At 65.2% G+C, this 57,150-nt stretch carries 48 protein-coding genes, 4 tRNA genes and 2 pseudogenes (1 of these 54 only partly in view); 24 read left to right on the top strand and 30 right to left on the bottom strand.

Features of this window, described 5'->3' with window-relative positions:
* The 4 genes from valS to DSM100688_RS03525 all read right to left on the bottom strand — a co-directional run.
* Nucleotides 1-2,079: the 5' portion of a valine--tRNA ligase gene (gene valS / locus DSM100688_RS03510; protein WP_152357782.1), read on the bottom strand. Its footprint begins 690 nt before the window's first position; only the first 2,079 of its 2,769 coding nucleotides appear in the window; it begins with the start codon at nucleotides 2,077-2,079; the stop codon falls past the left edge of the window.
* Between the two features lie 41 nt (nucleotides 2,080-2,120).
* Nucleotides 2,121-3,668, bottom strand: a complete 1,548-nt coding sequence (locus DSM100688_RS03515) for an ABC transporter substrate-binding protein (RefSeq protein ID WP_152357783.1) — start codon at nucleotides 3,666-3,668, stop codon at nucleotides 2,121-2,123.
* A gap of 72 nt (nucleotides 3,669-3,740) precedes the next feature.
* Nucleotides 3,741-4,409 carry an endonuclease III gene (nth, locus tag DSM100688_RS03520; protein ID WP_163146809.1) on the bottom strand — a complete coding sequence of 223 codons (669 nt, stop codon included), beginning with the start codon at nucleotides 4,407-4,409 and terminating at the stop codon, nucleotides 3,741-3,743.
* Nucleotides 4,410-4,429: 20 nt separating this feature from the next.
* Entirely contained in the window at nucleotides 4,430-5,179 is a 750-nt protein-coding gene (locus tag DSM100688_RS03525; RefSeq protein WP_152357784.1) for a winged helix-turn-helix transcriptional regulator, read from the bottom strand.
* Nucleotides 5,180-5,405: 226 nt separating this feature from the next.
* Here DSM100688_RS03525 and DSM100688_RS03530 point away from each other — a divergent pair, with 226 nt between their 5' ends.
* A complete protein-coding gene (locus DSM100688_RS03530; RefSeq protein ID WP_152357785.1) occupies nucleotides 5,406-6,128 on the top strand; it encodes a hypothetical protein in 723 nt (240 codons plus the stop codon).
* Between the two features lie 206 nt (nucleotides 6,129-6,334).
* Here DSM100688_RS03530 and DSM100688_RS03535 read toward each other — a convergent pair whose 3' ends face one another.
* A complete protein-coding gene (locus DSM100688_RS03535; RefSeq protein WP_420837471.1) occupies nucleotides 6,335-6,895 on the bottom strand; it encodes a manganese efflux pump MntP in 561 nt (186 codons plus the stop codon).
* A gap of 288 nt (nucleotides 6,896-7,183) precedes the next feature.
* Here DSM100688_RS03535 and murA point away from each other — a divergent pair, with 288 nt between their 5' ends.
* Nucleotides 7,184-8,512 carry a UDP-N-acetylglucosamine 1-carboxyvinyltransferase gene (gene murA / locus DSM100688_RS03540; RefSeq protein ID WP_152357787.1) on the top strand — a complete coding sequence of 443 codons (1,329 nt, stop codon included), beginning with the start codon at nucleotides 7,184-7,186 and terminating at the stop codon, nucleotides 8,510-8,512.
* Nucleotides 8,513-8,647: 135 nt separating this feature from the next.
* Here murA and DSM100688_RS03545 read toward each other — a convergent pair whose 3' ends face one another.
* Nucleotides 8,648-10,018, bottom strand: coding sequence for an MFS transporter (locus tag DSM100688_RS03545; protein ID WP_152357788.1), 1,371 nt, complete (start codon nucleotides 10,016-10,018; stop codon nucleotides 8,648-8,650).
* An 81-nt stretch (nucleotides 10,019-10,099) separates the two neighbouring features.
* On the opposite strand from DSM100688_RS03545, the gene DSM100688_RS03550 reads away from it, so the two are divergent.
* Complete coding sequence (locus DSM100688_RS03550; RefSeq protein ID WP_152357789.1) at nucleotides 10,100-10,285, top strand: hypothetical protein; 186 nt, start codon at nucleotides 10,100-10,102, stop codon at nucleotides 10,283-10,285.
* 127 nt (nucleotides 10,286-10,412) lie between these two features.
* On the opposite strand, the gene DSM100688_RS03555 is transcribed toward DSM100688_RS03550, so the two are convergent.
* Entirely contained in the window at nucleotides 10,413-11,069 is a 657-nt protein-coding gene (locus tag DSM100688_RS03555; RefSeq protein WP_152357790.1) for a TetR/AcrR family transcriptional regulator, read from the bottom strand.
* 364 nt (nucleotides 11,070-11,433) lie between these two features.
* Between DSM100688_RS03555 and DSM100688_RS03560 the strand changes: the two genes are divergently transcribed.
* From DSM100688_RS03560 to DSM100688_RS03570, 3 genes are read left to right on the top strand one after another with little or no spacing between them, the layout of a single operon-like run.
* Complete coding sequence (locus DSM100688_RS03560; RefSeq protein WP_152357791.1) at nucleotides 11,434-12,327, top strand: lysophospholipid acyltransferase family protein; 894 nt, start codon at nucleotides 11,434-11,436, stop codon at nucleotides 12,325-12,327.
* A gap of 27 nt (nucleotides 12,328-12,354) precedes the next feature.
* Complete coding sequence (locus DSM100688_RS03565; RefSeq protein ID WP_152357792.1) at nucleotides 12,355-13,350, top strand: NAD(P)H-dependent glycerol-3-phosphate dehydrogenase; 996 nt, start codon at nucleotides 12,355-12,357, stop codon at nucleotides 13,348-13,350.
* Nucleotides 13,351-13,410: 60 nt separating this feature from the next.
* The gene (locus tag DSM100688_RS03570) at nucleotides 13,411-14,550 is read left to right on the top strand and encodes a D-alanine--D-alanine ligase family protein (protein ID WP_152357793.1); all 1,140 of its coding nucleotides are present in this window, start codon (nucleotides 13,411-13,413) and stop codon (nucleotides 14,548-14,550) included.
* 152 nt (nucleotides 14,551-14,702) lie between these two features.
* On the opposite strand, the gene DSM100688_RS03575 is transcribed toward DSM100688_RS03570, so the two are convergent.
* Nucleotides 14,703-15,476, bottom strand: coding sequence for a mechanosensitive ion channel family protein (locus tag DSM100688_RS03575; RefSeq protein ID WP_152357912.1), 774 nt, complete (start codon nucleotides 15,474-15,476; stop codon nucleotides 14,703-14,705).
* Nucleotides 15,477-15,610: 134 nt separating this feature from the next.
* On the opposite strand from DSM100688_RS03575, the gene DSM100688_RS03580 reads away from it, so the two are divergent.
* Nucleotides 15,611-16,801: a DUF2974 domain-containing protein gene (locus tag DSM100688_RS03580; protein WP_152357794.1), complete on the top strand. Its 1,191-nt coding sequence runs from the start codon at nucleotides 15,611-15,613 to the stop codon at nucleotides 16,799-16,801.
* Between the two features lie 172 nt (nucleotides 16,802-16,973).
* On the opposite strand, the gene DSM100688_RS03585 is transcribed toward DSM100688_RS03580, so the two are convergent.
* Nucleotides 16,974-17,612 (bottom strand): TetR/AcrR family transcriptional regulator, encoded by a 639-nt coding sequence (locus DSM100688_RS03585; RefSeq protein WP_152357795.1) that lies wholly within the window; start codon nucleotides 17,610-17,612, stop codon nucleotides 16,974-16,976.
* Nucleotides 17,613-17,790: 178 nt separating this feature from the next.
* Nucleotides 17,791-18,996 carry a DUF2974 domain-containing protein gene (locus DSM100688_RS03590; protein WP_152357796.1) on the bottom strand — a complete coding sequence of 402 codons (1,206 nt, stop codon included), beginning with the start codon at nucleotides 18,994-18,996 and terminating at the stop codon, nucleotides 17,791-17,793.
* Between the two features lie 240 nt (nucleotides 18,997-19,236).
* On the opposite strand from DSM100688_RS03590, the gene DSM100688_RS03595 reads away from it, so the two are divergent.
* The 9 genes from DSM100688_RS03595 (at nucleotide 19,237) to DSM100688_RS12205 (ending at nucleotide 24,854) form a co-directional block, all read left to right on the top strand.
* Complete coding sequence (locus tag DSM100688_RS03595) at nucleotides 19,237-20,427, top strand: pyridoxal phosphate-dependent aminotransferase (protein ID WP_152357797.1); 1,191 nt, start codon at nucleotides 19,237-19,239, stop codon at nucleotides 20,425-20,427.
* Between the two features lie 211 nt (nucleotides 20,428-20,638).
* Nucleotides 20,639-20,711, top strand: a tRNA-Gly gene (locus DSM100688_RS03600).
* A 49-nt stretch (nucleotides 20,712-20,760) separates the two neighbouring features.
* Nucleotides 20,761-20,832: transfer RNA gene (locus tag DSM100688_RS03605), tRNA-Val, on the top strand.
* A gap of 41 nt (nucleotides 20,833-20,873) precedes the next feature.
* A tRNA-Val gene (locus DSM100688_RS03610) sits at nucleotides 20,874-20,946 on the top strand.
* 30 nt (nucleotides 20,947-20,976) lie between these two features.
* Nucleotides 20,977-21,049 (top strand) — tRNA-Ala (locus DSM100688_RS03615).
* A gap of 264 nt (nucleotides 21,050-21,313) precedes the next feature.
* Nucleotides 21,314-22,246 carry a class I SAM-dependent methyltransferase gene (locus tag DSM100688_RS03620; RefSeq protein WP_152357798.1) on the top strand — a complete coding sequence of 311 codons (933 nt, stop codon included), beginning with the start codon at nucleotides 21,314-21,316 and terminating at the stop codon, nucleotides 22,244-22,246.
* Between the two features lie 179 nt (nucleotides 22,247-22,425).
* On the top strand, nucleotides 22,426-23,589 hold the full coding sequence (locus DSM100688_RS03625) for a helix-turn-helix transcriptional regulator (RefSeq protein ID WP_152357799.1): 1,164 nt from the start codon (nucleotides 22,426-22,428) through the stop codon (nucleotides 23,587-23,589).
* A gap of 151 nt (nucleotides 23,590-23,740) precedes the next feature.
* Nucleotides 23,741-24,142 carry an HIT family protein gene (locus DSM100688_RS03630; protein ID WP_152357800.1) on the top strand — a complete coding sequence of 134 codons (402 nt, stop codon included), beginning with the start codon at nucleotides 23,741-23,743 and terminating at the stop codon, nucleotides 24,140-24,142.
* Nucleotides 24,143-24,236: 94 nt separating this feature from the next.
* Entirely contained in the window at nucleotides 24,237-24,854 is a 618-nt protein-coding gene (locus DSM100688_RS12205; RefSeq protein ID WP_152357801.1) for a sugar O-acetyltransferase, read from the top strand.
* Between the two features lie 305 nt (nucleotides 24,855-25,159).
* On the opposite strand, the gene DSM100688_RS03640 is transcribed toward DSM100688_RS12205, so the two are convergent.
* Together DSM100688_RS03640 and DSM100688_RS03645 are read right to left on the bottom strand one after the other, a co-directional pair.
* Complete coding sequence (locus tag DSM100688_RS03640; RefSeq protein WP_152357802.1) at nucleotides 25,160-26,479, bottom strand: MFS transporter; 1,320 nt, start codon at nucleotides 26,477-26,479, stop codon at nucleotides 25,160-25,162.
* A 237-nt stretch (nucleotides 26,480-26,716) separates the two neighbouring features.
* Nucleotides 26,717-27,802 (bottom strand): PfkB family carbohydrate kinase, encoded by a 1,086-nt coding sequence (locus tag DSM100688_RS03645; protein ID WP_152357803.1) that lies wholly within the window; start codon nucleotides 27,800-27,802, stop codon nucleotides 26,717-26,719.
* Between the two features lie 277 nt (nucleotides 27,803-28,079).
* Between DSM100688_RS03645 and rpmB the strand changes: the two genes are divergently transcribed.
* The 4 genes from rpmB (at nucleotide 28,080) to DSM100688_RS03665 (ending at nucleotide 32,646) form a co-directional block, all read left to right on the top strand.
* The gene (gene rpmB / locus DSM100688_RS03650) at nucleotides 28,080-28,274 is read left to right on the top strand and encodes a 50S ribosomal protein L28 (RefSeq protein ID WP_152357804.1); all 195 of its coding nucleotides are present in this window, start codon (nucleotides 28,080-28,082) and stop codon (nucleotides 28,272-28,274) included.
* Between the two features lie 339 nt (nucleotides 28,275-28,613).
* Nucleotides 28,614-31,124, top strand: coding sequence for an ATP-dependent DNA helicase RecG (locus DSM100688_RS03655; RefSeq protein ID WP_152357805.1), 2,511 nt, complete (start codon nucleotides 28,614-28,616; stop codon nucleotides 31,122-31,124).
* A gap of 61 nt (nucleotides 31,125-31,185) precedes the next feature.
* Nucleotides 31,186-31,788, top strand: a complete 603-nt coding sequence (gene rsmD, locus DSM100688_RS03660) for a 16S rRNA (guanine(966)-N(2))-methyltransferase RsmD (RefSeq protein WP_152357806.1) — start codon at nucleotides 31,186-31,188, stop codon at nucleotides 31,786-31,788.
* 255 nt (nucleotides 31,789-32,043) lie between these two features.
* Entirely contained in the window at nucleotides 32,044-32,646 is a 603-nt protein-coding gene (locus DSM100688_RS03665; protein ID WP_152357807.1) for a nitroreductase family protein, read from the top strand.
* A gap of 128 nt (nucleotides 32,647-32,774) precedes the next feature.
* On the opposite strand, the gene trmD is transcribed toward DSM100688_RS03665, so the two are convergent.
* The 8 genes from trmD to ffh all read right to left on the bottom strand — a co-directional run bounded on the left by trmD (nucleotide 32,775) and on the right by ffh (nucleotide 41,990).
* On the bottom strand, nucleotides 32,775-33,695 hold the full coding sequence (gene trmD, locus DSM100688_RS03670) for a tRNA (guanosine(37)-N1)-methyltransferase TrmD (protein ID WP_152357913.1): 921 nt from the start codon (nucleotides 33,693-33,695) through the stop codon (nucleotides 32,775-32,777).
* 133 nt (nucleotides 33,696-33,828) lie between these two features.
* On the bottom strand, nucleotides 33,829-35,583 hold the full coding sequence (locus DSM100688_RS03675) for an ABC transporter ATP-binding protein (RefSeq protein WP_152357914.1): 1,755 nt from the start codon (nucleotides 35,581-35,583) through the stop codon (nucleotides 33,829-33,831).
* 89 nt (nucleotides 35,584-35,672) lie between these two features.
* A complete protein-coding gene (locus DSM100688_RS03680) occupies nucleotides 35,673-37,559 on the bottom strand; it encodes an ABC transporter ATP-binding protein (RefSeq protein WP_152357808.1) in 1,887 nt (628 codons plus the stop codon).
* Nucleotides 37,560-37,612: 53 nt separating this feature from the next.
* Nucleotides 37,613-38,221, bottom strand: coding sequence for a ribosome maturation factor RimM (gene rimM / locus DSM100688_RS03685; protein WP_152357809.1), 609 nt, complete (start codon nucleotides 38,219-38,221; stop codon nucleotides 37,613-37,615).
* Between the two features lie 8 nt (nucleotides 38,222-38,229).
* A complete protein-coding gene (locus tag DSM100688_RS03690; protein ID WP_094729693.1) occupies nucleotides 38,230-38,463 on the bottom strand; it encodes an RNA-binding protein in 234 nt (77 codons plus the stop codon).
* A 2-nt stretch (nucleotides 38,464-38,465) separates the two neighbouring features.
* Nucleotides 38,466-38,921, bottom strand: coding sequence for a 30S ribosomal protein S16 (rpsP, locus tag DSM100688_RS03695; RefSeq protein ID WP_152357810.1), 456 nt, complete (start codon nucleotides 38,919-38,921; stop codon nucleotides 38,466-38,468).
* Between the two features lie 228 nt (nucleotides 38,922-39,149).
* Complete coding sequence (locus DSM100688_RS03700) at nucleotides 39,150-40,238, bottom strand: endonuclease/exonuclease/phosphatase family protein (protein ID WP_152357811.1); 1,089 nt, start codon at nucleotides 40,236-40,238, stop codon at nucleotides 39,150-39,152.
* Nucleotides 40,239-40,337: 99 nt separating this feature from the next.
* Entirely contained in the window at nucleotides 40,338-41,990 is a 1,653-nt protein-coding gene (ffh, locus tag DSM100688_RS03705) for a signal recognition particle protein (RefSeq protein WP_152357812.1), read from the bottom strand.
* Nucleotides 41,991-42,315: 325 nt separating this feature from the next.
* On the opposite strand from ffh, the gene DSM100688_RS03710 reads away from it, so the two are divergent.
* On the top strand, nucleotides 42,316-43,221 hold the full coding sequence (locus DSM100688_RS03710; RefSeq protein WP_152357813.1) for a cation transporter: 906 nt from the start codon (nucleotides 42,316-42,318) through the stop codon (nucleotides 43,219-43,221).
* A 403-nt stretch (nucleotides 43,222-43,624) separates the two neighbouring features.
* Here the strand turns inward: DSM100688_RS03710 and cysS are convergent, their stop codons facing one another.
* Nucleotides 43,625-45,262, bottom strand: coding sequence for a cysteine--tRNA ligase (gene cysS / locus DSM100688_RS03715; protein WP_152357814.1), 1,638 nt, complete (start codon nucleotides 45,260-45,262; stop codon nucleotides 43,625-43,627).
* A gap of 184 nt (nucleotides 45,263-45,446) precedes the next feature.
* Between cysS and DSM100688_RS03720 the strand changes: the two genes are divergently transcribed.
* The 3 genes and pseudogenes from DSM100688_RS03720 to DSM100688_RS12330 form a co-directional block, all read left to right on the top strand.
* On the top strand, nucleotides 45,447-46,172 hold the full coding sequence (locus DSM100688_RS03720) for a type 1 glutamine amidotransferase (protein ID WP_152357815.1): 726 nt from the start codon (nucleotides 45,447-45,449) through the stop codon (nucleotides 46,170-46,172).
* A gap of 147 nt (nucleotides 46,173-46,319) precedes the next feature.
* Nucleotides 46,320-47,430 (top strand): annotated as a pseudogene (locus DSM100688_RS12325) (ABC-F family ATP-binding cassette domain-containing protein); the annotation flags it as partial.
* A gap of 107 nt (nucleotides 47,431-47,537) precedes the next feature.
* A pseudogene (locus DSM100688_RS12330) lies at nucleotides 47,538-48,560 on the top strand (ATP-binding cassette domain-containing protein); the annotation flags it as partial.
* Between the two features lie 139 nt (nucleotides 48,561-48,699).
* On the opposite strand, the gene DSM100688_RS03730 reads toward DSM100688_RS12330, so the two are convergent.
* The 9 genes from DSM100688_RS03730 to coaD form a co-directional block, all read right to left on the bottom strand.
* The gene (locus DSM100688_RS03730; RefSeq protein ID WP_152357817.1) at nucleotides 48,700-50,091 is read right to left on the bottom strand and encodes an MFS transporter; all 1,392 of its coding nucleotides are present in this window, start codon (nucleotides 50,089-50,091) and stop codon (nucleotides 48,700-48,702) included.
* Nucleotides 50,092-50,102: 11 nt separating this feature from the next.
* On the bottom strand, nucleotides 50,103-50,666 hold the full coding sequence (locus DSM100688_RS03735) for an ArsR/SmtB family transcription factor (protein ID WP_152357818.1): 564 nt from the start codon (nucleotides 50,664-50,666) through the stop codon (nucleotides 50,103-50,105).
* 517 nt (nucleotides 50,667-51,183) lie between these two features.
* Nucleotides 51,184-51,738 (bottom strand): acetolactate synthase small subunit, encoded by a 555-nt coding sequence (ilvN, locus tag DSM100688_RS03740; RefSeq protein WP_152357819.1) that lies wholly within the window; start codon nucleotides 51,736-51,738, stop codon nucleotides 51,184-51,186.
* Between the two features lie 30 nt (nucleotides 51,739-51,768).
* Nucleotides 51,769-53,691, bottom strand: coding sequence for an acetolactate synthase large subunit (locus DSM100688_RS03745; protein ID WP_152357820.1), 1,923 nt, complete (start codon nucleotides 53,689-53,691; stop codon nucleotides 51,769-51,771).
* A gap of 237 nt (nucleotides 53,692-53,928) precedes the next feature.
* Nucleotides 53,929-54,663 (bottom strand): ribonuclease III, encoded by a 735-nt coding sequence (gene rnc / locus DSM100688_RS03750; protein ID WP_152357821.1) that lies wholly within the window; start codon nucleotides 54,661-54,663, stop codon nucleotides 53,929-53,931.
* A 135-nt stretch (nucleotides 54,664-54,798) separates the two neighbouring features.
* On the bottom strand, nucleotides 54,799-54,993 hold the full coding sequence (gene rpmF / locus DSM100688_RS03755) for a 50S ribosomal protein L32 (protein ID WP_152357822.1): 195 nt from the start codon (nucleotides 54,991-54,993) through the stop codon (nucleotides 54,799-54,801).
* Nucleotides 54,994-55,088: 95 nt separating this feature from the next.
* Entirely contained in the window at nucleotides 55,089-55,685 is a 597-nt protein-coding gene (locus DSM100688_RS03760) for a YceD family protein (protein WP_152357823.1), read from the bottom strand.
* A gap of 2 nt (nucleotides 55,686-55,687) precedes the next feature.
* Nucleotides 55,688-56,494: a cell division protein gene (locus tag DSM100688_RS03765; RefSeq protein ID WP_239519318.1), complete on the bottom strand. Its 807-nt coding sequence runs from the start codon at nucleotides 56,492-56,494 to the stop codon at nucleotides 55,688-55,690.
* 1 nt (nucleotide 56,495) lies between these two features.
* Nucleotides 56,496-56,999 carry a pantetheine-phosphate adenylyltransferase gene (coaD, locus tag DSM100688_RS03770; protein WP_152357824.1) on the bottom strand — a complete coding sequence of 168 codons (504 nt, stop codon included), beginning with the start codon at nucleotides 56,997-56,999 and terminating at the stop codon, nucleotides 56,496-56,498.
* Nucleotides 57,000-57,150 lie beyond the last annotated feature (151 nt).

Here is a 57,150-nt window from a genome sequence, read left to right on the forward strand (position 1 = left end):
CATCTTCGCCATGGCGGCGCGGTCGAGCGGCTCGGTCACATCGGCCGGATCCCATGCGGCCACGGCCGGCGCGCCCACGTGATGGTTCTCGTCCTCGCGGCCGATCGCCAGCGCGAACTTGGTCGCGTTGAGCAGCTTGATCGCGAGACGGCGGCCGATCTTCATCTGGCCTTCGTCATATGTCGCGTCGAGGCCGAGTCGTGCGGCGGCGGCCCAGTAGCGCACCGCGTCGGCGCCGAACTGCTTGATCGGCTTGTCCGGCACGACGACGTTGCCCTTGGACTTCGACATCTTCTTGTGATCCGGGTCGAGGATCCAGCCCGAGAGGGTCGCGTGCGCCCACGGCAGGCACTGGTTCTCGAGATGCGCGCGGTCGACGGTCGAGAACAGCCAGGTGCGGATGATGTCCTGGCCCTGCGGGCGCAGATCCATCGGGAACGTGGCCTTGAACAGCGCCTTGGACGCCTCGTCCTGTTCCTCCCAGTGGGTCACGATCTGCGGGGTGAGTGACGAGGTCGCCCACGTGTCCATGATGTCCTGCTCGGCGGTGAAGCCGCCCGGCACGTCGCGCTGTTCGGCCGTGTAGCCGGCCGGCACGTCGATGGTCGGATCGATCGGCAGGATGTCCTCGCTCGGCGTGATCGGGTGATCGTAATCCGCGGAACCGTCGGCCTTGACCGGGTACCACAGCGGGAACGGCACGCCGAAGAAGCGCTGGCGGGAGATCAGCCAATCGCCGTTGAGGCCGTGCACCCAGTTCTCGTAGCGCACGCGCATGAAGTCCGGGTGGAAGTTGAGTTCGCGACCACGCTCGATGAGTTCGGCGTTCAGCTTCGGATCGGTGCCGCCGTTCTTCAGGTACCACTGGCGGGAGGTGACGATCTCGAGCGGCTTGTCGCCCTTCTCGTAGAAGTTCGTCATACGCTTGGTCGGCGTCGGCTCGCCGTCCAGATCGCCGGACTCACGCAGATGGTCGACGATGATCTTGCGCGCGGAGAACGTGGTCTTGCCGGCCGTCTCCGCGAAGATCTCGCGGCCCTGCTCGTCCTCGATCCAGTCCGGCGTATCCATCACGATGCGGCCGTTGCGCTGGATGATCGAACGGGTCGGCAGGTTCAGGTCGCGCCACCACTGCACGTCGGTCACGTCGCCGAAGGTGCAGCACATCGCGATGCCGGCACCCTTGTCCATCTCGGCGGCCGGGTGCGCCAGAATCGGCACCTTCACCTTGAACAGCGGCGAATACACGTACTGGCCGAAGTACTGCTTGTAGCGGTCGTCGTCCGGGTTCGCGATCAGCGAGGTGCAGGCCGCGAGCAGCTCCGGGCGGGTCGTCTCGATGTAGATCGGCGTGCCGTCCTCGAAACGGAACGCGACCTTGTGGTAGAAGCCCGGGTATTCGCGGCTCTCAAGCTCGGCCTGGGCCACGGCGGTCTGGAACGTCACGTCCCACAGGCCCGGCGCGTCCTTCTGGTACGCCTCGCCGCGGGCGAGGTTGCGCAGGAACGCCTTCTGCGCCACGCGCTGCGGATGCTCGCCGATGGTGTGGTAGGTCTGCGACCAGTCGATCGACAGGCCGAGCGAACGCCACAGCGCCTCGAACTGCTTCTCGTCCTGCGCGGTCAGCTTCTCGCACAGCTCGATGAAGTTGCGGCGCGAGATCGGCACCTGGTCCTTGGCGTCGATCTTCTTGCCGTCGGTGCCCTCGAACGGCGGCTTGAAATCAGGATCGTACGGCATGGAGGTGTCCACGCGCACGCCGTAGTAGTTCTGCACGCGGCGTTCGGTCGGCAGGCCGTTGTCGTCCCAGCCCATCGGGTAGAACACGTCGTAGCCGCGCATGCGCTTGTAGCGCGCGATCACGTCGGTGTGCGTGTACGAGAACACGTGGCCGACGTGCAGGTGGCCGGACACCGTGGGCGGCGGGGTGTCGATCGAGTAGACGGCCTTGCGGTCGCGCGTGTTGTTGAACTTGTACGTGCCCTGCTCGTCCCAGACGGCACGCCACTTGTCTTCGAGACCGTCCACGCCCACTTTGTCGGGCAGCGGGGTCAGGTTTGCGTTGATGGTTTCGCTCATACGCGCGATTTTATGCGGCTTAGGCGACAGGCGGCGGTCGCCTATTTGATCGTCAAATCGCCGAGCGGCAGGTATTGGTCGGTGAGGTTCGTCGGATAGCCGCTGGCACGCGACGTCGCGACCACCGTGGTCTTGCGCGTGTACAGCCAGTCCGCGGCGGCGTCCTCGCTGACGGTTTTCGCGAACGTCTTCATCGCCGCCGCGTAAGCGTCGTCGTTCGTCGCGGCCATCGCCTTGGCGTACGTCTCCTGCGCGGAGCCGCTGGTGTAGTGGAACCGGTTGTCGGACGAGCCGAACACGGCCGCGTCGTCGGTGCCGTCCATCGTGGTGAGCGCCATCGTGTACTGGCCGTTCGCGATGCGTTCGTCCAGCGTCGCGTCGTCCACGGTCTGCACGTTCACTGACAGGCCGACCGCGCGCAGCTGATCGGCGATCGTATTGCCCAGATCGGCACGGTCCTGCGGCACCACGAAATTGATCACGCCGAAATACGACGTGCCGCCCGCGAAGTACGCGATCATCTGGCTCGCCTTGCCCTGATCGAACGGAAACAGCGACGTCAGGTCCTCGTACCCTGGCTCCAACTGGCTGATCGGCCCGCCGAGCGCGCCCGCGGAATCGGCTTGCGACGCGGCGATCGACTTCGCATCCACTGCATAGCGCACCGTCTGCCGCGCCTGCTGGTCGGAGAAGATGGAACTGTCGTCGTTGTTGAACGCGAGCATCACCTTGCTCGTCGACGTGCCCGACGCGACGGTCAGCGACGGGTCCTGTTTCGCCAGACCGGCCGCGGCCGCGGCGTTCGCGGGCATCGCCACGTCCACGTCGCCCTTGCGCGCCGCCTCGACGAGTGCCTTGTCGTCGCCGTAATAGCGCAGCGTGACCGTGGCCGCCGCGCTCGCGTCGCCCCAATACCGTTCGTTGCGCGTGAGCGTGACCGACTTGCCCGCCGCGAAGCCGCTCACCGTGAACGGTCCCGAACCGACGGTGTCGGCGGCCTTGCCGGACGTCGACATGCCGGCCTGCTGGTCGTAGACGATGCCCGCGCGGCCGGCCAACGCCCGCAGCAGCGTCGGATCGGTGTGGGCGAGCGTGACCGTCACCGTCGTGGCGTCCGGATTCGTCACGGACTTGAGTCCGGCGAGATCGTCGGCGCCGACGTACTTGTTCCTGACGATCTGCTGCAGCGACCACACCACGTCGGACGAGTCGAGCGTGTCGCCGTTCGCGAAACGCAGGCCGGATCGCAGTGTGAACGTGTATGTCAGCCCGTCGTCGGACGTCGTCCACCGTTTCGCGAGTCCGGCGACGAGTTGGTTGTGCTCGTCGCGCGACACGAGCGTCTCGTAGACGTTGCCGAGCAGCGCGCGTTCGACGGCCGGGCTGTCGTCCGTGCGGATGTCAAGTGACTGCGGCGCGTCCGTCAGACCGACCGACACGGTGGTCTGGGAGTGCACGGATGCGCCGGACGGCAGGATGTCGCGATGGGTGGCCAGCGACCATACCACCCAGACGATGGCGGACAGCGCGACGGCCGTCGCCACGAAGATCATCCAGGAGCGTATGGAGTTGTTGTGTTGCCTGTGCATGCGGCCCAGTGTAGCGGCTGGTGCCTAAGTAGGGGGTGGTGGGGGAGCGCCTGAGCGCCGCCGTGCGGCGGCTCACCGCGTCAGCGACGACGGGCAGGTCTCGTTGAGCGGGCAGGCGGCGCAGTCGGGTTTGCGCGCGTGGCAGACCGCGCGGCCGTGCAGGATCAGCCGGTGGGACAGATCCGTCCATTCTTCGGGCGGGAAGCAGGCGCAGATTTCCCGTTCGACCTTCACCGGATCGGATTTCGCGATCCGCCAGTCGCTGCGCCACCGCAGGCGCCCGGTCACGCGCATCACATGCGTATCCACCGGGAACCCGGGGACGCCGAACGCGTTGCCGAGCACCACGTTCGCGGTTTTGCGGCCCACGCCGGGCAACGTCGTCAGCTCGTCCATCGTGCGCGGCACCACGCCGGCGAAATCGCGGTCGAGCGCGGTGGCCAGGCCCAGCAGATGCTGCGTTTTCGAGCGGAAGAAGCCCAGCGGGCGGATGATGTCCTCCACGGTTTCGGGATCGGCGGCGGCCAGCGCGGCCGCATCGGGATACGCGCCGAACAGCGCCGGTGTGACGGAGTTGACGCGCCTGTCGGTGGTCTGGGCGCTCAGCACGGTCGCCACGAGTAGCTCGAACGGATTGGAGAAATGCAGCGCGCATCGGGGTGCGGGGATCGCCTCGCACAGCAGCGCGTATTCGGCGTGCATGCGCTCCAGTTTGGCGCGATGCGATTCACGGGCGGGCATGATGACGGCACGGCCTCCCGTCAGTGCTGATCCTCCGCGGCGGCGGCCCCGTCGCCCTCGCCGTCCGGCGGGTCGAAGCGATAGCCGACGTTGCGCACGGTGCCGATGAGATGCTCGTATTCGCCGCCGAGCTTGGCGCGCAGACGACGGATGTGCACGTCGACCGTGCGCGTGCCGCCGTAGTAGTCGTAGCCCCACACCTCCTGCAGCAGCTGCGCGCGCGTGAACACGCGGCCGGGATGCTGCACGAGATACTTGAGCAGTTCGAATTCCTTGTAGGCGAGGTCGATTGGGTGGCCGTGCAGGGACGCGGTGTAGCCGTTCGTATCGACCACGAGATCGCCGGAACGGATCTGCCCGTCGGCGTTCACGGTGCCCGGTTCGCTGCTCGCGGGGGCGGTCGAGCCGGAGCCCAGCGGCGCGTTGCCGCGTTCGGACACGAGCCTGAGACGTCCTTCGACCTCGGCCGGGGAGGCGGAGGAGACGACCACGTCGGCGATGCCCCACGTGGAATTGACCACCGTGAACCCGCCTTCGGTGAGCACGAGCACGATCGGCGTGGACAGGCCGGACGCGTGGATGAGGCGGCACAGGGTCTTCGCCGTGGCCAGATCGTCGCGCGCATCAAGGAACAGGATCGTGTTCTCCGGCATCTTCACCAGACTTGCGGCGTCCATCGGCAGCACACGGACACGATGCGACAGCAGGGCGAGCGACGGCAACACGGTCGCGGGATCGGCCGCGAACGTCATCAGCGTAAGATCCGTCACTATTCGCCCCCTTATCGATAACGTCTCGCATGACGTTACCCCGTATCGTAATGGCTTTCACGATTTCGACTCATTGTACGCGCACGATATGGACACGGCCGTTCGGCAGGGCGGGACGTAGGATGAGAGTCAGCAATCGTTGGACGGGACCGCGCAACCGCCTCACGGACGGCACTGATGGCCGACGGTGACGGCATGCGGGCGGCGGATGACAGGAGCGTGAAGTATGGAAGGACATCAGGATTCGGCGTCGCTGGCGCGGCGTGGTGCCGGCTCGCCGTTCGGGGAACGGTATGCGGCGTCGCTGGCGTTGCTGCCGCTCATGGTGATGCTGGTACTGACGTTCGGTGGCGCCGGTGCGACTGGGCTTGCGGTGTGGACGGCCGTGCTGATGATCGCGTTCGTGGCATGCTCGCCGCTGCGCGACGGCGTGGCCGGGCATGTGATCGCGACGGGCGCCGGCGTGCTGTCGTTCGTGGCGGTGTTCACGGGGTTCCTGTCGTTCGGTTGGATCGACGAGCTTGCCGATGACGTGCCGACGTCGGTGGGCAACGAGGTCACGTGGTTCGTCGGCGTGGGCGGTCTGCTGGTCGCGCTGATCATCGTATCGTTCGTCCGGCAGATGGCGCGCGCCGAACGTTCGCATCTGATCCGCGGCCTGTCGCACAGCGTGCTCGAGGGCGTTGCGTTGATCGTCGCGCCGGGTTGGCTGTTCCTGCCGGATCTGATGACGGCGCCGGACATGGGCGCCGACAATATGGTCGTGATCGTGGCCGTGATCGTCGTGGCGCTGCTGTTCATCGGGTTGGCCATCGCATCGAACTGGTGGATGGCCGAAGCCGATCCGGACGAGCATGCGCGTGCGCCGTGGGCCGGCATCGTCGTGCTGCCGACACTGCTGACCGGTGCGCTCATCCCCGCCGCCACGGTCGTCGTCGCGCTGATCTGAAAACCTTCAACGGACATCCAGCCGATATGCACAGTGTGATCGGCTGTATGTCCGTTGAGAAAAAGAGGTCCACGATCGGGAAACAGCGGTCCGTGTTCCGTTCGTCGTCCTGTAAACGTGAGACGTATGCGTGACGACTTCCCTTTCAACGGACATCCAGCCGATAACGGTGTCGTTATCGGCTGGATGTCCGTCAAAGAAAACGATCACAGCACGCCGAGATGCTCGAGCAGCACCTTGACGCCGATCAGAATGAGTACCACTCCGCCGGCGATCTGCGCGGGCTTCTGCCAACGCGAGCCGAACACACGGCCGATATACAGTCCGCCCGCCGAAAACGCGCCGGTCGTCACGCCGATCAGCAGCACCGACGACCATACGTGCACCTGCATGAACGCGAAGCTCACGCCCACCGCGAATGCGTCGATGCTGCACGCCACCGCCAACGGCAGCATATGCCGCCAATCGAACTCCGCCGTCTCCTTGGCGTTCTCCTCGTCCTCCTCGAACGCCTCGTGAATCATGTTGCCGCCGATGAACGCGAGCAACGCGAAGATGATCCAGTGATCGACCGCGGTCACATACCCCGCGAACGTCTTCGCGAAGAAGAATCCCAGCAACGGGAACAACGCCTGAAAGCCGCCGAACCACAGCGCCGTCTTCAACGCATCGACGCCGCGCAGACGACGCACGGTCAGACCTTTGCCGATCGACACGGCGAACGCGTCCATGGAAACGGAGAGGGCAATAAGGAATATCTGGAACATAGCTGGTTTCACAAGGTTCATCCCGCCGGTCTCCCCACGGGATGGGCCTCGACGGGATGCCGTACATCCGCCTACGCCTAGGGGTACCGACACTGAGAACTGCCGGGCAGCCAGCCGGGCTTTGAATCCGAAGCGAATGCTGTTCGCATGTCGTCAATTACGAGAGAACACTATACACCCACTTCGCTCCCAGCGTCTTTCACGGGGTGCGCACATACCTTGTGGCAAACTGTTGGGTAGTCATGTGGGCGAGGCCCACGTCGTCATGCGAAGCCGAAAGAGGTCAGGGTGGTCAAGGATCCGAAGGAAGACATTCTGCACGTCGAGGGCGGCAAGCCCCTCAACGGCACGATCAAGGTGCGCGGCGCGAAGAACTTCGTGAGCAAGGCGATGGTCGCGGCGCTGCTCGCGCCCGGCAAGTCGGTGCTCAAGAACGTGCCCGAGATCCGCGACGTGCACGTCGTGTCCGACCTGCTGCGCCTGCATGGCGTGGACGTGGACGTCGACGGCGCGAAGGGCGTCGTCACCATCGACGCGTCGCATGTGCAGCTCGCCGACGTCGCCGACGTCGACACACTGTCCGGATCGTCGCGCATTCCGATCCTGTTCTCCGGCCCGCTCGTGCATCGCCTCGGCGAGGCGTTCATCCCGGCGCTCGGCGGCTGCAACATCGGCGGCCGACCGATCGACTTCCATCTCGAAACGCTGCGCAAACTCGGCGCCACCGTCGACAAGGAACACAAGGACGGCATCCACATCACCGCGCCGAACGGCCTCAAGGGCGCGAAGATCCACCTGCCGTACCCGTCCGTCGGCGCCACCGAACAGACGCTGCTCGCCGCCGTGCTCGCCGAAGGCAAGACCGAACTGTCCGGTGCGGCCATCGAACCGGAGATCATGGATCTGGTCGCCGTGCTGCAGAAGATGGGTGCGATCATCTCCGTGGACGTCGACCGCACGTTCCGCATCGAAGGCGTCAAGGAGCTCAAGGGCTTCACGCACACCGCGCTGACCGACCGCATCGAGGCCGCAAGCTGGGCGTCGGCGGCGCTCGCCACGCACGGCGACATCTTCGTCAAGGGGGCGACCCAGCCGGAGATGATGACCTTCCTTAACGTGTTCCGCAAGGTCGGCGGCGAGTTCGACGTTACCGACAAGGGCATCCGCTTCTGGCATCCGGGCGGGGACCTGCACCCGGTCGCCATCGAGACCGACGTGCACCCCGGCTTCATGACCGACTGGCAGCAGCCGCTCGTGGTCGCGCTCACGCAGGCGAACGGCCTGTCGATCGTGCACGAAACCGTGTATGAGAACCGCTTCGGCTTCACCAAGCCGCTCGTGCAGATGGGCGCGACGATCCAGCTGTACCGCGAATGCCTCGGCTCGCTGCCGTGCCGCTTCCAGCAGCGCAACTACAAGCATTCGGCCGTGATCTTCGGACCGACGCCGCTCACCGGTCGCGACATCGACGTGCCGGATCTGCGCGGCGGGTTCTCGCACCTCATCGCGGCGCTCGCGGCCACCGGGCCGTCGGACGTGCACGGCATTTCGCTGATCGACCGCGGCTACGCGGACTTCCGCGGCAAGCTCGAGGCGCTTGGCGCGGACTTCGACTGACGGCGGATGTTGTCTGGCTCCCCCTCCTTCCTATTCCGGGGAGCGGCAATAGTCGCCTGACATCACGATGGTTGGCTCCCCCTTCTAGGGGGAGCTGTCAGCGTAGCTGACTGAGGGGGTTGTGCCAGACCGTTCTCATCCCCAATTCCCAAGCCTCCTCGCGATCGGTATCACCGCCACCGCACCCATCGCCAGCGCGGCGGCCGAAGCGAGCAGTACCGCCGCTACCGGCATCCGGTCATACGCCCAGCCGTACATCATCTGGCCGAGCGGCTGCGCGCACATGCACAGCGCGCCGAACATCGCCATCACCTTGCCGATCATCGCCTCCGGCGTACTCAGCTGAATCGCCGGTACGGCGATGAGATTCGTGAAACACGCCGCGATCATCGACAGGCAGGTGCCGGTCACCAGCACCGCGAGCCGTGCGTTCGGACCGATCGGCAGCACGAACGCGACCCCCTGAGGCAGCGCGGTCAACGCGAACACGGCCGTCGCGGCCGGCAGATACCGCATCGACAGCCGGGCCGCGCACAGACCGGCGATCAATGTGCCGGCCACGCCCGCCACGCCGACCAATCCGTCGGCGATGCCGTACACGGTCGCATCGAACCCCAGCACGGTGCGGATCGTATATGCGAACCCCACGCCGGAATAGCCGATGGTGACGAGATTGATCGCGGCGGCGTACAACGCCAGTTGAAACACGGCCGGGCGTTCGTACACGAGGAAGTGTAATCCGTTCTTGAGATCCTCGATCGGCGTGGGCAGCCGGTCGCCGTCCGCCGTGCGATCGGGCGCGGCGAGCCGGATGAAGCACTCAAGCGCGGCGGCCACGGCGAAGCTCACAATCGTGACCGTCATCATCGGGCGGATACCGACCGCCGCGTACAGCACGCCGCCAAGGAAGCTCGGCAGCAGGGAGCTCAGCTGCTGCACCTGATTGATCACGGCCATCGCCTGCCGCATGATCACCGGGCCGTGCGCGCGGAACATCTGGGGGAGCGCGGCCTGGACGGTCGGCGTTTCGAACGCGCCGAGCACGGCGAGGGCGATCTGCATGACGGCGATTGCGGCGAGACTGAAGCCGAATGCGGCGAACGCGAGCATGCCGGCGAGCACGAGCACGCCGGACGCCGCGTCGAGGGCGACCATGATGGTGCGGCGGTTCATGCGGTCGGCCAGCACGCCGCCGAACGGGGAGAGCGCGATCGTCGGGATGATCGACACGGCGAGGACGGAGGCGAAGGCGGTGGCCGAGCCGGTTTCGTCGAGCACCCACATCGACATCGCGAACCGCAGCATCATGTTGCCGAACAGCGAGATGCCCTGGCCGGCGACGAGAAGGATAAAGTCGCGGGAGAGGAGCGGGGAATGGGGCGGTGTTGACGAGGTGGTGCTGTTGGTGGGCGGTGTTGTAAATGATGCAGCTGATGTGGATGATGCGGCGGCACGGGTCGGTGCGGCAGTTGGGACGACTGATGCCGGGTTGTCGGTGCGTGTCATGGTAATGAGTCCTTTCGTATCGATTATTCATACCGACTGACGGTATGAATATGAGTGACAGATGAGTGTTCGGAACGAATCGTGGTGTTCGTTGTGTGTGTGGTGTTCGATGGCGAATCGATGGTGAATCCGATGACGAACCGCCTCGTCCGACCTGCCTCTGGCGTGGATAACCTTGGGTTGTCCACGCCAGAGAAGGGGAAGGACAAGGGCGCAGCGCAAGTTTTTCGGGAAATCGGCCGCATCGTCCCGAAAAACGTGCACTGAGTCACGGTCAGCGCAAGAAATTCGGGAAATGACGTCTGATCTCCCGAAAAACCTGCGCTGAGCCATCGTCAGTGCAAGAGATTCGGGACGATCCGGCTAATTCCCCGAAAAACTCGCGCCGAAGACGCTAGCTGGGATGTCGGTCGTCGAAGGCGGCATACAGGTTTGCGGTCATGTCGATGAGCTCGTCGTCGAACACCGGCACGCCGATCGCGTCGAGCATCGTGGCGAGGCACTGAACACGGTGCCGCAGCTGCGCTGCCGTGGCGGGGTAGAAGTGCGGCAGCAGCCAGTAATTGGTCAGCAAGGCGAGCATTTCCGCGGCTTCCTGCGGATATTCGGTCGGAATCGATCCGTCGCGCACGCCCTCGTCGATGAGTGGGCGGAAGCTGTTGGGCAGCTGTGATGACCAGAACCGCATGTTGTCGGTGAAGTATGTCGGATCGTCCAGCAGCGGCATCGCCACGCGGTTGATGTTGCGATGATCGGCGTCGGATGCGGAGAGTCTAAACAGTTCGCGGATCTTCTGCAATCCGTTGAGATCGTTGCGCTCGAAGACGGTCCGGCTCTGGTCGCCGATGCGTCGGGCGTCGTCGTCGCCGAGCCGGTCGAGGATCGCCTGCTTCGACTTGAAATGGTGGTAGATCGCGCCTTTCGACAGGTCGCCGAGCCGGTCGACGATGTCTTGGATGGAGGTCTTCTCGTACCCTTGTTCCATGAACAGTTCGCGGGCCGCGTCGAGGATGCGTTGTTCGGTCACCTCGGGATGCGCGTTACGTGCCATCGGCGACTCCTTTCGTATATTGGCCACCATTATACATACCGTCGGTCGGTATGTATAGTCGGGCGTCCATATCGCGTGGCGGAAAACGCTCGCTGACGGCACCGTCAGCGAGCGTTTTCCGCCACGCAAGGAGCGTTGATACGATCTGCGTGACATGACGTGGCCTGTGATGGCATATGACGTGCGTCGTGACCTGTGATGTGCCGTATGCAGTACGTACGTTCGGGGTACGATGGCGCGCGTCTGATGGTGTGCCGATGATCATGATATGCGATGCGGCGAGATGCGTCACGCACCCCGCGACGTGCGGCGCGGTCGGGCGTGACGGCCGTCGTCGTTCGTGGGTTGCGGCACAATAGGGCACATGGCATCCAAAGGAAAACCGTCGCCGCGATCCGCGGTCAAGCCGCTCTCCGACGAGCAGGTCGCCCGGCTCGCCAAGCGGCATCATCTCGTCGATCCGATGCGCGACCTGCCGACCGGTCCGAACCGGCGCATCAACCAGCCGGAGATCGACGCACAGCATCCGAAGGGCACGAAACGCCTGCTCACGGGCGTCGACGTCGTCTTCAACGCCAGCTGCAAGACGCTCGCGTGGGGACTCGACAACATCCCCGAAACCGGCCCGTTCATCACCGCCGCCACGCACGTGACCATGTTCGACGTGTTCGTGCCGATGGCCAGCCTGTTCCACATGGGCCGTCGCCCGCGGTACATGGCCAAAGCCGAGATGGCGCACTGGCCGCTCATCGGCAAATGGTTCCAGCTCGTCGGCATGCAGCCCGTCCAACGCCGCTCCGGCAAGGCCAAGGTCATCGAGGAGACGTCGATCGAGATCCTCACCTCCGGCCGGCCGCTCACCGTATGGCCGGAAGGCACGGTGACGCGCGACCCGAAGAAATGGCCGATGAGCATGAAGAACGGCGTCGGCGTGATCGCGCTCGAGGCCTCACGCAGACTCGGGGCCCAAGTGCCGCTGTTCTGCGCGGTGACGTGGGGTGCGGCGAGTATCAATCACTGGTGGCCGTGGCCGCGCAAGAACGTGGTCATGTGTTACGACGCGCGGTTGGATTACGCCGATCTGCTGGACGGCTGCGATACGTGGGCCGACGGCATCGATGGGGTGCCGGCTGCGCTCGCCGACGAACTGACGCGACGGATTCGCGTGCGTATGACCGAGGTCATGGCCGAGATCCGCGGCGAGGACGCGCCCGACGGATATTGGGACTACCGAACGATGCGCCGGGTGAAGGACTGAACGGAACAGAATAAAGGAGCAAACATTATGAAGATCACGGTACTGGGTGCGGGCGCATGGGGTACCGCTTTCGGCCAGGTGCTGGCCGACGCGGGCAACGACGTGACCATGTGGGCCATTGAGCCCGAGATCGTCGAAGGCATCCGCGACCACCACCACAACGGCGTGCGTCTGCCGTCCGTCGAGAAACTGCCCGACAACATGACCGCCACCGGCGACCGCGCCGAAGCCGTCAAGGACGCCGAGATCGTCGTCGTCGCCATCGCCGCGCAGTTCGCCCGCGTCGCGCTCGCTGAATTCAAAGGCCTCATCCCGGATACGGCGATCGTCGTCAGCCTCATGAAGGGCATCGAACGCACCACGAGCAAGCGTATGGACGAGGTCGTACGCGAGGCCCTCGATCTGCCGGCCGAACGCTTCGCCGCGGTCTCCGGTCCGAACCTGAGCAAGGAAGTCGCCGACCGCCAGCCGGCCGCGACCGTCGTCGGCTGCGTCGATCTCGACAACGCACGCACAGTCGCCAAGGCCTGCACCAACAGCTACTTCAAGGCGTTCGTCACCCGCGACGTCATCGGCCTTGAAATGTGCGGCTCGCTCAAGAACGTGACCGCGCTCGCCGTCGGCATGGCCCGCGGCGCCGGCTACGGCGAGAACACCGCCGCGATGATTGAGACCCGCGGACTCGCGGAACTCACCGCCCTCGGCAAGGCCGCCGGCGCCGACGTCAAGACCTTCTCCGGACTTGCCGGCGTGGGCGACATGACCGCCACCTGTGGCTCCCCGCTGAGCCGCAACTACACGTTCGGCGCGAACCTCGGCAAGGGCCTGAGCGTTGAGGAGGCCACCAAGGCCAGCAACGGCGTGGCCGAAGGCGTGCCGACCACCGACGCGGTCGTCGCGCTCGGTAAGGAGCTCGGCGTGGCCACCCCGCTCGCCTCCGCGATGAGCCGTGTGCTCGCGGACGGCATTTCCTGCCAGGAGATGCTCGGCCTGCTGTTCGGTGATGAGATCACCGAGGAGTGACCGGACTGCCGAGTAGTCTGTTGCCCCAGTATTGCTTCGAGTGAACGGTAAAGGAAGAACATGACCAAGAAGCGCATTGTGGTGATGTACGGCGGCAAGGCCGACGAACATTCGATCTCCTGCATCTCGACCGCCGGCGTGCTGAAGGCCCTCGACGCCGACAAGTTCGAGCCGATTCCGGTCGGCATCACCAAGGCCGGCCAGTGGATCGTCGGCGGCGAGGATCCGCGCGGCTGGGATCTGAACGGCTCCGCGTTGCCGACCGTCGAGAAGACCGATGGCTCGCGTGACGTGGTGCTTGACGTGGCGCTCGGTCAGGACGGCTTCTTCGCCCGCAATGCGGACGGCACGCTGGAATCGCTCGGTCATATCGACGCGGTGTTCCCGGTGCTGCACGGTCCGTTCGGCGAGGACGGCACAATCCAGGGCCTGTTCGAGATGATGAACGTACCGTACGTCGGCTGCGGCGTGCTCGCGTCCGCCGCGTGCATGGACAAGCACTACACCAAGGTGCTGCTGGCGGCCGCCGGCATCCCGGTCGCGCCCGGCATCACGCTCGACGCCCGCGGCTTCGATCAGGCGACCAGGTTCGCCGCGAACGGCGATGACATCCTCGCGCAGGTCGAGGCGGCGGGTCTGCAGTATCCGCTGTTCGTCAAGCCGTCGCGCGCCGGCTCCAGCTTCGGCGTGACCAAGGTCGAGCACGCGGGCGACGCGGCCGAACTCGCCGCCGCCGTGTTCGAGGCCAGCCACCACGACTGGCGCATCCTCGTCGAGCAGGGCATCGATGCGCGCGAGATCGAATGCGCGGTGCTGTGCCCGAAGGCCGGCGAGGAGCCGAAGGCCAGCTGGCCGGGCGAGATCGTGCTCGACAAGCGCGCGGGCGGCGACGACCAGTTCTACGATTTCGACAGCAAGTACATGGATTCGAGCGCCTCGCACGTCGAAGTGCCGGCCAATCTGCCGGACGAACTGCTCGAACGCGTACGCGAGATCGCGGTGCGCGGCTTCAAGGCGGTTGACGGCGCCGGTCTGAGCCGCGTGGACACGTTTGTGACGCCGGACGGCGACGTGATGATCAACGAGATCAACACGATGCCCGGCTTCACGCCGATCTCGATGTATCCGAAGGCGTGGGAGGCCACCGGCGTGAGCTACACCGACCTCATCACCACCCTCATCGAAGGCGTGCTGCGCTGAACCTGAACCGCGATCGCCCTACGGCATCGCTTCTGGATCCTCGGCAACCTCCTCAACAATCCCATCAACGGACATACAGCCGAAATCAACCCCGGAATCGGCTGTATGTCCGTTGAATGTATGTCCGTCGAGGGGAATCGCAAACGGGACGATCACGCGCCGACGGCGGCGCGCTGCTCGATGAAATCGGCGTCGGCCAATGCGCGCACCGCCGCGTCGCGTGCGGTCGACAGCAGGATCCCCGGTTTCGCGAACACCAGCACCTGCCCTTCGATGCCGTACGGCGAGAATCCCGTGAACTTGACGATCGGCTTGGTGCCTTCCGCCGCCACGCCGGCCATCCCGCGCTCCACCGCCTCGACGATCCGCCGGTCGATGTCCTTGCTGTCGCTGCCGGCCTTCGCCGTGAACGGCACCGTCACCAGTCCCTCGTTCGTCGGCGTCAGTCGTTCCAGTGACGCCGTGTTGAGCACCGAGTTCGGAATCACCATCTCATTGCCGTCGCGTTCGCGCACCACGGTCTGCCGCCACGTGATGTCCTTCACCACGCCGGTCGTCCCCGCCACCGTCACCAGATCGCCCGGCTGAATCACGCGTCCGAACATCAGTCCGAATCCTGAGATCACATTCGCGACCGTGTCCTTCAGACCTAGCGACACAGCGATGCCGCCGACGCCGAGCGCCGTCATCAGTGTGGTCGGATCGATGCCGAACACCGGCTTGAGCACGATCGTCGCGGCGACCACCCAGATCAGCACGCGCACGATGTTGATGAAGATCGACGCGCTCGGCATGTTCGTGTGGTCCAGCACACGGCGCAGCACCTTGCTGACCACCTTCACGGCCGCCCACGCGGCGACCGTCACCACAACGAGGAAGATGATCCTGCCGGCGTTCGTGGCCAGCCATTGCAGCATCACGTTCATCATGTCCAACCCTGCGTCCGCCGTTTCGATCATTGCGCTTCCGTTCCGTTCGTCGTCTGCCGTCGTTTGCCGCTGTCTGCGTCGCCTTCATCCTACCGGCGCAATGTGGCAGAACCTGTGACTACCATGAAAACATGGGCAATATTCTCGATTTTGTGCGGACGGATTTCCGAGGATTCGATGAACTGCCGTTCGGCGCGGTCGATTCGCTGGTGCTGTCGGAGCTGGCGTATGTCCATATGCCGGTTGCGGTGCCGAGATACGGGACGACAAAGACGGTGGCGACGGTGCCGCTGACGGACGCGCTGCGCGCTGAGGACTATCCGACGATGTTCACGACCGGCTCCACGACGACGAACGAATACCGGTTGGGATTGCTGCGCGCGGTGTGCGAGTCGCCGCGGTATCGTGGCATACGCGTGGGGGAGTACGTCGAGCGGCTGGACGTGACGAACCAGACGCAGTTCGCGGCGATGACGTTCGATCTTGGTGACTGTCGCGGCGCGGCGACGATCGGTGCGTCGGACGGATCCGGTGCGGCCGCGGCGGACGGCGGCTTGTTGTACGTCGCGTTCCGCGGTACGGACGGCACGTTGGTCGGTTGGAAGGAGGACTTCAACATGGCCGTGCGCTGCCCGGTGCCGGCGCAGGATTCGGCGGCGGAGTATCTCGCGTCCGTGGGCGACCGGTCGGCCGGCGTGATCGGTGCGCCGGGCGCGCGGCTGATGGTCGGTGGCCATTCCAAGGGCGGCAGCATGGCCGTATACGCTGCGATGCACGCCGCCGATGCGGTACGGGATCGCATCGGCCGCATCTTCTCACACGACGGCCCGGGGTTCGACCGCGCGGTCACCGTGTCGCCGGCCTACCGTGCGATCGTCGGGCGCATCGACAAAACCGTGCCCGAGTCGTCGGTCATCGGCATGCTGCTGGACGACGGCGAGGCGCGGTACACGGTGGTCAAGGCCGATGCGATCGGCATCCTGCAGCATATGGGCGGCTCGTGGCAGGTCGCCGACGGCGCGTTCGTCACGCTGGGCGGGCTGAATCCCAGTGCGCGGTTCATCGCGCGCACCATCGCCGCGTGGCTGGACGGCGTCGACCAACGGCAGCGCGAGATCGCCATCGACCAGGTGTACGACGTCGTCGCGGCCGCCGGATACGACAATTTCGCCGATCTCGCCGCACACTGGACCGATGCGATGCCGAAGATCCTGCTGGCGGCCAAGGACACCGATCCGGCCACGCGTGCGCTGATCGCCGCCGTGCTCAAGTCGCTGCCGACCAGCGCGCTCCGCTCGCTCGCCCCGCAGCCGCGCCCGTAGCCTGCGGCCTGCCCTATCCGCAACGGCTGCCTCCCACCTCTCTGCGGGCGTCTCCTTCCCGTCACCGGGCATCTCTTCTCTCTCTTCGACGGGAGCTCTCCACCTCTTAACGGACATACAGCCGATTTCGCATGGAGAATCGGCTGCATGTCCGTTAGAGAGGGAGACCGGCCTACTTGTCGTCGCCAGTGAGGTCGCTGCGGAAGATGCGATGCCAGTATCCGAGCAAATCCTTGCGCGACAGCGACAGGCACATGCTCATCGCGAGCACGGCCACGTCCTCGTTGAGCAGGTCGTCGAGCTCGACGGTGTCGCGCAGCTCCGGCCAACGGCTGAGCACCGCGAGCATGCCCCCGACGGTGAAGTCGAGCATGAGGTCGGTTTTCAGGTCGATGCGTTCAGGCAGCTGCAGGCTGTGGATGATGGTGAGACGGCCGAAATCGCGCAGCGAGTCGACGAGTTCCGGCGAGCCGTGCGGTCCGGCGATGAGCGCGAGCCGGTCAAGCCGCTCGCGGTGTTCCGGCGACTGCAGCAGGTTGGTGATGTTCTCGCGCCAGGTGGCGTCCGGATCGGAGTCCGGCGTGGGCAGCTTGGGGCTCGCCTCCTGCACGACGTGCATGATGGCCGAGTCGGCGAGCTCGGGCAGCCCGCTGTAGTGGTAGTAGAACGAGTTGCGGTTCACGCCGGCTTCGTGCACGATGTCGGTGACGGTGATCTTGTGGTATTCGCGGGTCGAGAGCAGCTCCCAGAACGCGTTCTCCATGCGTTCCTTGGCGGGCAGGATCTCGGAATCGTGGCGTGGGCGTGGCATGGCGGCTCCTGTGTGCGATGGTCGTCGTGGCATCGGCATGTCCGGACATCGTGTCTAGACAATGTGTCTAGACGGATATGATACGCGATTATTGGACAAGGTGTCTATGCACTGATTGTCGTGATATGTCGGCGGATGTGCCGACGGCGGCTGTATCTGCATCGGCGGCGGCGAACCGCTACCGCCGCGATACCTTGGTGTTGCGCGCCAGCGCGGCCTGCAGCAGGATCATCATCGCCTGCGTGATGTTGCGCCGGTCCTCCGGGCTCAGCCCTACGTACGCGCCGAGCATTTCGGGGATGGCCTTCGCGCCGGCCGTCATCATGTCGCCGATGTTGTTCGCGCCGCTCGCCTCCAGCACCGCGAACAACGCATCCACCGCATGCTCGCGCTGCTCCTGCGACAGCCCCGCCATCCACCGGTTCAGCGACTCGTTGAACAGCTTCGAGCTGTGCGCCAGATCCTCCACCTGCACGAACTCGCCACCGCACATCTGCCACGAGAACGCGAAGTGCTGCATCACGCCCTCCACGTCGGATTTGACCACCGTGCACCGTTCCGGCGTCTCCAGAATCATGCCGATAATCGACGAATCCGGCACGATCTTGACGATCCTATCCTTCACCGTGCCGTATTCGTACCCGTGCACCACGTCCGGCGGGAAACCCGGACCGTCCAGCGAATAGATGCGCGTCACCCGATCGCGCACGTCGTCGGCCGCGTTCATCGCCGCGTACACGGCCAGATTACCGCCTTTCGAATGGCCGGTCAGTATGATCCGGCCATCCCACAATGCGGCCACCTGCGTAAGATATTCGGCCGCGGACACCTGCGCCGGCACCGGATACTGGAAGGACATGTTGAAGTCCTCCTTCCAGCCGACCAGCGAATCGTCGGTGCCGCGGTACGAGATGACCAGCGTGCCGTCCGGCAGACAATAGGTGAGCGCCGCGAACTGCGTCTGCGCCGACGCGTCGAACTTGTCCCGGTACGCGGTCATGACGATATCGGCGAAGCGCGGATTGGCCGCGCATGCACGGTAGAAGTCGTGCGTCAGCTGCGGGTCGACCAAACCGATACTGTTCACATCGTGATCGCGGTTGATCATATCGTGATGCAGTTCGCGATCGGCGGCGTCGATCGTCACGCCGTCGCACGGCGCGTGCGCGATGTTGCGCAACGACATGATCGGACGGCGGAACGAGAACGACCTCACCCGCGATGCCAACGAACCATACCGCCGCACCTGATCGTCCAGCCGCGGCACGTCGTCCGGCACATCGTCGTAGATCAGAATCGCCAACGCCAGCGCGTCCGCCGCGCCGAACGGCAACGTCGCGAACCCGCGCGTCTCGGTGCGCGCATAATCGGTGATGTTGCCCATCGCGCACCTCCTTGCCGTGCCGCGCGGCGGCCGCGATCCGCCGCCGGTCCTACTTGCAAATCATAGTGAACCGGTATCACGCCGCCGGCGAACAACGCGACGAATCGCGCGAAATTGGAGTGTCGCGGCGCGGATGTGCCATGCCGGTGGTAGAAACGGAATCAACACGACGCCCGCCGCGTCGGCGCGACGTTCGGCCCAGGCCGCGGCGGACGTGCCAACCGTTCACAGGAGGCAGCAATGATCAACGAAGACTACAAGGCGATGCTCGGCGGCAAATCCGTGATCCGCACCCTCAGCGAGTACGCGACCGCCCGCGGCGCCGAAATCGGGTACGACAACGTATTCGACTACAGCCTCGGCAATCCGAGCGTGCCGTGCCCGCCCGACTTCACCTCCGACGTCATCGATATGTACCGCACCGCCGAACCGGTCAAACTGCACGGCTACAGCCCGTCGCTCGGCCAGCCGGCGTTCTGCGAAACCGTCGCCGACAGCCTCAACCGCCGCTTCGGCATGGACTACACGGCCGGTCACATCTTCCCGACCACCGGTGCCGCCGGCGCGCTCGCGCACGCCCTGCGCGCCGTGACCAAACCCGGCGACGAAGTGATCACGTTCGCGCCGTACTTCCCCGAATACCAGCCGTACGTGAACGGCACCGGCGCGCACCTGACCATCGTGCCGGCCGACACCGAGAACTTCCAGATCAACTTCGACGCGTTCGAGGCGGCGCTCGGGCCGCAGACCGCGGCCGTGCTCATCAACACGCCGAACAACCCGTCCGGCGCGGTGTACTCGGCGGCCACGTTGCAGCGCCTCGCCGACCTGCTGCGCGCGCGGCAGACCGAATACGGCCACGACATCTTCCTCATCAGCGACGAGCCGTACCGCGAGATCGTGTTCGACGGCGGCACGCAGCCGTATCCGGCGAAGTTCTACGACAACACGCTCACCTGCTACTCGTGGTCCAAGTCGCTGAGCCTGCCAGGCGAGCGCATCGGCTACGTGGCCGTGAACCCGCGCGCCACCGACGCCGAGCTCATCGTGCCGATGTGCGGGCAGATCTCGCGCGGCACCGGCCACAACTGCCCGAGCTCGACCATGCAGCTCGCCGTGGCGAAGGTGATCGACGAGACCTCGGACCTGAGCGTGTACGAGACGAACATGAACCTGCTCTACGACGCGCTGACGTCGATCGGCTTCGACGTGGTGCGGCCGGGCGGCACGTTCTACATCTTCCCGAAGGCGCTCGAGGACGACGCGACCGCGTTCTGCATGAAGGCCAAGGACTACGACCTGATTCTCGTGCCGTCCGAGAGCTTCGGCGTGCCCGGGTACTTCCGCATGGCGTACTGCATCGACACGGAGAAGGTGAAGCGGTCGATCCCGGTGCTCGAGCGGTTCGCGCATGAGGTGTATGGGCTCTGATCGCCGTTGGGGCTGGGCGACACGCCGGCCGGGTGATCACGACACGCTTGATGTGTTTTTCGGGAACGGCGGAATCGCACCGTTTTGCCGGGGTGCATCGTGCGTGTCGTGATCAGGTCGCCGGCGTGTCGGGCTTTCGCGACACGCCGAAGCTTGCGCTCGGCCTTGGCCTCGTGTAGATTATCCCTCTGTTGCCTCACGGCGACAGTTTGCGGACATAGCTTAGTTGGTAAAGCGCAACCTTGCCAAGGTTGAGACCGCGGGTCCGAGTCCCGTTGTCCGCTCTCGTTTTCCGGGTGTCGAAGCAATTCGATGTTCCGGAAGGCCAGACCCGGGCGGTTGGCGCAGAGGTAGCGCACTTCCCTGACACGGAAGGGGTCACAAGTTCGAATCTTGTATCGCCCACGATCGGACGAGAGGCCTCGGTCTCCCAGCCGGCAGCGATCGGGTGATTGGCGCAGCGGCTAGCGCACTTCCTTCACACGGAAGGGGTCGTAGGTTCGATTCCTACATCACCCACGATCTCGCGCTTCGGTGCGGGTGAATTTTGGGGCTATGGCGCAGCTGGTAGCGCATCTCCATGGCATGGAGAGGGTCAGGGGTTCGAATCCCCTTAGCTCCACCGGCAACCCGGAAACGTTGGAATCGCGACGTTTCCAGGTTTTTGTTATCGCGCGCGAATGACGTGGTGCGAGGTGCCGCAATGTGGTGCGATGTGTCGCCGTCCGTTGTCTGGCTGCCGCCGTCCCGCTTCCCTTTCTTTCTTCCCCTCGACGGGCTTCCCCTTTCAACGGACATCCAGCCGATTTCAGCCCCTGAATCGGCTGGATGTCCGTTGAGGAACGGAACGGGACCGGACCGACATAAGGCGACTACGCTGGGAGGCATGCAGACGAAATTCCATGGCAAGGCGCAGGCATATGATCAGGCCAGGCCCGGCTATCCCGATGCGGCCATGCGGTACATCGCGTCGCTGATATCGGCTTGCGACCATGCGGCGGCCGACGTGACGGTCGATGCGGCGGACAGCACGGCGACTGGCACGGCGGACAATATGGCGGCCGGCATAACGTCCGGCACGATGACCGATGCGGTCGTCGTCGCCGACATCGGCGCCGGCACCGGTAAATTCACCGTCCCGCTGGCCCGGCTCGGCTTCGGCGTCGTCGCCGTCGAACCGGACGCCGACATGCGCGGCGTACTGCGCGACGCGACCCGTCCGTATCCTAACGTCACGGTGACCGACGGCACCGCCGAACGCACCACCCTGCCCGATCGCAGCGTCGACGCGATCACCTGCGCACAGGCGCTGCACTGGTTCGACCACGACGCGTTCCTCGCCGAATGCGCGCGCATCAGTCGGGGTGAATCGTTCCTGCTGATATCGGTATACAACAGCACGTCGTTCGATTCCGCGATGATGCGCGGCGTGGATCGCGGCGTACCGGAGCCGATTTCCGAAGACGGCAATGTGACTGATGCCGTCAATGCCGCCAACGTATCGCGGACAGCCGATGCGGTCGCCGTTTCGACCGGCGACGCCGCCGATATCGGCGTCAGCGCGCGGCATTTCCGCGAGACGGCCGCCGAATTCTTCACACATCCGACCATTCGCCGTTTCCCCAATCCGATCCGGTACACGCGCGAATCGTGGCGCACGTACATGGACTCGCACTCGCACAGTCCGCTGCCGACCGACCCGGAGTATCCCGCGCACCGCGCATGGGTCGACGCGATCTTCGACGCGCGCGCTGTCGACGGCATCCTCACCGACGACAACGTCACCATGGTCGCCAGCGAACGCATCCGCGTGCGCTGAACTTGCGACAATATACATAAAAACGGCGGAATTCCGCCGATGCAACCGCTGGTTGCGCGGCGGTTGCGGTCGTAATCGGCGTGTGCAACCGCAAGATGGTGGCGATCGGCGACGTGGTCTGCCATAGTGGGGTCATCGTCCGGACGCGACATGACGACACCACGTGAAGAGGGGGATCGATGACTTTCCGTACCAACCTGCAAACCCTGCGCTCGCGGCGCAACATGACGCAGGAGCAGCTCGCCATGCTGCTCGGCGTCTCGCGGCAGGCGATCTCGAAATGGGAATCCGAGAAGGCATACCCGGAAATGGACAAGCTGCTGGCGATCTGCGACCTGTTCGGCTGTACGCTCGACGACCTCGTGCTCGGCGACGTGACGAGGGCGACGACGGATGACGCCGCGGACGCCGTGCATGCGGCGGGTGAGGGGTCGAATGCGGCGGCCGCACAGGATGTGGCGGATGTGTCGCAGACTCGGAACCTGACGACAACTGATGACCAAGCCGATGGTCATCCCCGCGATCCGCTATCCGGCGGCGTGCCCGGAGTCTCTCGTGTTGGATCGTCATCCGACGACGATCCAACGCTTCCGCCGCAGGACCCGACCGGCTACGACGCGCATCGTCGCCGATTCGCGCTGCTGATCGCGGCCGGCGTCGCCGCGATCATCGCGTCGGTCGGTATTGCGAACCTGTTCGATCCCGTGAACTCAGTCATCGGATCGTCGCCGTTCAACGATCTGCTGATGTTCGTGTGCATCAGCGTGGGTACGATCGTCGGGTTGGCGCTGCTCATTCCGGGCGGCATGTCGCATGTCGTCTTCGTGCGCCGGCATCCGTATGTCGAGGACCCGTACACCGAGGGCGATCGCGACCGGGAGATGCGGCTGCTCGCGGCCGGCATCGTGGCCGGCATAGCGGCGATCCTGATCGGTATCGTGGTGGTCGTGTATGCGGATGATGTGCTGGGCGTTGCCGCCGGCTGGCCGAACGCGGTCATGCTGCTGCTCAGCGCGTTCGCCGTGTTCGGTTTCGTGTACGGCGGCATGCGGTACGGCCTGCTGAACGTCGACGCCTACAATCGTGCGGCCGAGAACGATCGAAGCGAGGGGCGACGAACCGGACAACAGACATTCTCCGACAGGCTCACCGTGGTGGTGTGCGGCGTCATCATGTTGGTCGCCACGATCATCGCCCTGTGCCTGTTGCTGCTCATGCCCGGTGCCGGTGCCGGCGTGTGGTCCGCATTTGCGCTGTTCTGGCTGCCGTGGCCGGTCGGCGGCATATTGTGCGGCATCGCGGTACTTGTCATCTGGCTGTGCAAGGACCATCTTGACCGCTGATGTGCGAGGTTTCGTGGTGGTTTGCCGATTGAGAAGCTGTCATCGGCGCAATGCGCAATCGGCCTCTCGATCGGCAAACCGCCCCGTCATTAAACGGGCCGGATCGTACACGCCGCGGGTGTGGTAAGGAGCGCCCGGCTATGATCGGCGTATGGACGATTGCGTGTTCTGCGACATTGTGCGCGGTGAGGTGCCATGCCGGCTGGTTTTGGAAACCGATTTGGCGATATGCTTCGTGTCGACCGACGATCAGGTCGATTATCATCTGTTGGTCGTGCCGAAACGGCATGCGGTCAACATCCTCGACTGCGACGCGGCGTCCCTGCGCGCGGTGGCCGATCTGACGCAGCGCGTCGCGCGGCATCTGGTCGCAGATTGCGGGTTCGACGGCGTTGATCTGCTCAACACATCGTTCGAAGGCGATCAGTCGGTGTTCCATTTCCACGTGCATATGCTGGCGCGTTCGCACGGCGATGGGCTTGATACATGGCCGAGGCTGCCGGGACGGGCAATATCGCTTGACGAATCGTGGCGGCGTGTGAAGATGAAGTGAATCGTGTCACCTGCTGGGTACAAAGCAGCTTGGCCGGCATATAATGATAACGCAAACATACCTGCAATCATTGGGATGCAACGAGGAATATCGCATGACTGAACTCACCAACGCGCAACGCCGCACCGAGCAACTGCCGTACCACTACGACGACCCGTCCATCATGGGTGGCCAACTCGAATATCAGGAAACGCTGTGGAAGTTCAACCAGACCCATCCCACCGACACGGACGGCAAGCAGCGGCTCCTCAAGGAGATGTTCGCCGAAATCGGCGACGGCTGCCATGTCGAGACGCCCGCGCACGCGAACTGGGGATTCCACCACGTGCACATGGGCAAAGGCGTGTACTGCAACGTGAACTTCACCTGCGTGGACGACGCCGACATCACGATCGGCGACTACTGCATGTTCGGGCCGAACGTGGTCATCGCCACGGCCGGCCACCCGGTGCTGCCGGTGCTGCGCGAACATCATTATGTGTATTGCATTCCGGTGACGATCGGCCGCAACGTGTGGGTTGGTGCGAACGTGACGATCCTGCCGGGTGTGACCATCGGCGACAACTGCGTGATCGGCGCAGGCTCGGTCGTCAGTCACGACATCCCTGCAAACACGGTCGCGTACGGCGTGCCGTGCAAGGCCGTACGCGAAATCGGCGAGAAGGACCGCGAGTTCTACTACAAGGATCGTCGCCTCGACGTGTGGGAGTGACGGTCGGCCGGCGGCGCATCCGACGAGCGGGTGGCGATTGAACGAGCTTTTTGCAAACCGAGAGGCAGATTTCAGAGTGTGCCGGGATCTTTCTGCAAACTGAGAGGCAGTGGATCGCGAGGAGCGAGTCGGAACATACCCCCGAACGTGGTGATTGGGGAGGTCATGCGGTGTCTTGCTGCCTCTCAGTTTGCGGAAAGACCCCGGCAGAGTACATTATCTGCCTCTCAGTTTGCAAAAGACCTGATGCCGAGGCATGGCAGACCGTGTCGTCTGGGCATCAGGTCTTTTTCGAGGGCTCCGACTCAGTCCGTGACGGCCGTCTTCTTCGTTGGATCCTGCTGCAGGGTGAGGAAGACCAGGGCGACGACGAGCAGGATCGCGATCGAGAGCACGCCGAGTGACGCATTGCCGGTCAGCGAGGTCGTTGTGGCCACAAGGAACGTGCCGAGAATCGAGGCGGTCTTGCCGAAGATGTCATACAGGCCGTAGTATTCGTTGGCGTGCTCCTTGGGAATGATCTTGCCGTAGTACGAGCGCGACAGCGCCTGGATGCCACCCTGGAACATGCCCACGAGAATCGCGAGGATCCAGAACTGCACGGCCGAGCGCAGGAAGAACGCGGCGAAGAACACGATGCACATGTATGCGACGACCGCGGCCATGATCATCGGCTTGCAGCCGAACCGACCCGCCAGACGGCCGTACAGGATCGCGCACGGGAACGCGACGAACTGCGTCACGAGCAACGCCACCACGAGCTGCGTCGAATCGATGCCGAGCTGCGTGCCGTATGACGTGCTCATTGAGATCACCGTGTTCACCGCATCGATGTAGAAGAAGAACGCGATCATGAACATCCACAGCGGCTTGTTCCCCACGAGTTTGCCCAACGTGCCGTGCAGCTCGGTGAACGTGCCGTGGATCGCCTCGCGCGCGTGCTCGCGGGTCGCGCGGTAGTGCACCTGCCGGTAGCTCGTGAGCAGCGGGATCGTGAACGCCACCCACCATACGGCCGTAATCACGAACGATGCCCGCGTGCAGGCGACCGTCGACCAGTCGAACAGCGCCGGGCCACCGAAGATCAGCGCGATGCACACGATGAACGGCACCGTCGAACCGACGTACCCCCAGCCGTAGCCGTGCGACGACACCTTGTCCATGCGATCGTTGTCGGTCGTATCGATGAGCATCGAATCGTAGAACGTGAGCGAGCCGTTCAGGCCGATCGTCGCGAGCACGTACACGATCAGGAACGGCAGCCACGTCAACGGCAGCGCCATCGCGCAGCACATGACCACGCCCGTGCCGAAGAAGCCGAGGAAGAACTTGATCTTCATGCCCTGCACGTCGGCGATCGAACCGAGCAGCGGCATGAGCAGCGCGATGACGAGCGATGCGATCGTTTGCGCGAAGCCCCACGCCGACACGATGTTGCCGTCCGCGGGCATGAGCGACTTCGCGTAGATCGGCACGACGGCGGTGCTCAGCAGTACGAACGCCGAATTACCGACGTCGTAGACGATCCACTGCTTCTCGCGTTTGGTGAGTTTCGCGGATGCGCCGGGTGCCGCCGGTGTCGCTGACGCCGGCGCGACGGACGTGTTGGTTGTGCTTTCAGACATGACGACTCCTGTTCATAACCAACTTTCATCGTACGGTGACGCGGTGCGTGCGGCGTCGTTCGCAGATGAACGGCTGATGAATTATCCGGAGTCGGTGGTTTCCTACGGTTGTCAACGCTTGCGGCGCGGCTGGCGTGTATGGGCCGCGGGGACTGCCGCGGTTTCCTTGGGTTGCCCACGGTTGAAGGGGCGTATGTGTGTGCAACCCGAGGAAACCGCGGTGATGATGACGACGCGTCAGGATCGGTCGCCACCAGACGCGGTCGTCGAGTCGTCGTTTGCGTCGACCAGCGCGATCGCCGTCTCGTAGTCCGGGCAGTTGGGCACGCCGTTGACCGACCGTTGAATCGCCAGCGAGGCGGCCGCGTTCGCGATGCGCACCGCGTCGGTCAATGACCAGCCGCGCGCCAGCATCGCGCACAGCGTGCCGGTGTGCGGTGCGCCGGCCGACCTCGTGTGCGTCGCCTTGGTCGGATAGCCGTCCACGTGCACGACCTCGCCGCCCGGCGTGCGCACCCATGCGCCGCGCGAACCGGCGCGCACCACCGGCGGCGCGCGCAGCGTCTCGCCGAGCGCCTGACACAGTTCGGCCATGGATCGGTCGAAGCCGCCGCCCACGGTCAGCGATGCTTCGTCGTCGCGGAAAATGCCGAGCCGGTCGGCCAGCGTGTTGGCCTCCTGCCGGTTGCACGACCAGATCGGCCGTGCCAGCACGAGGTCCTCGAGCAGATGGTCGTTGACGAGCGACAGCGTGTTCGTGGGGTTGAGCACGATCGTGAAGTCGCGTCCGGCCGGATCGGTGCCGGCGCGGTGCATGAATTCGTCCACGCCGGCCGCGGTGTGGTCCATGAGCGTGTTGCCACTGATGTGCACCACGTCGCCTGCGGCCGGTTCCACGCAGTCGAACGTCGTCGCGTCGCCCTGCGCCTCTGCGCCGTATGTGGCGATGTAGGTCTTGCGCCGGTCCTCGTCGGCGAGCACGAGCCGGAACCCGGAGTCGGTGTCGAGCCGGTCCTGCCCGATGTGCTCGATGCCGCTGCCATCCAGCGCCTCGCGCACGATCGTGGCCCACGGGCCGGTGCCGACGACGCCTGCGTGCCGGGTGGGCACGCCCATGCGTGCGGCCGCTTGCAGCACCCGGTAGCTGCCGCCGACTGAGGCGTTGGTGTGGTCGGACACGGCGAACCCGCCGGCTTTGGGGATGCCGTTGACGTCCATCATGATGTCGACCCAAATGTGGCCGAGTGAGATCACCGCATGCTGTGGCTCGTCGTCGTGCGCTTCCTTGAGTTCGACGAGTCGTTCGCTGATTCGGCTGAGCATGGCATCCTCCTTGACTGCTGCGGCCGCCGTCCCGCAGGATTTCGCGAGCCGTCGCCGTTAATTAGTCACGTTGTACAGCAAGTTTATGAACGTTTCCTGAACATGGCAATAGGCACTGGGTATGATTGCGTGCGGCTGGGCCGGGGCGTGCGGCCGGGCGTTTTGCGTTGTCCGCGGCTGTGCGCTATAATAGTGAAGTTGTGTGTTCCGCCGTGCGGTAAAATGCGCGGCGCGAACGCAAGACTTGCAAGTCAAAGAACATTATAGGGAGTCCATTATGGCAGCTCGTTGCGCAGTGTGCGGCAAGGGACCGCAGACCGGTTACACCGTTTCGCACTCACATATCCGCAATAAGCGCACCTTCCGCCCGAACCTGCAGCCGGTTCGCACCACGATCGACGGCGAGAACGTCCGCGTTCGCGTGTGCGTCAAGTGCCTCAAGGCTGGCAAGGTTCAGCGTGTGGCCGCGTGAATCGCGAGATAGCAAGCTTAAACCCCGGTAGTCGCAAGACGGCCGGGGTTTTTCATATCCTCAGTCATCCTGCTGCCGTCATCCTTGCTTCGTCCTTGTGGGGGTGCGTTGCCGCATCCACGTTTCTCTCTTTTCCGCCCCTCTTTCCGACGGACATACAGCCGATGATGACGCGTAATCGACTGTATGTCCGTTGAAGGGAGGAGGAACGGAAATGAGGGAGAGGGGCTGCAGAATTGACGGGATCGGCGATTCAACAGCACGAAAAGTCCGCCCGGAGGAACAGGCAGCCCTCCCGATAAGACGAAAAGTCCGCTTGCCCCGACACAATGGAGCGTTATGAGCATGTCGTTGGATACCCCGGTGTCGTCGTTGATGACGAACAAACGGCGTGTCGGCGCGCTCAAATCGTTGGGCATCGTATCGGTGGGCGACGCGCTGACGTATTACCCGTTTCGCGTGACCGATCCGGTGCCGTCGCGCGCGCTGCGCGAGGCACGCATCGGCGAGGCGATGGCGTTCGCCGCGGTGGTCCGGTCCCTGCGCGTCGTGCCGATGAACGCGCGGCGCGGCTACCGTCTCGAAGCGGTGGTCGACGATTCGGCATTCGCCCGCACGCGCGGCATGACCGGCGCGCTGACGCGACTGACGTTCTTCTCGTACAAAAAACAGTACGTCGACTGGGTGAGCATGCGGCTGCGCGAAGGATCGCACGTGGTCATTGCCGGCACGCCGACCGAATACGGCGGTCAGCTGCAGTTCACGCATCCCGAGATCGTCACGATCGCGCCATCCGCCGGCAACGGTGACGGCAGCGACGCCGACGTGTTCGTACCGGACTCGTCGTCGCTGCGATACGACGCAGACACGGTCGAGGACGGCCTGCGCCGCGTCTGCCGTCCGCGACCGGTATATCACGCAACTTCACGCATCTCCAGTGAACACATCCACGAATCGATCCTCGGCTTCCTGCATGCGCTCGTCGACCACGACAACGGCGTGGCATCACCCGCCGACGCGATCCCTGACATCCTGCCCGAACCGGTGCGCGTGGCGAAAGGGCTCATGCACCGCGCCGAGGCGTTCGCCGCGATCCACGACCCCGCCTCCACCGCCGAGTTCGCGCGCGGCATCGACACCATGCGCTATGAGGAGGCGTTCGTCTGCCAGACCGCGCTGCTGCAGGCGCGGCAACACGCGCATCACTCGGCCGCCGAACCCTGCCCGAACGTTGCGCTGCGCGACGAATTCATCGCCTCCCTGCCGTTCCATCTCACGCACGGCCAGCGTGAGGTGATCGACGACATCGCCGCCGACATGACCCGCGACACGCCAATGCAACGGCTGCTGCAGGGCGAGGTCGGCTCCGGCAAGACCGTCGTTGCGCTCGCCGCCATGCTGCAGGCCGTCGGTTCCGGCCATCAGGCCGTGCTCGTCGCGCCCACGCAGGTGCTCGCCGAACAGCACGTCGCGACGATCGGCAAGATGGTCGCCGGGCTGCGTGCGACGGGCGATGGTGACCGTCGGGTTGCCGGTGATGCCGTGTCCGACGGCCTGTTCGACGATCCGACGGCCGACGAAGGCGCCAACGACGTTCCCGTCATCCTGCTCACCGGCGGCATGAAACTCGCCGCCCGCCGCCGCGCACTCGCCGTTGCCGCCAGCGGCCGGCCGTGCATCATCGTCGCCACGCACGCCGCGTTCTCCAAGACCTTTCAGGCGCCGAACCTCGCGCTCGCGGTCATCGACGAACAGCACCGGTTCGGCGTCGAACAGCGCGAATCCCTGCGCGGCAAGGCCGACAAGGCCCCGCACCTGCTGGTCATGACCGCCACGCCCATCCCGCGCACGGCCGCGATGACCTGGTTCGGCGACCTCGACATCTCGTGGCTCACCGAACTGCCGGGCGGCCGCAAGCCGATCCGCACGTTCATCGTGCCCGAGGCGGACGGACGCACGATGGCGCGCATGTTCACGCATGTCCGGCAGCGCATCGACGTGGGGGAGCGGGCGTACGTGGTCTGCCCGCGCATCGATGCGGACGATGCGGACGCCGACAGTGCGGGAGACGAGGCGGACGGCGTCGGCGAGTTCGGCGTCTACGATCGGTCCGATGCGTTGGCACGGGAGGGGCGTGTTGCCGGCGGCGACGTACGGTCGGCCGGTGCAAACGCTCGCGTGGCCGCGTCGTCCGCGTCGTCCGGCGCGCAGACGAACGACGACGAGCCACAACGTCCGCCGCTGCATTCGGTGGCGGAGATCGCCGAACGACTGTCCGCGCTGCCGCAGTTCGCAGGCGTCGAGTTCGCGACGTTGACCGGCCGCGACGACGACGAGACGAAGGCGCGGGTGATGGCCGATTTCGCGAGCGGCAGGACGCCGGTGCTGGTCGCCACCACGGTGATCGAGGTCGGCGTGGACGTGCCGCAGGCCAGCTGCATCGTGATCTTCGACGCCGACCGATACGGCCTGTCGCAGCTGCATCAGCTGCGCGGGCGTGTGGGCCGTGGCGGCACGAATTCGTGGGCGTTCCTGATTTCGCGCGCGGAGCCGGGTTCGCCGGCCGAGCAACGGCTGCAGGTGATTCAGGGGTCGTTGGACGGCGCCGAGATCGCGCAGGCCGATCTGGAGTTCCGCGGCGCCGGCGATGTGCTCGGCGACGCGCAGTCCGGTGGCAAGTCGAGCCTGAAACTGCTGCGGGTGGTCAAGGACGCGGACATGATCGCCGACGCGCGCGAACGGGCGGGGAAGCTGTTGGCCGAGGATCCCGATCTGAGCGGCGAGATGCAGCTCGCGGGCGCGGTGCTCGACTTCACGCGCGGCAACGAGACGTTCCTCACGTCGTCGTGACGGGGTGTCGGGCCGGTTGCCTTGTCCGGTAGGTCTCGTTGGTGCCGCTAGAGTAGGGCGTATGCGCGTGATTTCTGGACGATTCAAGGGCGTGGCGCTGACCACGCCGAAAGCCGGCACCCGACCCACCACCGACCGCACCAAGGAGGCGATCTTCTCGCATCTCGACTCGTGGGGCGTGCTGGGCGACGCCCGCGTGCTCGACCTGTTCGCCGGCACCGGCGCGCTCGGCATCGAGGCGCTGAGCCGCGGGGCGCGCGAACTGGTCGCCGTCGAGGCGAACGGGCCGGCCGCCTCGCTGATCGCGAAGACGCTGACTGCGCTCAAGCATCAGCGGGCGTGGCGGCCGGACATGAGCGCGCGGGTAATCAAGGTGAGGGCGGAGCGGTTCGCGGCTCCGGCGGCCGGTGCAGGTGCCCGGTCGTTTGACGTGATCTTCATCGACCCGCCGTATGCGTTCGAGACTCAGGCGTGCGAGCGGCTGTTGGCCGATCTGGTGGCCTCGGGTATGGCGGGGGAACGCACGGTGATCGTACTGGAGCGGTCCGCACGGTCTGAGGAGCCGGCCATGCCGGGCGGCTGGGAGATCAGCGAGCGACGCGACTATGGGGAGACGGCGGTGTTTTACCTGGAGGCGTCGGTTCCCGCGATTGACGGCGAATAATCCCGGGAACTGACGATGTGCGGTTTCGGGCATCATTTCCGCGGAATATGGCCGATCCGGGTTGTGAGGTTTGTTACATAATGTGCGGTTTCCAACTCCCGGGATTGTCGGGGCGAATCCCGGGAACCGACTGATTTCACTTTCAGCGAAACCTACGTGACGCCCGCTGGATATCTCGTATCGTGGTATTCGGAAGATATATGTCGAATCGAGATATATCGTAGATCTGAACATCGCAAGCCGAAAGGAACCATCATGTCGAACTTTGTCGAGGATCTGCAGGCCCGCCGTTCGCAGTACGCGCTGACCAACGCGTCGCCGATCAGCGATCAGGACATCGTCAAGCTGGTCGAGGACGTCACCGTCGCCGTGCCGAGCGCCTTCAACTCTCAGCCGCAGCGCGCCGTCGTGCTGTTCGGCGACGCCAACCAGAAGCTGTGGGACATCGTCAAGGAGACCCTGCGCAAGGTCGTGAACGACGAAGAGGCGTTCAAGTCCACCGAAGCAAAGATCGACTCCTTCGCCGCCGGCCACGGCACCGTCCTGTTCTTCGATGACGAGGACGTGACCAAGCAGCTGCAGAAGAACTTCCCGGCCTACGCCGCCAACTTCCCGGGCTTCGCTCGCGACGCCGCCGGCATGCTGCAGCTCGCCGTGTGGACCGCGCTGGCCGAACAGGGCCTCGGCGCGTCCCTGCAGCACTACAACCCGCTGATCGACGAGGCCGTCGCCGCCGAGTTCGGCCTGCCGGCCAGCTGGAAGCTGCAGGCCCAGATGCCGTTCGGCACCGTCGCCCAGCCGGCCGGCCCGGTCGACAAGCAGCCGGCCGATGCCCGCGTCAAGGTCTTCGGTCTGTAAACCGCGTTGTTCATCACTCAGTGCGCGCAATGGCGATCCCTGCGCGCACTCAGTGATGATGACGGTATGAGAAACGTCACTCAGTGCGCGCCGACGTTGCGTTTGCGCGCACTGAGTGACGTTTCTGTTTACCGACGCCGCGGATGCACGCCCGACACCTCCCAGCCGAGCGCCATCAGCGTCTTGCGATCGGCCTTGTCGAGCGCCTTGCAATCCAGCCGTCCGATGAGATCCGGTCGGATCTCGTTCGTGCGGGCGATCGCCTCGTCGCGGCGGAACCGGTCGACCTTGCCGTGGTCGCCGGACAACAGGATGTCCGGCACCTTGAGCCCGCGCCATTCCGCCGGTTTCGTGTACTGACGGTGCTCGAGCAAGGCGTTCTCGCCCGTGTAGGATTCCTCGACGATGGAGTCGGCGTTGCCCATGAACCCGGGCAGCAGACGCGTGATCGCCTCCAGCATCACCGACACGGCCACCTCGCCGCCGTTGAGCACATAGTCGCCGATCGAATACTCGCGTACGTCCACGCCCTGCGCGCGGTAATACTGCGGGATGCGCGCGTCATAGCCCTCGTACCGGCCGCAGCCGAACAGCAGATGGCCGGCGTGGCTCAGTTCGGTCGCGTCGTGCTGGGTGAACAGCGGTGCGGACGGATTCGGGAAGATGAGGACGGGGCGATCGGCGGAATCGGCCGGCGCGTCGTTGATGTCGGTGCCGTCGTCGTCGGCGATGGCACCGGACGCGGCCGGTGCTGCATCGTCCGCGGTGTCGTCGGCGGCAGCCATATCCGTCGTGTCGGTCGTGTCGACGACCGTCGGCGCGAGCCCCAGCAGATCGTCCAGACATTCCGCCCACACCGCGGGTTTCATCACCATGCCCGCGCCGCCGCCGACCGGTGTGTCGTCCACCGAATGATGCACGTCATGCGTCCAGTCGCGCAGGTTATGCGCGCGCACCTCGACCAGTCCCTTGGCCTGCGCCTTGCCGAACAGCGACAGGTTCAGCACGTCAAAATACTCCGGGAACACGGAGACGATATCGATCTTCATCATGAATCCCCAGCCTAGCGTGAGGGCTGGCGAGGAACCGTGTCGCGTGGCGGAAAACGCTCGCTGACAGTCATGTCAGCGAGCGTTTTCCGCCACGCGACACAGCCCGCGGTACGGCTGCCGCCCGCGCGTCTCACCCCGCCGTCTGGTCGGCCACCATGCGCGCGTAGACGCCGCCTTCCGTCATCAGCGATTCGTGCGTGCCCTGCTCGACGATCCTGCCGTGCTCGAACACCACGATCAGATCGGAATCGCGGATCGTGGACAGCCGGTGCGCGATCACGATGCTGGTGCGGCCTGCGGTCATACGGATCATCGCGCGGCGGATCGACTGTTCGGTCACCGTGTCGACCGCGCTCGTCGCCTCGTCGAGGATCACGATCGGCGCATCGGTCAGCAGCGCCCGCGCGATCGTCAGCAACTGCCGTTCACCCTGGCTCAACGCACTGCCGCCGCCCGTCAGCACTGTGTCGTAGCCGTGCTCCAGCCGTTCGATGAACCCGTCCGCGCCGGCCGCACGCGCCGCCTCGCGAATCTGGTCGCGCGTCGCGTCGGGACGCCCGAACGCGATGTTCGCCGCCACCGTGTCCTCGAACAACGACGGCTCCTGCAGGACGCTGCCGAACGCATGCCTGAGACTCGCCATCCGGTAGCCGCGCAGGTCGCGCCCGTCAAGCAGCACGCGCCCCGCATCCGGATCGTAGCAGCGCGTCAGCAGGCTCACCATCGTCGTCTTGCCCGAGCCGGTCTGCCCGACGAACGCGACACGTGCGCCGGCCGGAATCGCCAGCGTCACGTCGTGGATCACCGGATGCGCCGGATCATAGCCGAACGACACGTGATCGAACACGATGTCGCCGCGCGGACTGCCGGCGTCTATCGCATCCGGCGCGTCGGCCGGCTCCGGCTCCTCGTCCATGATCTGGAACATGCGTTCCGCACCGGCGACCGCCGTCTGGAACGTGTTGTAGATGTTCGCGATGTCCACGAACGGGCGCGAGAACTGGCGCACATACAGCAGGAAACTCGACACCACGCCGATGTCGATCATGCCGCGGACCGCCATCACGCCGCTGGTGACCGCGACCAGCAGGAACCCGAAATTGTTGATCGCGTTCGACAGCGGCATCATGAATCCCGACCAGGTCTGTGCGCGCGTCGCCGTGGCGCACAGTCGGTCGTTGAGCCGCTCGAAATCGGCGATCATCGCCTGCTCCTGACCGTACGCCTTCACGGTCGCCATGCCGGAAACCGTCTCCTCGACATGCCCGTCGAGTTCGCCGAGCACGCGTTGCTGACGTGCGAACAGCGGACGGGTGCGTCGCGTCACGGTGCGTGCGAGCAGCAGCACGAGCGCCACCGACACAAGCGATACAGCGGTCAGTGGTGGGCTCAGCCACAGCATGCACGCCAGCGTGCCGACGATCGTGAATGCGTACACCATGAGTTGGGCGAGCGAATCGGAGATCGTGGAGCTGATGTTGTCCACGTCGTTCGTCAGACGGCTCATCAGCTCGCCATGCTGGTGCCGGTCGAAAAACCGCAGGGGAAGCCGTTCCATCGACTCGAATAACGCGAGCCGCAGATGCAGCACGATCCGCTGGCCGACCGCGGCCATCATCCACTGCTTGCCGAAGTCGATGAGCCAGTCGGCCATGTACAGTCCGGCCAGCAACGTGAGCGTGAGCGCGACCGACGCGTGGGCCGAGATGCGGTCGATGACCATGCCGATGAGCAGCGGCGAGAGTACGCCGGAGGTGGCGCCCAGACCGGACAGGGCGAACACGCGGCCGAGACCGCGCCGATGGCCGCGCGTCACGTCGAGCAGACGCCGCAGCGTGCCGCGCATGTCGTGCGGTTTGACGACCGGAGCGCCGCGGCGGGCCATGCCGCCGCCGAACTGCGGGCCGGTCGCGCGGCGGTCGAACGTCGGGGATGGGGAGGGCGTCGGGGATGGCGATGCGTTGCCTGTACGGCTCATGACCGGTCACCTCCGATCTGCGACTCGGCGATGGCCTGATACAGTGCGCACGTGCGCAGCAGCTCGTCGTGCGTGCCGACGCCGGCGACGCTGCCGTTATCCATGACGACGATGCGGTCGGCGGTGCGTACGGTGGCGATACGCTGCGAGATGATGACGACGCTGGTTTGATGGTGCGTATCGGCGCGGCCGGGCGAGCCAGAGACAGACAACGTACGCAGATTCGCCAGCACCTGATGTTCGGTGACTGCGTCCAACGCGCTCGTGCAGTCGTCCAGCATGAGCAGCTGCGGTTCGCGCACCAGCGCGCGGGCGAGGTTGAGCCGCTGCTTCTGCCCGCCGGACAGGTTCACGCCGCCCTGCCCGACGCGCGCGTCGTAGCCGTCCGGCAGCCGGTCGATGAACTCGTCGGCGCACGCCAGCCGCGCGGCCTGGCGCAGCTGCTCGTCGCTCGCCTGCGGGTCGCCCCAGCGCAGGTTCGATCGTATCGTGCCGGTGAACAGGGTCGGCTGCTGCGAGACGAGCGCGATGCGCGCACGCAGTCCGTCCACGTCCCATGCGCGCAGGTCGAGACCGTCGACGGCGACCATGCCGGACTGCGGATCGTAAAGACGCGCGATCAGCGAGACGAGCGTGGATTTGCCGGAACCGGTCGGGCCGATGATGCCGAGCGTGGAGCCGTGCGGCATGGCGAACGACACGTCGTGCAGCGCTGGTGCGGCGGATTGCGCGTACATGAAGGTGACGTCGCGGAACTCGACGACAGGGGAGCCTGACGATTCGTCGTCTGGTACCGTTGCCGTCGATCGGTGGGCCGTATGCGTCGATGCGGGGGACTGGTTAGTGACGAAATCCGGATCAGAGACCGGATGATGAGTTGACTTGGGGGCGGAGCCGGAGTCGGAACCGTGGTCAGGAGCGGAACTGATGGCCGACGGCTGCGCGAACTCGTCGGGGCAGTCGAAGATCTCTCGGATGCGCGACGCCGAAGCGCTCGCGCGGGTCGCTGAATTGATGATCATCGATACGCGGTTCAACGCGAACAGTATCTGCGTCATGTAGTTCATCGAGGCCATCAGCGTGCCGATATGCGCTGCGTCCTGCGTGCGCGACAGCCACAGCATCGCCACGATGCCGACGTTCACGCTCAGGTTGATCATCGGTCCGAACGTTGCGTTCACGCGCGTCGCGGCGACGTTCGCATCCGCGAACTGCCTCGCGGCGCCGGCGAACCGGGCGCGCTCCTCATGCTCCATCACGAACGCCTTGACCACGCGGATCGACCGCAGGAACTCGCGGCTGACCACGCCCAGCCGGTCGAGCGCCCGCTGCACGGCCAGGAACCGGGGGAAGCTCAGATGCATATTCGCCCAGATCAGCAGCGCCGCGACGATGAGGATCACGGCCACGGTCGGCGTCTGCGAGGGGATCTGCACGACGATCAACGCGATTGCGCCCACGCAGGTGATCGGCGCCTTGAGCATGATACGCATGAGGCCCTGCGCGAAGTTCTGGATCTGCACCACGTCGTTGGTGATGCGCGTGATGATTGCGCCGGGCTGCAATCGATCAACCGTGTCGAATCCGAGCGACATCACCTTGCGGTACGTGTCGGATCGGATATCGCGGCCGATGAGCTGCGAGGCACGCGACGCGAAGACGTTGCGCATTGCAGCCGCGCCCGCGCCGATCACGGCGACCGTGAGCATCACCGCGCCCCAACGCCACACCGTGCCGATGTCACGCCGCACCACGCCCTGATCGACGATCATCGACATCAGTGTCGGCTGCAGCAGGTCGCCGATCGTCTCGATCAGCAAAAATCCGGCGGCGGTGAGCGCCAAGGCCCAACGCCGCCGGACATAATGGAATATCAGTCTCACCGTCGCCTCCCGTTATGGAAGACGATAGTAGTCATGCCGGAGACTGCGTACGGTCAGGATTCCAGCCCGGGAATCAGTCCGCCGGGAGGATCGATCGTCAGATACTGCTCCTCCAGATCGATGTCGGGCACGAGCTCGTCCACGAACGGCACCAGCGCCGAGCTTTCGACGACCTCGCCGGTCGCTGCGTCGTGCACCGGATTCGCGAGCCGCACCTTGAGCAGCGACTGGAAGCCGTCGAGCACGTCCACGACTTTGCCGACGACCTGCCCGGCCGGCAGACCGAGGCCGTTGCCTTCGGCGAGCCGCACTTCGAGGCCGACCAGATCCTTCGGATACCAGGCGTCCTCCTCGAGCATGTCGTCCGGGTCGTCCGCCTCGCCGTACAATTCGATGCCGTTCGCGGCCTCGGACGCGTCACGGTCGTCGATGCCTTCGAACTTGATAATCCAACGGTTCTTGAACGTGCGCGCACGCTCCACGACGTACTCGGCAGAGCCGTCGCGCGTGTACAGCACGGAACCGGGAGCGAACCGGTACTCCGGTTCGTCCGTGAAACTCTGGACGGTGACTTCGCCCTTGAGCCCCTGAGCGCGGCCGATACGACAGACCCTCAGCAGTTCGAACTGCTGAGGGTCGTCTGAGAATGATTCTCGCACCACGTTGGGGTTCACCTGCGCACGTCCATGATGTCGACGCGCACTTTGTGATCGGACAGCGCCTGAATCACCGTGCGGATCGCGTTCGCCGTGCGGCCGTTGCGGCCGATCACGCGGCCGATGTCCTCCGGATTCACGCGCACGCGAAGCAGTTCGCCGCGCGGATTCTCATGGGACTTGACCGAGACATCGTCGGGAAAATCAACGATGTTCTTGATGAGGTGTTCCACAGCCTGTGCGAGCATGATCACTCAGCCTGCGCTTCCTCAGCCGGGGCTTCCTCGGTGTTCTCGGCGGCAGCGGCGGCTTCGGCCTCAGCCTTGGCCTTCGCCTCGGCCTCGGACTTGGCGGCCTTCAGCTTCTGGGCCTCGGCCTCGACGGCCTCGACGCGAGCGGCGGCATCCGGGCCGGCCTCAACGGTCTTCAGGGTGCCCTCGGCACCGTCGAGACCCTTGAACTTCTGCCAGTCGCCGGTGATGTTCAGCAGCTTGAAGACGGCTTCGGTCGGCTGGGCGCCGACGCCGAGCCAGTACTGAGCGCGCTCGGAGTCGATCTGGATGGTCGAAGGCTGGGTGTTCGGGTTGTAGGTACCGATCTCCTCGATGGACTGGCCATCGCGCTTGTTGCGGGAGTCGGTGATCACAATGCGGTAGAAGGCGTAGAACTTCTTGCCCATGCGCTTCAGACGAATCTTGGTTGCCAAAATGGCTCTCCTTGTAACTAGAGGTGTGGTTTCGGTTTGCAGTGTGGGGCACAGCTCGCCGAGCCCACGTGTTCCTCGTGGCGGCCGGGAGTAGAGGGCACCGTCCGTCGCGAATAACCGGGCTATTATAACGCAGGGGGGTGGATTTGACGCGCCGTGTGTCGTGGGCCGTAGGTGCCGGCCGATACGTGGTGTGCGGCGCGTGGTGTGCGGCGCACCGGCCTTGCGTCAGATCGCCAGCGTCGCGGCGAGCGCGAGATGGTCGGTGCGCTCGATCTCGAAGGACTCCACGTCGGTGAACCGCGCGCCGGCCGTGGCGAGCACGTGGTCGAGCACGATGCGCGGCCATGGCACCCAGCGCGGGAACGTGCGGCGCGGCCCCTGCGCGACGTCGAGGTTCGCGTCGGTGAAGCCGGCCTTGAGCAGCGCGCGGAAGCTGGGGTGGTCGAGTCCCGAGTTGAGGTCGCCGAGGACGACGGCGATGTCGCGGTCGCGCTGCTTGGCGTCGGTGGCGAGTGCGCCGAGGCCGCGGATGCCGGCGGACCATTCCCGGCTGCCGCGCATGGGCGACTTGGGATGGGCGGAGGCGAAGGTGATGTCGCGCATCGAGTCGACGGGGATGGTGATGGACGGTACGTCGGCGGCGGGGATCTCGACGGCGGATGCGCGCGACGACTGCGGTTCGACGCGGATCCAGATGCCGTTGAAGCCGCCGTTGTCGGTTTCCTTGCCGTCGCCGAGCTGACGGTAGGGGAGCAGGGCGTCGAGGCCGTTGCGGTTGAGGTCGTCGACGAGATCCATGGTGAGTTCCTGCAGAGCGAGGACGGTGACGTTGCGGCTGAGCACGGCGCCGACGATGGATTTCGCGTCGGCGCGGCCGTATCGGCAGTTGAGCGTCATGACGCGGAAGGACGCGTGCGACGCGGTCGCCGTGCGCTGCTGATCGAGGATTTCACGGGCTGTTTCACGGGAGTTGATTTCTGTTTCACGACGTGTTTCACGCATGGTGTCGTGTGATCGCGCGGCGGCGTCACCCGTTGCGCCGGAACGTACGCCGAAAAAACCGTTCGCGGCCTTGGCCCAGTACGCGGATTCGCGCATCTGCGAAGCCAGGCCGACCGCGATCGCACCGCATAGCAATCCCCACTCGCGCATCACGTTCGCGGCGACCGCCGTCGCCAGCAACGGCACCCACAGCAACGGAATCAACGCGATGAGATACGGCAGCGGCATATGCGCATCCGCGCCGGCCGGCAACGAGCCGAGCGCGACCCACACGGCGCACAGCAACACCACGATCCACAGGAACCAAAACATGACTATGCCCACCTCCACACATGCAAAGGCTCCCCTCGAGGGGGGGGAGCCCGGTATCATCTCGCGATCGGACGATCAGCCGACCGTCCGACCGGTCGATCAGCCCAGCAGACCGGACAGTCCGGCGCCGAAGTTCGGCGGCAACTCGCCGCCGTTTGCGTCGAGCGCCTGCTGCAGGCCGGCCGGCAGCGCCGGATTCTGCGGCTTCTTGGCGAACGCCGAGCCGCCGCCCGCCGTGCCGCCCGCACCCGGCTTCCTGCCGGACAGCTTGTCGCGCAACGCCTTCTCCTCGGCCTCGCGCTTCATCGGGTTGCCCGACTTGGAACCCTTCTTCTTGTTCTTCTTGCCGTTCTTCTTGCCGCCGCCCATGCCCGGGCCGCCGAAGCCGGGGATGCCGCCGCCGACGTTGTTGCTCATGCGCTTCATCATCTTCGCGGCCTGCTCGAACCGCTGCAGCAGGGCGTTCACGGCTGAGACGGTGGTGCCCGAGCCGTACGCGATGCGCGCGCGGCGCGAACCGTCGATGATCTTCGGATTGCGGCGTTCGGCCGGCGTCATCGAACGGATGATCGCCTCCGTGCGGTCGATCTCGCGCTCGTCGAACTGCTCCAGCTCCTTGCGATGCGCGGCCATGCCCGGGATCATGCCGAGCAGCGACTTCATCGAACCGAGCTTGCGCACCTGCTGCAGCTGCTCGAGGAAATCGTCCAGGCCGAACTCGCCCTCGGCCATCTTGGCCGCGGCCTCGCGCGCCTTCTCCTCGTCGAACTGCTTCTGCGCCTGCTCGATGAGCGTGAGGATATCGCCCATGTCGAGGATGCGCGAGGCCATACGATCCGGGTGGAAGACCTCGAAGTCCTTGAGCCCCTCGCCGTTCGAAGCGAACAGGATCGGCTTGCCGGTCACGCTCGCGACCGACAAAGCCGCACCACCGCGCGCGTCGCCGTCGAGCTTGGAGAGCACCACGCCGGTGAAATCCACGCCCTCGTCGAACGCCTTCGCGGTCTGTACCGCATCCTGACCGATCATCGCGTCGATCACGAACAGAATCTCGTTCGGCTGCACGGCGTCGCGAATGTCACGCGCCTGCTTCATGAGCTCCTCGTCCACGCCGAGACGGCCGGCGGTATCGATGATCACCGTGTCGTACAGCTTCTGCTTGGCGAACTCGATCGAGTCGCGCGCGACCTTCACCGGGTCGCCGGTGGTCAGGCCCGGAGCCGACACCGCGTCGCCACCGTCGGACTGCACGCCCTTCTCCGGCGCGTACACCGGCACGCCGGCGCGCTCGCCCACCACCTGCAGCTGCGTCACCGCGTTCGGACGCTGCAGATCGGCCGCGACCAGGAGCGGCGTGTGGCCGGCGTCCTTGAGCCAGTAGCCGAGCTTGCCGGCGAGCGTGGTCTTGCCGGCGCCCTGCAGACCGGCGAGCATGATGATCGTCGGCGGGTTCTTCGCGAAGTTCAGCGGACGATCCACGCCAGCGCCGAGGATGGCGGTCAACTCCTCGTTGACGATCTTGACCACCTGCTGCGCCGGATTGAGCGCCTCGGACACTTCGGTGCCCAGCGCGCGCTCACGCACGCGCGCGGTGAAGGAACGCACCACGTCGAGCGCCACATCGGCGTCGAGCAGTGCGCGACGGATCTCGCGGATCGTGCCGTCGATATCGGTCTCGGAAAGCTTGCCCTTGCTCTTCAAATGCTTGAACGCATTCGAGAGACGGTCTGTCAAAGAACTAAATGCTGCCATAATGCGCACCAGTCTAGCCGTGGCGGGGGAAAACGGGGAGGCCGACTGCTCGTCGGAAAACCGGACGTCCACCGGCCATCCGTCATCCGGACGATTCCGCTCAGAACACAACCCGCAATCGCGCCCTTCCAGTATCCTAGAAGGGCAAATAATCCGTGGTTTTTTGGAATGCTCACGCTGTTTTGAAATGCCGACGGACACCACCTATACGCAGACTGCCGTGCGCCCTCGCGAATCGAGCCGTCCCGGAACCGCGACGTTCCGAACCGGCCAGTGAAGTAACGGGTCAACGCAGACATGCCGTGCAATATGGAAGGCCCGCCCTATGCCCCAAAAAAGAATCGAACGTCAAGCCCTGATCGTTGGCATCGTCGTCAACGCGCTGCAAGTCGCGGCCGGCATGGCCGTGTTCTTCATGACCGGCCTCAAGGCCATGTTCCTCGATTTCTCCTTCACCGCGATCTCTGTGCTGTCCGGCATCGTCGCGGTCTACCTGTCCTCACGCACCGTACGCACCACCGAACGATTCCCCAACGGCCTGTTCGCGCTCGAGCCGATCTACGCGATCTGCAAGGCCATCTTCACGCTCTCCCTGCTGTTGTACTCGCTGCTCGACGTTTCGCAGGTCGCCTACGACTACTTCGTGCTCGGCACCGGCGAACGCATCGAAACCGGTCCGGTCGTCATCTACGAGATCCTCACCGTGCTCGTCTGCTTCGGCCTGTACGTCTACTACCGCCGCGAAAACCGCGCCATCCGCAATTCGAGCACTATGCTCACCGCCGAGTGCAAAAGCACGCTGGTCGACGGCGCGATGTCATTCGGCATCGGCGTGGTCGCCGTTGTGCTCATGTTCCTGCCGACCAGCGGCCCGTTCGACTTCCTGCACTTCACCGGCGACTTCTTCATCACCGTCGCACTCGTGGCCTGCACGATCAAGGAGCCGTTCGGCGTGTTGCGTGACGCGTTCATCGAACTGGTCGGCGGCGTGCATGACGACGACGAGACGAACGCGTTCGTGGAGGCCACCGCGCAGCGTCACCTGCCGGCGAACACCGAGTACGAGCAGACGCTGATCTTCAAGACCGGCATGAACTATACCGTCGACGTGTACCTGTCCGGCACCGGCGAAACGATCGATGTGGCCGATCTGGTCGAATGCAAGCGCTCGCTGGAGAAGGAGCTCACCCGGCGGCTGCACATCGTCGACGTCGACTTCGTCTTCGACTGACGCTTGCGGGGACATCCGCCCGCGGAACGGCCGTAACTCAGCAGGAAACACACGCTCCTGTTGAGTTACGGCCTTTTCCATATGCCAAGGCGACCGTATCTCAACAAGAGTGACGCGTTGTTGTTGAGATACGGTCGTCTGAGGGCGTCAGGAAGGCCGTATCTCAACAAGAGTGACGTGCTGTTGTTGAGTTACGGTCGTTTCGGCATGGGCAGACGACCGTAACTCACGGTCAGGGGCGAGATGTTATTGAGTTACGGTCGTTTAAGGGGACGGGAAGGCCGTAACTCAACAACGGGGTCGAGATGATGTTGAGTTACGGCCTGTGCGGCGGATGCCGCGATGAGGTTTGCGATGATCGCGCGATGGTGACGCGATGATTCGTGGGCGAGGCCCGGCGGGCCTACTTGAGGCTCCAGGTGCTGCCCTGCGGACCGTCCTCGATGGCGATGCCGGCGGCGTTCAGCGCGTCGCGGATCGCATCGGCCTTGGCGAAGTCGCGCGCCTTACGGGCTTCGGCGCGGGCGGTGAGCTGCTCGCCGATCAGCGCGTCCAGCACCTCATGCTCGCGGTTCTCGCCCTCGCCGGCCGCACCGGCACCCGCGCCGCCGCCGATCCACGGCTCGGCCAGCGGATCGAGGCCCAGCGTGTCGAGCATCGCGCGCACGGCCACCAGCGCCTCGCGCACCTCGGCGCGCGCCGCCTCGGAATCCGCGCGGTCCGCCAGCTGCGAAAGCAGCGTGTTGCCGTTGCGCACCGCGGTGAAGATCGCCGCCGTCGCCCCCGACACGTTGAAGTCCTCGTTCATCGCCGCGACGAAATCGGTCGGCAGATCATCCGCACGCACCGCGGCGATCTCGTCACGCGACGGCTGCTCGCCCAACGCCACGCCGGCGCGCTCGATGAAGTTCGACACGCGGTCGTACGCGGCCTGCGCCTCGACCAGCGCCTGATCCGACCACTCGAGCATCGACCGGTACTGCACCGAGCCGAGCGCGTACCGCACCACCCATGCGGAATGCGAGGCCAGCACCGACGGCACTGACAGGCCCGTGCCCAGCGACTTCGACATCTTCTCGCCCTTGGCCGTCACCCACGCCGAATGCATCCAGTGCGCCGCCGAATCATAGCCGGCCGCGCGCGTCTGTGCCATCTCGTTCTCGTGGTGGGGGAAGCGCAGGTCGAGGCCGCCGCCGTGGATGTCGAACATGTCCTTAAGGTAACGGTGGCTCATCGCCGAGCATTCGATATGCCAGCCCGGGCGACCCACGCCGAACGGTGTCGCCCAGCGCGCGTCCATCGGATCGGTGTCCTTCGGAGCCTTCCACAGCGCGAAATCACGCGGGTCGTGCTTGTCGGGCGACATGTCGGCCGGATCGACCGGATTGTACTTGTCATCGCCCGCCGCGTCCACGCTCGGCCCCATGCGGTCGGCCACGGCCGCCGCCTCATCCACCTCGGCAGCGCCCGCGCCCTGCTTCTGGTGCGTCAGTTCGCCGTAGTGCGGCCAGCTCGCCACGTCGAAGTACACGTTGCCGGTCGGCCTGCCGTCCGCGTCGCGCACCACGTAGCCGTGGCCGTTGTCGATGATCTTCTGGATCAGGTCGATCATGTCGATCATGTGGCCGGTCGCGCGCGGCTCGTACGTCGGCGGCAGTACGCCGAGCGTATCGTACGCCTGCGTGAACTCGCGCTCGTAGTAGTATGCGCGCGCCCACCACTGCTGCCCCGCGGCGGCGGCCTTGTCGAGGATCTTGTCGTCGATGTCGGTCACGTTGCGTACAAACGTGACGTCGTAGCCGAGCTTGAGGAACCAGCGGCGGACGACGTCGAACGCGACGGCCGCGCGGATGTGGCCGATGTGCGGGGACGACTGCACGGTCGCGCCGCACACGTAGATGCCCACCTTGCCGGGTTTGATCGGGATGAAATGCGCCACGGCATGCGTGGCCGTGTCGTACAGCTTGAGCCCGGCGGCGGCCTTGGCGACGGCCGGCTGCTCGGAAGTGTTGGAATTCAACGGTTCTTGAGCTTCTGTCATACTCCCGAGCGTATTCACGTTGCGCGACATCGCAGTGCGTTGCATGACGTTTGTGAGACAGTGCGTGAGACGGTCTGTGAGACAGTTCGTGAGACGGTGCATACGGTACCGCGCACGGCACTGCGCGACGCTCGCGCGAAACGGCGAAACGGAAGTTTACGTAGGTGATGACACAATAGAGGCTATGACGCAACCGCAAGTGTTGATTCTGCAGCACGTCCCGTGGGAGAAGCCGGGGCGTATTTTGACGAACCTGGACGACCTGGGGATGGGCACGCTGACGCTGAACATCGCCAAGAAAAAGAAGCCGGACCTGCCTGATTTCAACGAGATCGCCGGCGTGGTGATCATGGGCGGGCCGATGGGCGCGACCGACTACGACGAGTATCCGGGGTTGAAGGTCGAGGCGAAACTGGCCCGGGCCGCGATCAGCGTGGGCAAGCCGGTGCTCGGCGTGTGCCTCGGGCATCAGATCATCGCCACCGCGCTCGGCGCGAAGCTGAGCCACGGCGAGGCTCCGGAGATCGGCTTCGGGCCGATCAAGCGCGTCGACAAACACGACTACTTCTCCATGTGGGACAAGCAGATCGACGTACTGCACTGGCACAACGACGTGGTGGGGCTGCCGGCCGAGGCGCAGCTGCTCGCGCGGTCGAACGCCACCAAGGTGCAGGCGTTCCGCATCGGCACCGCGCTCGGCCTGCAGTTCCATCTCGAGGTCAGCGCGCCGCTGCTCGAGGAATGGCTCGACGAACCGTCGATGGTCAAGGATCTCAAGGCCGCCGGCGGATCCAAGTCGCAGCTGCGCGATGCATTCGCCGTCAGCGATCCGAAGATGCTGCCGCTCGCGGATCAGGTGTTCTCCGGGTTCGCGGCGCGGTGCAACACGTACGCGCAGACGTTGCGTTGATTCGATTCGCGTGACTGTCACGCGACTGTCACGCGAGTACCGATGTCGGTCGCGGGACGGCGCGGATGATCCTGACCGGCCCGTTGCGCCCGTTCGTCGCCGGAGGGTCGGCGCCGATGCCCGGTGGTGCCGCTAAGTTAGTGGATTATGCCGACTTACGATATTGGATTGGAACACGTTTCGCTTGCCTTCGCCACCAAGACCATCTTCACCGATGTGACCCAGGGGGTGTTCGAAGGCGACCGCATCGGCATCGTCGGCCGTAACGGCGACGGCAAATCCACGCTGCTGCATCTGTTCCGCGGCACACAGGAGCCTGATTCCGGCCGTGTCACCAAGCGTAACGGGCTCACGTTCGGTATGCTCGACCAGCGCGATCCGTTGGACGACGATGCGACGATCCGCGAAGCCGCGCTGGAGGGACGCGCAGACTACGAATGGGCGGCCGAGACACGCTCTCGGGAGATCGTTGAGGCGCTGCTCGGCGGCATGAGCCTCGACGCGAAGATCGGGTCGCTGTCGGGCGGTCAGCGCCGCCGCGCCGATCTGGCACGTCTACTGTTGCACGACTGGGACATCCTCGCGCTCGACGAGCCGACGAACCATCTGGACGTGGTGACGATCCACTGGCTGGCCGAGCATCTCAAAAACCGCTGGTCGCGCGGCGAGGGCGCGCTGCTGCTCGTCACTCACGACCGCTGGTTCCTTGACGAGGTGTGCGAGTCGATGTGGGAGGTTCACGACGGCCTGATCGAGCCGTTCGAGGGCGGCTACTCCGCGTACATGCTGCAGCGCGTCGAACGCGATCGTCAGGCCGACGTGCGCGAGACGAAGCGCCGCAATCTTGCCCGCAAGGAGCTCGCGTGGCTGACCCGCGGCGCGCGCGCCCGTTCGACCAAGCAGAAGTTCCACGTCAAGGCCGCGCGCGAGCTCATCGCCGACGTGCCGCCGGTGCGCAACACGCTCGAGCTCAAGCAAATGGCGACCTCGCGCCTCGGCAAGCAGGTCGTCGATCTGATCGACGTGACGCAGATCTTCGAACATGTGCAGGGCGGTGTGACGGACGGTTCGGTCGCTGCCGCCGTCGACCCGGATGTGGCGGCGATGGCCGATTCCGCGTCGCGCGTGGACGTGGTGCGGCCGATGTACGCCGAACCGCAGGTGCATGGCTCGGTCGAGGTGGCCGTGACCGACATGGACGATCCGCGGCTCGTGGACGCCGGCGTGCCAGAGGCCGTCGAAGCGGCCGCGGCGGCCCGCGCGGCCGAAGCGGCGATGACCGATGAGGAGCGCGAGACGCGACGCCGGCTGACCGGCGGCGAGACGATCGGCGTGTCCGATGACGACATCGTGTCCGATACGGACGCCACGTCGGCCGCCCGCAAGATCACCGTCACCGGCCGTAAGATCCTCGATGACGTGACGTGGCTGATTGGCCCGGGCGACCGGTTCGGCATCGTCGGCGCGAACGGCGCCGGCAAATCCACGCTGCTGCGTCTGCTCGACGGCACGCTCACGCCGACGGTCGGCCATGTGAACATCGGCAAGACCGTCAAGTTCGCGGTGCTCTCGCAGCGTCTCGACGAGCTCGAGAAGCTCGGCAAATACAAGATCAAGGAAGTGCTCAGCCGCTACAAGCCGAGCTACATCGTCGACGGCAAGGAAGTCACGCCCGGCCAGCTCATGGAACGGCTCGGCTTCGAATCCGCTCAGCTCATGACGCCGATCCGTGACCTGTCGGGCGGTCAGAAGCGCCGCATGCAGCTGCTGCTCATCCTGCTCAACGAGCCGAACGTGCTCATCATGGACGAGCCCGGCAACGACCTCGACACCGACATGCTCGCCGTGATGGAGGACCTGCTCGACACCTGGCCCGGCACACTCATCGTCGTCTCGCACGACCGGTATTTGCTCGAGCGCGTCACCGACGAGCAGTTCGCGCTCATCGGCGGCAAGGTGCGGCATCTGCCCGGCGGCGTGCAGGACTATCTCGACATGGTCGAGGACATCAAGAACGGCAAGCCGCTGCCGTCGCTCGAGCCGGCGTATGGCAAGAAGAAGGGCAAGACGGCTGTTGCTGCGGATAACGTGGTGGAACCGGCCGCTGCGGCCGATCAGCCGACCGAGTCCAGTAACGTGGACGGCGACTCGGCATCGCCCAAACTGACCGGTAAGGCGTTCCACGATGCCAGCAAGCGCGTCGCCGCCATCGACCGCAAACTCGCCAAACTCGAGGAACAGAAGACCGATCTCGAATCGCAGATGGCCTCGCATGATCCGAGCGACTACGAAGGGCTCAACAAGCTCAACGAGCAGCTCAAGGTCATCGCCGACGAATCCGACGAGCTCACCGCCGAATGGATGGAGCTGTCCGAGCAGCTCGAATAGGGGTTGGTGCGGCGACACGCTGGGGGAGTGATCACGACACGCACGATGTGTTTCCGGAAACCCTGACAACCCGCCATCCCCCACAACGCATCAAGCGTGTCGTGATCACGCTGCCGGCGTGTCGCGGCCGTTTACGCCGCTACAGTTCGGCCTCATCCCAGCGATCGGCCGCCGGAATCGAACGTACGGCCGGCATCGCCAGCACGATCGTCACATTGGCGGCCAGCGCGGTCAGGAACAACGCGACGGTCATGCGGAAGCCGATCGTCGGCAGCAGCGATCCGGCGATCGCCGAGCAGAACAGCGTCGGCAGCATGCCCAGCAGATTCGAGGACGAGTCGACGCGGCCCTGCATGTCGGTCGGCACTTTGGCGAACACGAATCCCAGCACCAGTGAATTGAGCGTCGGGATCGGCAGGCAGCACAGCAGCGACGACACCAGGATCACCGGGTATGCACGGCTGACGAGCATCGGGGTCATCGTCGCCAGCGCGGCCAGCGACATGACGATCAGGCCGGTGCCGACAGCCATCCGATCGCATACGCGGGCTGCGATCACCGCGCCGGCCAGCATGCCCGCGCCGGTCGCCATGTCCACGAAGCCGATGCGTACCGAATCCACGCCGGAACCGACCAACTGTAACTGCACGGTCGCGAAGATGCCGTTGATGCCGAAGTTCAGCAATGCCGCGATCACGCATATCGCCATCAGCGTGCGCCGCCGCAGCATCCAACGCCAGCCCTCGACGAAGTCGTCGATGAACGAGCCGTGCCGCGAGGACATGCCGCCCGTGATATCGTCGTCTGTGCTGTCGCGTCCGATCGCATTGCGCGCATGCTCGTCGACACGCAGCATACTCGCGCTGACGCCCGCGACCGCGTACATGAGCGACGCGGCGGCGAACGGAGCCCACGCGCTGAACGCGTACAGCATGCCGCCGAGCGGCGAGCCGGCGAGGCTGATCACCGAGTCGCGGCCCTGATTAAGGCTCTGCGCCTTCGGATAGTCGGCGGTGGGAATGATCGACCGCAGCATCGCGTTCGTCGCGTTGCCCAGCAACCCGTTGACCGTGGACGCCGTGACTATGGCGACCGCGAACACGGGGAACGTGAGCAGTCCGGTCGCCAACATCGCGCACACCGTACCCCACAGGACGGTGCCACATGCGGCGTTGAGGATGATGAGTCGCTTACGGTTGTGCCGGTCGGCCAGAGTGCCGCCGAACACGCCGGAGATCTGTGCGGCGATCACACTGGCCGTGGCCAACCATCCGGCGGTCGGCAGCGAGCGGGTGAGTGAGAAGGCGACCAGCGAGATCGCGAAGCTCTTCAGGGCAAGACCTGTGGCGGAGGCGGTGTCCGCGGTGAACCATGAGCGGTATTGCGGATTGTGCCACAGCGAGGTATGCGTTGTTCGTGCGGAGGAGATCGTTGCCGTCGTATTCGTCGCGGCTGTGATCGGAGTCTCGTCCGCCGGCTGTACGTCGGTGTCGTCTATGGCATTGCTGTTGCTGGCGTTGACGTCGTTCATGGCCGCTCCGATCAGTCCAGATATCGGAAGGCGGACAGTGCGACCATGACCTGTTCGGATCCGTCGCCTTCGGTGTGCCGGTCGCCGACCGTGTTGACCCACTTGTTGGCGACGGCCATCAGCTCCTGCTGCATCTGCTCGGCCTCCTCGACGGTCAGCCGGGTGATCGCCATGCCGTCGAGCGAGTGTCGCCACTGCTCGGGTAGAGACGATTCGGCTTGGCGGTAGCGCATGCGCGCCTCATTGACGGTGACGGACACGGATTGTGCGAGCGTTTCGGCGGACGCCGGATCGGTGTGTCGGTCGGAATGGACGACGAGCTTGGGCGTGGTGGCGCGCCAGCAGCTTTTGCGAGCGTCGCCGTCGGGGGAGGGAATCTGTTCGACGAGTCCGGCCTTGGCGAGCTGCCTGAGGTGATAGCTGATGGTGCCGGCCGATTCGCCGGTGCGTGCGGCGATGTCACCCACGGTAAGCGTGCTGCCGGGTGCCGCCATGATGTTCATGATGCGGATGCGCGTCGGATGCGATACGGCGCGTAGCTGCGCGAGATCGGCGTTGCGATGAGTGTCGGTCACGATGACCTCCTTGTTGATCGGCGGGATTGTCCCCGCTGAATTTCACAAGAATCATTGTACAACAAATCTTGTATAAATCGACGACGGAGACCATATATCAACAACAACGCATCCTACTCATTGAGTTACGGCCGTTTCGAACGGGCTGGGAGACCGTATCTCAATGAAAACGGAGTGCTCTTGTTGAGATACGGTCGCTTGGAGGGGTGGGGGAGGCCGTAACTCAACAGGAATGGGACAGTCTTATTGAGATACGGCCGTTTTAGGGGGTTGAGGAGGCCGTAACTCAATGATGGCGAGCTGCTCTTGTTGAGATATGGTCGTTTGGAGGGGTGGGGGAGACCGTAACTCGATGACGACGGGGCGTTGTTGCTGAGATACGGTCTGTTTGCCGCTGTGGCAGTCGGCTCCGATGCCGTATTACGGGCGTTCGTATCGGATGCCGACGACGAAAAAGGGCTCCTCGTATGAACGAGGAGCCCTGCACGGCGTGAGACGGCGAATGATGCCGAACCCGTCAGCGACCGGTGATCTCTGATCCGATGACCTTCTCGCTCAACGCGCGCGGTCCGCGGGTCACGGCGACCGCGCCGGAACGCACGAGCTCGATAATGCCGTAGTGCTCCAGCAGTCCGAGCAGCGCGTCGATCTTGCCCTCCGCGCCGGTCGCCTCGATGGTGAGCGACTCAGGGTTCACGTCGACCACGCGCACGCGGAACAGGCGCACGATCTCGAGCACGTCGGAACGGTTAGACTCGTCGGCCGAGACCTTGATGAGCACCAGCTCACGCTCTACGGTCGTATCTGGGTCAAGATCGACGATCTTGAGCACATGCAGCAGCTTGTTGAGCTGCTTGATGATCTGCTCGAGCGGCAGGTCTTCGACCTCGGCGGTCACCGTCACGCGCGAGATGTCCGGGCGTTCGGTGGGGGAGACGGACAGCGAGTCGATGTTGAACGCGCGGCGGGCGAACAGGCCGGCGATGCGTGCCAGCACGCCCGGACGGTTCTCCACGAGCACGGACAGCGTGTGGCGCTTGGAACCGGGCTGGGACGCGGGATAATTTGCCATGGAAGTACTCTCCTTAACCCTTCACGAACCTTAGAAACCGGCCTCGCCGAGCTCGACGGCCCCGGCCTCGCCATGCGGGCGCAGCGGCTGCGTGCCCGGGCGGTACGTCACGTCGTCGTTCGACGCGCCGGCCGCGACCATCGGCCACACCATCGCGTCCTTCCACACGCGGAAGTCGATGAGCACCGGGCGGTCGTTGATCGCGTTCGCCTTGTCGATCGCGGCCAACGCCTCCTCCTCGGTGAACGCGCGCAGGCCGACGCAGCCGTACGCCTCGGCGAGCTTCACGAAGTCCGGCACGTCGAAGAACTGCGGCGTGCCCTCCTCGGTCTCGCTGTGCGCTTCGCCGTCGAGCAGGTTCGTCTGCGAGTAGTGCTGATCATAGAACAGCGTCTGCCACTGGCGCACCATGCCGTACACGGAGTTGTTGAGGATCGCGATCTTGACCGGCGCATGGTCGAGGAACGCGGTCGCCAGTTCTTCGCTGGTCATCTGGAACGAGCCATCGCCGTCGATTAGCCACACCGGCTTCTTGCCGTCGAAGTCACGCGCCGAACCGACCGACGCGCCGATCGCGGCCGGCAGACCGAAGCCCATCGTGCCGAGGCCGCCCGACGAGATCCACGAATGCGGCTTCTTGAAGTCGATGAGCTGCGCGGCCCACATCTGGTGCTGGCCCACGCCCGACACCCAGATCGTCGACGGGTCGGCCTTGGCCGACAGCTGCTCGACCACCCACTGCGGCTGCAGCGTGCCGTCGGTCGGCTGGTCCTCCGGCTCGTCGTAATGGATCGTGTACCGCTCGCGCAGCTTGGTGAGCTCGTCCCACCACGGCTTGAGGTTCGGCTTGCCGCCGATCGCCTGCGAACGCTTGATCTCCGGGATCAGATCGTGCAGAACGGTCGCCACGTCGCCGACGATCGGCACGTCCGGCGCGCGGTTCTTGCCGATCTCGGCCGGGTCGATGTCGATGTGGATCACGCGGGCGCCCGGCGCGAATGCGTCGAGCTTGCCGGTCACGCGATCGTCGAAACGTGCGCCGATCGCGACGAGCAGATCGCAGCGCTGGGCGGCGGCCGTCGCGGCGACGGTGCCGTGCATGCCGAGCATACCGAGGTTCTTCGGATTCGAGTCGGGCACGATGCCGCGCGCCGGCAGCGTCGTCACGATCGGAGCACCGGTCACTTCGGCGAGTTCTGCGACTTCCTTCGACGCGTTGGATCGCGACGCACCGCCGCCGACGTACAGCAGCGGGCGGTACGACTGCGCGAACAGCTTCGCCGCGTCCGACAGCACGCGGCCGTGCGCCTTGGTCGTCGGGTTGTAGCCGGGCAGGATCATGCGCTGCGGCCACGAATAGTACATCTCGCCGACCTGCGCGGTCTTCGTCAGGTCGACCACGACCGGGCCGGGGCGGCCGGAACGCGCGATGTAGTGCGCCTCGGCGATCACGCGCGGGATGTCCTGCGCGCGCGTGACCAGATACGAATGCTTGACGACCGGATAGGTCGCGCCCACGATGTCGGCCTCCTGGAACGCGTCCGTGCCGATCGCGTTCACGCCGACCTGGCCGGTGATGACCACGAGCGGCACCGAATCCATGTTCGCGTCGGCGATCGGCGTGATCATGTTCGTCGCGCCCGGGCCGGACGTGACGATGCACACGCCCACGCGGCCGGTCGCCACCGCGTAGCCCTCGGCTGCGTGGCCCGCCGCCTGCTCGTGGCGCACGAGCGTGAAGCGGAACTTGGTCTCGTCGTTGATCGCGTGGTAGACCGGCAGGATCGCGCCGCCGGGCAGGCCGAACACGTCCTGCACGCCCAGATCCTCCAGCGCGCGGACCAGCGCCTGCGCGCCGGTCATCTTCTCGCCGTCGACGATGGTCTGCTTGTCGTTGCCCGCGTGCGTTTTCGGCACGCCGCTGAATGCCTGAAGAGGCGTAGGTGTCACCATGATCCCTCTCAACTTGGGTTGTCGGTCTCTCGCTTGCAGCCGGATCGCCGTACGGCCGGCCGCGCGACGGTTGGATGGGCGGCGGCGGGGCGGTCCGTGCGCTGGACGCTTGTGGCGTCGGGCGTGTTGCTACTTGCCAAGTGTAATATTCCACCCATCCTAGCGGCGGGCGGTGAGATACGGCGATTCCCGTGCCCGTATCGTGGCTGGCGCGCGGCCCACGCCGCGCCTACGGTCTCACAGCGCCTTCCACGCGACCTCGGCGGCCGCGAGCTGCGCCTTGCGCTTGCTGGAGCCGGTGCCGGTGCCCCAGACCGTCGCGTCGTCGTCGCCGAGCAGCACCTGCGCGGTGAACACCTGCGCGTATTCGGGGCCGGACACCGACATGCGGTAGTGCGGATCGCCCTTGCCCTGCTGGTGCGACTTGACCTCCAGCGAGGTCTTCCAGTCGAGCGCCGGGCCTTCCGTGGCCACTTCGGCCAGCGTGTCGTCGACGAGCCGGTGCACCACCTCGCGTGCGCCGTCGATGCCGTGCTCGAGGAACGTCGCGCCGATCAGCGACTCCACGATGTCGCACAGGATCGAGCTTTTCTCCGCGCCGCCCTCCTTCGCCTCGCCGTGGCCGAGCAGGATGTACGGGCTCACGTGCAGCTTCGTGCGGGCGATCGCGCTGAGCGACTCCTCGGAGACGGCCTTCGCGCGCATTTTCGCGAGCTGGCCTTCGGTCATGTCCGGGTGCGCGGAGAACAGCGTTTCGGTGGCGACGAGTTCGAGCACCGCGTCGCCGAGGAATTCGAGCCGCTCGTAGTTCGGCGCGCCCGGATGCTCATGCGAGAACGAGCGGTGGGTGAGCGCCTGCACCAGCAGTTCGGGGCTGATGGTGGTGCCGAGCGCCTCGAGTAGGACGTTGGACGGGTTGATCGGCGCGGGAACGTGGTCGTTGGCGTTGGTGGTTGCTTCTTCTGCGGTCATGATGTCCTCTCTATCGCGGTGTAGGGACAGGTGCGGATGGTTGTGGTCGGTGGTTGCGAGACGTCCGTGACGGATACGAAAAAGCCCCGCCACCCGTCGATGGCAGGGCTTTCATCGCTTGCGTTGCCGCTGGACTCACTTGGTGTGGGCGGAGCGGATGGCCTCGCGGTAGGTGCGGCCGCGGAAGTTGCCGCAGCTCGGGCAGGCCATGTGCGGCAGCTGGGGAGCGCCGCAGTTCGGGCAGGTGACGGTCTGCACAGCAGACGCCTTCCAGTTCGCGCGGCGCGAGTGCGTGTTGGCGCGCGAGGTCTTGTACTTAGGCAGTGCCATTTGTATTCCTCTGTTTCGTTCGAACGATTGAGCTTAAGCGTTCGGTATCTTAGCGCATCGTCCGTACAAAGTCCAGTCGGACGGGACGGCCGCCGCTACTCCTTCGCCTCGAGCTGCGCCTTGAGTGCGGCCAGCGCGGCGAACCGGTCGTCGACCACCTCGTGATGATGGTCGGGATCCTCGTTGAGATCCGCGCCGCACTGCGGGCACAGGCCGCGGCAGTCCTCGCGGCACAGCGGCTGCAGCGGCAGCGACTCGGCGAGCGTGTCGCGGATGAGCGCCTCAAGATCGGCGAACGCGCCGTCGCCGCTCAGCGGGTACACGTCCTCCGATTCGTCCTCGCCGGCGATGATGTCCACCTCGCCTTTGCCGTTGCGCGCGTCGTTGCCGTTCGGCGCGTCGTACGGGAAGAACGCGGTCACGTCCACCGTCCAGTCGCGGTTGATCGGCTTGAGGCAGCGCGTGCATTCGGTGCTGACCGGCGCGCTGATGCGGCCGGTGAACACCAGTCCGTCGACGATCGAGTCGAAGGATCCGACGACGTGCACGTCGGTGCCCTCCTTGATGCCGACGATGTCGTCGCCGATGCCGCTGGGTGCGGGGAACACGGCGTCGACCGACTTGCTCTGGCCGGCGCGCGACGCGACCTGCGCGACGGACACGGCCCACGGGGAATCTTCAGGACGTGGCATGATCAGCCCTCCGGATAGTCGTTGTTGTCGAGATGGGGAAGTTGTTCGCCGGCGGAACGCTGGCGTTCATACAGTACATTGAGTCCGGCCTGCACGTCGCGGTCGAGCTTGCCGAGCTGCTGTTGCAGGCCTTCCATGACCTGCGTGCAGTATTGATCCGCGCCGTTGGTGAGACGGTCGGCCTTGGCCTGCGCCTGGTCGAGGATCGTGCGCGCCTTCTGCCGGGCGATCTCGGTGACGTTCTCCTGACCGGCGAGGAACTGCGCCTGTTCGTTCGCGTCCTTGATCATGTCGGCCGCGCGGCTCTGCGCCGCCGCGACGACCGCGTTCGCCTGCGTCTGCGCGGATTCGAGACGTCGTTCGGCCTCGCGCATCAGCGCAGACGCGCGTTCGAGCTGCACGGGGAGCATCTTCTTGAGTTCGTCGAGCTGGCCGCCGAACTCGTCGCGGTCCACCTTCACCAGACCGGGCGAGAAGATGCTGCCCTTGGCCTCGTCCAGCGCCGCCTCAAGCTGGTCGATGATGTCGTAGACGGTGGTGAACTCGTCGCGCGACTTCTCGCTTTCCGTGTCGAAGTCCGTGGCGTCCGCGTGCGAGGCCTCGCGCATGTCGGGCAGCGCGTCCATCGGGAACGGCGGCTTCGCGGTCGGCGTCTCCGGCGCAGCGGGCGTCGTTTGCGCGGGTGCGGTGGGCGTGGCGGGCGCGGTCGCCGGCGTGATGATGGGCGCGGCTTCGGTCGGCGCGGGCTGCGCCGCGGCCGTCGTCGATGTGGTCTGGCCTTCCGCCAGACCGTCGGTGTCATCGGTCATATCAGTGGTCCCTTCTCATGGCTTCCGTACGCAGCGCGTCCTGCAGCATCGGCACCACGCAATCCGGCACCATGCCGGTCACGTCGCCGCCGTGGCGCGCCACGTCCTTGACGATCGAACTGGAGATGTGCTCGAGGATCGGATCGGCCGGCAGGAACAGCGTTTCGATGCCGGCGAGCTTGCGGTTGACGAGCGCCATGCCGAGTTCGGCCTCGTAGTCGCCGTTCTGCCGCAGACCCTTGACGATCACCGTCGCGCCGACCTGCTTGCAGTAGTCGGTGATCAGTCCGTCGGTCGAGGCGACGGTGATGTTGTCGAATCCGTCCTTCGCGATGGCGCGGCGGATCACGTCGACGCGCGTGGATTCCGAAAACATCGGCGTTTTCGCGGCGTTGACGGCCACCACCACATGCACTTCGTCGAAGAAGCGGGCACATCGTTCGATGACGTCCAAATGCCCCGCTGTGACGGGGTCGTACGATCCTGGACACACTGCGATAGTCATACGGTACAGCCTACCGCGCCGCGACGAAGTGTCGCGTCGCGCACGTTTTCTCGACGACCTCTCAACGGACATGCAGCCGATTCGGACACCGAAATCGGCTGCATGTCCGTCAAGGAGTGACGCGGTGACGGGATCGGATGCCGAGAGGGAT

The organism is Bifidobacterium ramosum (genome assembly GCF_009299505.1).
Classification (GTDB): domain Bacteria; phylum Actinomycetota; class Actinomycetes; order Actinomycetales; family Bifidobacteriaceae; genus Bifidobacterium; species Bifidobacterium ramosum.

What these genes read in the sequence shown, in the direction of transcription:
- DSM100688_RS03515 (WP_152357783.1), bottom strand. Translation starts at nt 3,668, where the DNA reads ATGCACAGGCAACACAACAACTCCATACGCTCCTGGATGATCTTCGTG.
- nth (WP_163146809.1), bottom strand. Translation starts at nt 4,409, where the DNA reads ATGCCCGCCCGTGAATCGCATCGCGCCAAACTGGAGCGCATGCACGCC.
- DSM100688_RS03530 (WP_152357785.1), top strand. Translation starts at nt 5,406, where the DNA reads ATGGAAGGACATCAGGATTCGGCGTCGCTGGCGCGGCGTGGTGCCGGC.
- DSM100688_RS03535 (WP_420837471.1), bottom strand. Translation starts at nt 6,895, where the DNA reads ATGTTCCAGATATTCCTTATTGCCCTCTCCGTTTCCATGGACGCGTTC.
- DSM100688_RS03545 (WP_152357788.1), bottom strand. Translation starts at nt 10,018, where the DNA reads ATGACACGCACCGACAACCCGGCATCAGTCGTCCCAACTGCCGCACCG.
- DSM100688_RS03555 (WP_152357790.1), bottom strand. Translation starts at nt 11,069, where the DNA reads ATGGCACGTAACGCGCATCCCGAGGTGACCGAACAACGCATCCTCGAC.
- DSM100688_RS03560 (WP_152357791.1), top strand. Translation starts at nt 11,434, where the DNA reads ATGGCATCCAAAGGAAAACCGTCGCCGCGATCCGCGGTCAAGCCGCTC.
- DSM100688_RS03565 (WP_152357792.1), top strand. Translation starts at nt 12,355, where the DNA reads ATGAAGATCACGGTACTGGGTGCGGGCGCATGGGGTACCGCTTTCGGC.
- DSM100688_RS03570 (WP_152357793.1), top strand. Translation starts at nt 13,411, where the DNA reads ATGACCAAGAAGCGCATTGTGGTGATGTACGGCGGCAAGGCCGACGAA.
- DSM100688_RS03575 (WP_152357912.1), bottom strand. Translation starts at nt 15,476, where the DNA reads ATGAACGTGATGCTGCAATGGCTGGCCACGAACGCCGGCAGGATCATC.
- DSM100688_RS03580 (WP_152357794.1), top strand. Translation starts at nt 15,611, where the DNA reads ATGGGCAATATTCTCGATTTTGTGCGGACGGATTTCCGAGGATTCGAT.
- DSM100688_RS03585 (WP_152357795.1), bottom strand. Translation starts at nt 17,612, where the DNA reads ATGCCACGCCCACGCCACGATTCCGAGATCCTGCCCGCCAAGGAACGC.
- DSM100688_RS03590 (WP_152357796.1), bottom strand. Translation starts at nt 18,996, where the DNA reads ATGGGCAACATCACCGATTATGCGCGCACCGAGACGCGCGGGTTCGCG.
- DSM100688_RS03595 (WP_152357797.1), top strand. Translation starts at nt 19,237, where the DNA reads ATGATCAACGAAGACTACAAGGCGATGCTCGGCGGCAAATCCGTGATC.
- DSM100688_RS03620 (WP_152357798.1), top strand. Translation starts at nt 21,314, where the DNA reads ATGCAGACGAAATTCCATGGCAAGGCGCAGGCATATGATCAGGCCAGG.
- DSM100688_RS03625 (WP_152357799.1), top strand. Translation starts at nt 22,426, where the DNA reads ATGACTTTCCGTACCAACCTGCAAACCCTGCGCTCGCGGCGCAACATG.
- DSM100688_RS03630 (WP_152357800.1), top strand. Translation starts at nt 23,741, where the DNA reads ATGGACGATTGCGTGTTCTGCGACATTGTGCGCGGTGAGGTGCCATGC.
- DSM100688_RS12205 (WP_152357801.1), top strand. Translation starts at nt 24,237, where the DNA reads ATGACTGAACTCACCAACGCGCAACGCCGCACCGAGCAACTGCCGTAC.
- DSM100688_RS03640 (WP_152357802.1), bottom strand. Translation starts at nt 26,479, where the DNA reads ATGTCTGAAAGCACAACCAACACGTCCGTCGCGCCGGCGTCAGCGACA.
- DSM100688_RS03645 (WP_152357803.1), bottom strand. Translation starts at nt 27,802, where the DNA reads ATGCTCAGCCGAATCAGCGAACGACTCGTCGAACTCAAGGAAGCGCAC.
- rpmB (WP_152357804.1), top strand. Translation starts at nt 28,080, where the DNA reads ATGGCAGCTCGTTGCGCAGTGTGCGGCAAGGGACCGCAGACCGGTTAC.
- DSM100688_RS03655 (WP_152357805.1), top strand. Translation starts at nt 28,614, where the DNA reads ATGAGCATGTCGTTGGATACCCCGGTGTCGTCGTTGATGACGAACAAA.
- rsmD (WP_152357806.1), top strand. Translation starts at nt 31,186, where the DNA reads ATGCGCGTGATTTCTGGACGATTCAAGGGCGTGGCGCTGACCACGCCG.
- DSM100688_RS03665 (WP_152357807.1), top strand. Translation starts at nt 32,044, where the DNA reads ATGTCGAACTTTGTCGAGGATCTGCAGGCCCGCCGTTCGCAGTACGCG.
- trmD (WP_152357913.1), bottom strand. Translation starts at nt 33,695, where the DNA reads ATGAAGATCGATATCGTCTCCGTGTTCCCGGAGTATTTTGACGTGCTG.
- DSM100688_RS03675 (WP_152357914.1), bottom strand. Translation starts at nt 35,583, where the DNA reads ATGGCCCGCCGCGGCGCTCCGGTCGTCAAACCGCACGACATGCGCGGC.
- DSM100688_RS03690 (WP_094729693.1), bottom strand. Translation starts at nt 38,463, where the DNA reads ATGCTCGCACAGGCTGTGGAACACCTCATCAAGAACATCGTTGATTTT.
- DSM100688_RS03700 (WP_152357811.1), bottom strand. Translation starts at nt 40,238, where the DNA reads ATGTTTTGGTTCCTGTGGATCGTGGTGTTGCTGTGCGCCGTGTGGGTC.
- ffh (WP_152357812.1), bottom strand. Translation starts at nt 41,990, where the DNA reads ATGGCAGCATTTAGTTCTTTGACAGACCGTCTCTCGAATGCGTTCAAG.
- DSM100688_RS03710 (WP_152357813.1), top strand. Translation starts at nt 42,316, where the DNA reads ATGCCCCAAAAAAGAATCGAACGTCAAGCCCTGATCGTTGGCATCGTC.
- cysS (WP_152357814.1), bottom strand. Translation starts at nt 45,262, where the DNA reads ATGACAGAAGCTCAAGAACCGTTGAATTCCAACACTTCCGAGCAGCCG.
- DSM100688_RS03720 (WP_152357815.1), top strand. Translation starts at nt 45,447, where the DNA reads ATGACGCAACCGCAAGTGTTGATTCTGCAGCACGTCCCGTGGGAGAAG.
- DSM100688_RS03730 (WP_152357817.1), bottom strand. Translation starts at nt 50,091, where the DNA reads ATGAACGACGTCAACGCCAGCAACAGCAATGCCATAGACGACACCGAC.
- ilvN (WP_152357819.1), bottom strand. Translation starts at nt 51,738, where the DNA reads ATGGCAAATTATCCCGCGTCCCAGCCCGGTTCCAAGCGCCACACGCTG.
- DSM100688_RS03745 (WP_152357820.1), bottom strand. Translation starts at nt 53,691, where the DNA reads ATGGTGACACCTACGCCTCTTCAGGCATTCAGCGGCGTGCCGAAAACG.
- rnc (WP_152357821.1), bottom strand. Translation starts at nt 54,663, where the DNA reads ATGACCGCAGAAGAAGCAACCACCAACGCCAACGACCACGTTCCCGCG.
- rpmF (WP_152357822.1), bottom strand. Translation starts at nt 54,993, where the DNA reads ATGGCACTGCCTAAGTACAAGACCTCGCGCGCCAACACGCACTCGCGC.
- DSM100688_RS03760 (WP_152357823.1), bottom strand. Translation starts at nt 55,685, where the DNA reads ATGCCACGTCCTGAAGATTCCCCGTGGGCCGTGTCCGTCGCGCAGGTC.
- DSM100688_RS03765 (WP_239519318.1), bottom strand. Translation starts at nt 56,494, where the DNA reads ATGACCGATGACACCGACGGTCTGGCGGAAGGCCAGACCACATCGACG.
- coaD (WP_152357824.1), bottom strand. Translation starts at nt 56,999, where the DNA reads ATGACTATCGCAGTGTGTCCAGGATCGTACGACCCCGTCACAGCGGGG.